Source organism: Bilifractor porci (assembly GCF_009696005.1).
GTDB lineage: Bacteria > Bacillota > Clostridia > Lachnospirales > Lachnospiraceae > Bilifractor > Bilifractor porci.
Map to the genome: position 1 here is coordinate 173,015 of NZ_VUMV01000003.1, position 57,388 is coordinate 230,402.

The 57,388-nt window shown below is 52.4% G+C and carries 56 protein-coding genes (2 of these 56 cut by a window edge); 12 read left to right on the forward strand and 44 right to left on the reverse strand.

The window, feature by feature from the left end; genetic code table 11:
- The 7 genes from FYJ60_RS05880 to tsaE all read right to left on the reverse strand — a co-directional run.
- Positions 1-1,101 carry the 5' portion of a Na/Pi cotransporter family protein gene (locus FYJ60_RS05880; protein WP_154457739.1) on the reverse strand. The gene continues 813 nt to the left of window position 1, outside the view, so only the first 1,101 of its 1,914 coding nucleotides appear in the window; it begins with the start codon at positions 1,099-1,101; the stop codon falls past the left edge of the window.
- Between the two features lie 123 nt (positions 1,102-1,224).
- Positions 1,225-2,040 carry an ABC transporter ATP-binding protein gene (locus FYJ60_RS05885; protein WP_154457740.1) on the reverse strand — a complete coding sequence of 272 codons (816 nt, stop codon included), beginning with the start codon at positions 2,038-2,040 and terminating at the stop codon, positions 1,225-1,227.
- A gap of 2 nt (positions 2,041-2,042) precedes the next feature.
- Positions 2,043-2,996: an ABC transporter permease gene (locus tag FYJ60_RS05890; RefSeq protein ID WP_334296179.1), complete on the reverse strand. Its 954-nt coding sequence runs from the start codon at positions 2,994-2,996 to the stop codon at positions 2,043-2,045.
- 63 nt (positions 2,997-3,059) lie between these two features.
- Positions 3,060-3,356: a DUF3784 domain-containing protein gene (locus FYJ60_RS05895; RefSeq protein ID WP_154457742.1), complete on the reverse strand. Its 297-nt coding sequence runs from the start codon at positions 3,354-3,356 to the stop codon at positions 3,060-3,062.
- Complete coding sequence (gene rimI / locus FYJ60_RS05900) at positions 3,356-3,820, reverse strand: ribosomal protein S18-alanine N-acetyltransferase (protein WP_330579128.1); 465 nt, start codon at positions 3,818-3,820, stop codon at positions 3,356-3,358. Before rimI ends, FYJ60_RS05895 begins: the two co-directional genes overlap by 1 nt.
- On the reverse strand, positions 3,817-4,626 hold the full coding sequence (tsaB, locus tag FYJ60_RS05905; protein ID WP_154457743.1) for a tRNA (adenosine(37)-N6)-threonylcarbamoyltransferase complex dimerization subunit type 1 TsaB: 810 nt from the start codon (positions 4,624-4,626) through the stop codon (positions 3,817-3,819). Before tsaB ends, rimI begins: the two co-directional genes overlap by 4 nt.
- Positions 4,623-5,054 (reverse strand): tRNA (adenosine(37)-N6)-threonylcarbamoyltransferase complex ATPase subunit type 1 TsaE, encoded by a 432-nt coding sequence (gene tsaE, locus FYJ60_RS05910; RefSeq protein ID WP_154457744.1) that lies wholly within the window; start codon positions 5,052-5,054, stop codon positions 4,623-4,625. Before tsaE ends, tsaB begins: the two co-directional genes overlap by 4 nt.
- A 68-nt stretch (positions 5,055-5,122) precedes the next feature.
- Between tsaE and FYJ60_RS05915 the strand changes: the two genes are divergently transcribed.
- The gene (locus tag FYJ60_RS05915) at positions 5,123-5,641 is read left to right on the forward strand and encodes a peptidylprolyl isomerase (protein WP_154457745.1); all 519 of its coding nucleotides are present in this window, start codon (positions 5,123-5,125) and stop codon (positions 5,639-5,641) included.
- On the opposite strand, the gene FYJ60_RS05920 is transcribed toward FYJ60_RS05915, so the two are convergent.
- The 9 genes from FYJ60_RS05920 to FYJ60_RS05960 form a co-directional block, all read right to left on the reverse strand.
- On the reverse strand, positions 5,642-6,292 hold the full coding sequence (locus FYJ60_RS05920) for an IMPACT family protein (RefSeq protein WP_154457746.1): 651 nt from the start codon (positions 6,290-6,292) through the stop codon (positions 5,642-5,644). It abuts the gene before it with no gap.
- Between the two features lie 87 nt (positions 6,293-6,379).
- Positions 6,380-8,917, reverse strand: coding sequence for a transglycosylase domain-containing protein (locus FYJ60_RS05925; RefSeq protein WP_154457747.1), 2,538 nt, complete (start codon positions 8,915-8,917; stop codon positions 6,380-6,382).
- Positions 8,918-8,973: 56 nt separating this feature from the next.
- Positions 8,974-9,942 (reverse strand): HPr(Ser) kinase/phosphatase, encoded by a 969-nt coding sequence (gene hprK, locus FYJ60_RS05930; RefSeq protein ID WP_154457748.1) that lies wholly within the window; start codon positions 9,940-9,942, stop codon positions 8,974-8,976.
- Positions 9,943-10,072: 130 nt separating this feature from the next.
- Positions 10,073-11,995, reverse strand: coding sequence for an excinuclease ABC subunit UvrC (uvrC, locus tag FYJ60_RS05935; RefSeq protein ID WP_154457749.1), 1,923 nt, complete (start codon positions 11,993-11,995; stop codon positions 10,073-10,075).
- Positions 11,996-12,018: 23 nt separating this feature from the next.
- Positions 12,019-13,902, reverse strand: a complete 1,884-nt coding sequence (gene ftsH, locus FYJ60_RS05940; protein WP_154457750.1) for an ATP-dependent zinc metalloprotease FtsH — start codon at positions 13,900-13,902, stop codon at positions 12,019-12,021.
- 12 nt (positions 13,903-13,914) lie between these two features.
- Positions 13,915-14,526: a DUF6553 family protein gene (locus tag FYJ60_RS05945; RefSeq protein ID WP_154457751.1), complete on the reverse strand. Its 612-nt coding sequence runs from the start codon at positions 14,524-14,526 to the stop codon at positions 13,915-13,917.
- 20 nt (positions 14,527-14,546) lie between these two features.
- Positions 14,547-15,182, reverse strand: a complete 636-nt coding sequence (locus FYJ60_RS05950; protein WP_154457752.1) for a J domain-containing protein — start codon at positions 15,180-15,182, stop codon at positions 14,547-14,549.
- 6 nt (positions 15,183-15,188) lie between these two features.
- Entirely contained in the window at positions 15,189-16,025 is an 837-nt protein-coding gene (locus tag FYJ60_RS05955; protein WP_154457753.1) for a DUF5685 family protein, read from the reverse strand.
- A 25-nt stretch (positions 16,026-16,050) separates the two neighbouring features.
- Positions 16,051-16,452: a hypothetical protein gene (locus FYJ60_RS05960; protein ID WP_154457754.1), complete on the reverse strand. Its 402-nt coding sequence runs from the start codon at positions 16,450-16,452 to the stop codon at positions 16,051-16,053.
- Between the two features lie 272 nt (positions 16,453-16,724).
- Between FYJ60_RS05960 and FYJ60_RS05965 the strand changes: the two genes are divergently transcribed.
- Entirely contained in the window at positions 16,725-17,063 is a 339-nt protein-coding gene (locus tag FYJ60_RS05965; RefSeq protein ID WP_154457755.1) for a hypothetical protein, read from the forward strand.
- A gap of 117 nt (positions 17,064-17,180) precedes the next feature.
- Positions 17,181-17,618 (forward strand): RbsD/FucU family protein, encoded by a 438-nt coding sequence (locus tag FYJ60_RS05970; RefSeq protein WP_154457756.1) that lies wholly within the window; start codon positions 17,181-17,183, stop codon positions 17,616-17,618.
- A 251-nt stretch (positions 17,619-17,869) separates the two neighbouring features.
- On the opposite strand, the gene FYJ60_RS05975 is transcribed toward FYJ60_RS05970, so the two are convergent.
- The gene (locus FYJ60_RS05975) at positions 17,870-19,708 is read right to left on the reverse strand and encodes an L-fucose isomerase (protein ID WP_154457757.1); all 1,839 of its coding nucleotides are present in this window, start codon (positions 19,706-19,708) and stop codon (positions 17,870-17,872) included.
- An 86-nt stretch (positions 19,709-19,794) separates the two neighbouring features.
- Between FYJ60_RS05975 and FYJ60_RS05980 the strand changes: the two genes are divergently transcribed.
- A complete protein-coding gene (locus FYJ60_RS05980; protein ID WP_154457758.1) occupies positions 19,795-20,124 on the forward strand; it encodes a hypothetical protein in 330 nt (109 codons plus the stop codon).
- Positions 20,124-20,753 carry a hypothetical protein gene (locus FYJ60_RS05985; protein WP_154457759.1) on the forward strand — a complete coding sequence of 210 codons (630 nt, stop codon included), beginning with the start codon at positions 20,124-20,126 and terminating at the stop codon, positions 20,751-20,753. The genes FYJ60_RS05980 and FYJ60_RS05985 overlap by 1 nt, the downstream gene beginning before the upstream one ends.
- A gap of 74 nt (positions 20,754-20,827) precedes the next feature.
- Here FYJ60_RS05985 and FYJ60_RS05990 read toward each other — a convergent pair whose 3' ends face one another.
- A complete protein-coding gene (locus FYJ60_RS05990) occupies positions 20,828-21,361 on the reverse strand; it encodes a M48 family metallopeptidase (RefSeq protein WP_235903342.1) in 534 nt (177 codons plus the stop codon).
- Between the two features lie 294 nt (positions 21,362-21,655).
- Here FYJ60_RS05990 and FYJ60_RS05995 point away from each other — a divergent pair, with 294 nt between their 5' ends.
- Entirely contained in the window at positions 21,656-22,054 is a 399-nt protein-coding gene (locus FYJ60_RS05995) for a 4Fe-4S binding protein (RefSeq protein ID WP_154457761.1), read from the forward strand.
- A 29-nt stretch (positions 22,055-22,083) separates the two neighbouring features.
- Here the strand turns inward: FYJ60_RS05995 and FYJ60_RS06000 are convergent, their stop codons facing one another.
- The gene (locus tag FYJ60_RS06000) at positions 22,084-22,590 is read right to left on the reverse strand and encodes a hypothetical protein (protein ID WP_154457762.1); all 507 of its coding nucleotides are present in this window, start codon (positions 22,588-22,590) and stop codon (positions 22,084-22,086) included.
- 384 nt (positions 22,591-22,974) lie between these two features.
- On the opposite strand from FYJ60_RS06000, the gene FYJ60_RS06005 reads away from it, so the two are divergent.
- Positions 22,975-23,448, forward strand: a complete 474-nt coding sequence (locus tag FYJ60_RS06005) for an acyl-CoA thioesterase (protein ID WP_154457763.1) — start codon at positions 22,975-22,977, stop codon at positions 23,446-23,448.
- A 40-nt stretch (positions 23,449-23,488) separates the two neighbouring features.
- On the opposite strand, the gene pckA is transcribed toward FYJ60_RS06005, so the two are convergent.
- The 3 genes from pckA to FYJ60_RS06020 all read right to left on the reverse strand — a co-directional run bounded on the left by pckA (position 23,489) and on the right by FYJ60_RS06020 (position 28,546).
- A complete protein-coding gene (gene pckA, locus FYJ60_RS06010; protein WP_154457764.1) occupies positions 23,489-25,093 on the reverse strand; it encodes a phosphoenolpyruvate carboxykinase (ATP) in 1,605 nt (534 codons plus the stop codon).
- A gap of 353 nt (positions 25,094-25,446) precedes the next feature.
- Positions 25,447-28,110, reverse strand: coding sequence for a heavy metal translocating P-type ATPase (locus tag FYJ60_RS06015; RefSeq protein ID WP_154457765.1), 2,664 nt, complete (start codon positions 28,108-28,110; stop codon positions 25,447-25,449).
- 25 nt (positions 28,111-28,135) lie between these two features.
- A complete protein-coding gene (locus FYJ60_RS06020; protein WP_154457766.1) occupies positions 28,136-28,546 on the reverse strand; it encodes a metal-sensing transcriptional repressor in 411 nt (136 codons plus the stop codon).
- 223 nt (positions 28,547-28,769) lie between these two features.
- Here FYJ60_RS06020 and FYJ60_RS06025 point away from each other — a divergent pair, with 223 nt between their 5' ends.
- On the forward strand, positions 28,770-30,128 hold the full coding sequence (locus tag FYJ60_RS06025) for an MATE family efflux transporter (RefSeq protein ID WP_235903343.1): 1,359 nt from the start codon (positions 28,770-28,772) through the stop codon (positions 30,126-30,128).
- On the opposite strand, the gene FYJ60_RS06030 is transcribed toward FYJ60_RS06025, so the two are convergent.
- The 3 genes from FYJ60_RS06030 to FYJ60_RS06040 all read right to left on the reverse strand — a co-directional run bounded on the left by FYJ60_RS06030 (position 30,129) and on the right by FYJ60_RS06040 (position 33,358).
- On the reverse strand, positions 30,129-30,299 hold the full coding sequence (locus FYJ60_RS06030) for an OadG-related small transporter subunit (protein WP_154457767.1): 171 nt from the start codon (positions 30,297-30,299) through the stop codon (positions 30,129-30,131).
- A gap of 24 nt (positions 30,300-30,323) precedes the next feature.
- Positions 30,324-31,466 carry a sodium ion-translocating decarboxylase subunit beta gene (locus FYJ60_RS06035; RefSeq protein WP_235903344.1) on the reverse strand — a complete coding sequence of 381 codons (1,143 nt, stop codon included), beginning with the start codon at positions 31,464-31,466 and terminating at the stop codon, positions 30,324-30,326.
- 278 nt (positions 31,467-31,744) lie between these two features.
- Positions 31,745-33,358, reverse strand: a complete 1,614-nt coding sequence (locus FYJ60_RS06040; protein ID WP_205838978.1) for a DUF2252 domain-containing protein — start codon at positions 33,356-33,358, stop codon at positions 31,745-31,747.
- Between the two features lie 308 nt (positions 33,359-33,666).
- On the opposite strand from FYJ60_RS06040, the gene FYJ60_RS12460 reads away from it, so the two are divergent.
- Entirely contained in the window at positions 33,667-37,593 is a 3,927-nt protein-coding gene (locus FYJ60_RS12460) for an ABC transporter ATP-binding protein/permease (RefSeq protein WP_205838979.1), read from the forward strand.
- Between the two features lie 32 nt (positions 37,594-37,625).
- Entirely contained in the window at positions 37,626-38,495 is an 870-nt protein-coding gene (locus FYJ60_RS06050) for a carbon-nitrogen hydrolase family protein (protein ID WP_154457769.1), read from the forward strand.
- A 183-nt stretch (positions 38,496-38,678) separates the two neighbouring features.
- On the opposite strand, the gene FYJ60_RS06055 is transcribed toward FYJ60_RS06050, so the two are convergent.
- The 9 genes from FYJ60_RS06055 to FYJ60_RS06095 form a co-directional block, all read right to left on the reverse strand.
- The gene (locus FYJ60_RS06055; protein WP_154457770.1) at positions 38,679-39,350 is read right to left on the reverse strand and encodes a CBS and ACT domain-containing protein; all 672 of its coding nucleotides are present in this window, start codon (positions 39,348-39,350) and stop codon (positions 38,679-38,681) included.
- A gap of 2 nt (positions 39,351-39,352) precedes the next feature.
- A complete protein-coding gene (locus FYJ60_RS06060; RefSeq protein ID WP_154457771.1) occupies positions 39,353-40,057 on the reverse strand; it encodes an ABC transporter ATP-binding protein in 705 nt (234 codons plus the stop codon).
- Between the two features lie 12 nt (positions 40,058-40,069).
- Positions 40,070-40,846 carry an ABC transporter ATP-binding protein gene (locus FYJ60_RS06065; RefSeq protein WP_154457772.1) on the reverse strand — a complete coding sequence of 259 codons (777 nt, stop codon included), beginning with the start codon at positions 40,844-40,846 and terminating at the stop codon, positions 40,070-40,072.
- On the reverse strand, positions 40,839-41,906 hold the full coding sequence (locus FYJ60_RS06070; protein ID WP_154457773.1) for a branched-chain amino acid ABC transporter permease: 1,068 nt from the start codon (positions 41,904-41,906) through the stop codon (positions 40,839-40,841). The genes FYJ60_RS06065 and FYJ60_RS06070 overlap by 8 nt, the downstream gene beginning before the upstream one ends.
- A 13-nt stretch (positions 41,907-41,919) precedes the next feature.
- Positions 41,920-42,798, reverse strand: coding sequence for a branched-chain amino acid ABC transporter permease (locus FYJ60_RS06075; RefSeq protein ID WP_154457774.1), 879 nt, complete (start codon positions 42,796-42,798; stop codon positions 41,920-41,922).
- An 83-nt stretch (positions 42,799-42,881) separates the two neighbouring features.
- A complete protein-coding gene (locus FYJ60_RS06080) occupies positions 42,882-44,126 on the reverse strand; it encodes an ABC transporter substrate-binding protein (RefSeq protein ID WP_154457775.1) in 1,245 nt (414 codons plus the stop codon).
- 221 nt (positions 44,127-44,347) lie between these two features.
- Positions 44,348-45,382: a threonine aldolase family protein gene (locus FYJ60_RS06085; protein ID WP_205838980.1), complete on the reverse strand. Its 1,035-nt coding sequence runs from the start codon at positions 45,380-45,382 to the stop codon at positions 44,348-44,350.
- Between the two features lie 75 nt (positions 45,383-45,457).
- The gene (locus FYJ60_RS06090) at positions 45,458-46,363 is read right to left on the reverse strand and encodes a hypothetical protein (protein WP_154457777.1); all 906 of its coding nucleotides are present in this window, start codon (positions 46,361-46,363) and stop codon (positions 45,458-45,460) included.
- A 71-nt stretch (positions 46,364-46,434) separates the two neighbouring features.
- Entirely contained in the window at positions 46,435-46,716 is a 282-nt protein-coding gene (locus FYJ60_RS06095) for a TIGR04076 family protein (protein ID WP_154457865.1), read from the reverse strand.
- A 194-nt stretch (positions 46,717-46,910) separates the two neighbouring features.
- Between FYJ60_RS06095 and ygiD the strand changes: the two genes are divergently transcribed.
- Positions 46,911-47,684, forward strand: coding sequence for a 4,5-DOPA-extradiol-dioxygenase (ygiD, locus tag FYJ60_RS06100; protein WP_154457778.1), 774 nt, complete (start codon positions 46,911-46,913; stop codon positions 47,682-47,684).
- Here the strand turns inward: ygiD and FYJ60_RS06105 are convergent.
- From FYJ60_RS06105 to FYJ60_RS06150, 10 genes are all read right to left on the reverse strand, one after another.
- On the reverse strand, positions 47,669-47,857 hold the full coding sequence (locus tag FYJ60_RS06105; RefSeq protein WP_154457779.1) for an ATP-binding cassette domain-containing protein: 189 nt from the start codon (positions 47,855-47,857) through the stop codon (positions 47,669-47,671). The genes ygiD and FYJ60_RS06105 overlap by 16 nt on opposite strands.
- 121 nt (positions 47,858-47,978) lie before the next feature.
- Positions 47,979-48,608: a V-type ATP synthase subunit D gene (locus tag FYJ60_RS06110; protein ID WP_154457780.1), complete on the reverse strand. Its 630-nt coding sequence runs from the start codon at positions 48,606-48,608 to the stop codon at positions 47,979-47,981.
- Between the two features lie 133 nt (positions 48,609-48,741).
- Complete coding sequence (locus FYJ60_RS06115; protein ID WP_154457781.1) at positions 48,742-50,166, reverse strand: V-type ATP synthase subunit B; 1,425 nt, start codon at positions 50,164-50,166, stop codon at positions 48,742-48,744.
- 15 nt (positions 50,167-50,181) lie between these two features.
- A complete protein-coding gene (locus FYJ60_RS06120; protein WP_154457782.1) occupies positions 50,182-51,957 on the reverse strand; it encodes a V-type ATP synthase subunit A in 1,776 nt (591 codons plus the stop codon).
- The gene (locus FYJ60_RS06125; protein ID WP_154457783.1) at positions 51,950-52,540 is read right to left on the reverse strand and encodes a V-type ATP synthase subunit E; all 591 of its coding nucleotides are present in this window, start codon (positions 52,538-52,540) and stop codon (positions 51,950-51,952) included. Before FYJ60_RS06125 ends, FYJ60_RS06120 begins: the two co-directional genes overlap by 8 nt.
- A 23-nt stretch (positions 52,541-52,563) precedes the next feature.
- Complete coding sequence (locus FYJ60_RS06130; RefSeq protein WP_154457784.1) at positions 52,564-52,872, reverse strand: V-type ATP synthase subunit F; 309 nt, start codon at positions 52,870-52,872, stop codon at positions 52,564-52,566.
- 4 nt (positions 52,873-52,876) lie between these two features.
- Entirely contained in the window at positions 52,877-53,308 is a 432-nt protein-coding gene (locus FYJ60_RS06135) for an ATP synthase subunit C (RefSeq protein ID WP_154457785.1), read from the reverse strand.
- An 83-nt stretch (positions 53,309-53,391) separates the two neighbouring features.
- Positions 53,392-55,335, reverse strand: coding sequence for a V-type ATP synthase subunit I (locus tag FYJ60_RS06140; RefSeq protein ID WP_154457786.1), 1,944 nt, complete (start codon positions 55,333-55,335; stop codon positions 53,392-53,394).
- A 46-nt stretch (positions 55,336-55,381) separates the two neighbouring features.
- Positions 55,382-56,425 carry a V-type ATPase subunit gene (locus FYJ60_RS06145; protein ID WP_235903352.1) on the reverse strand — a complete coding sequence of 348 codons (1,044 nt, stop codon included), beginning with the start codon at positions 56,423-56,425 and terminating at the stop codon, positions 55,382-55,384.
- Between the two features lie 13 nt (positions 56,426-56,438).
- Positions 56,439-56,750, reverse strand: a complete 312-nt coding sequence (locus FYJ60_RS06150; RefSeq protein WP_154457788.1) for a hypothetical protein — start codon at positions 56,748-56,750, stop codon at positions 56,439-56,441.
- 336 nt (positions 56,751-57,086) lie between these two features.
- Between FYJ60_RS06150 and trmB the strand changes: the two genes are divergently transcribed.
- Positions 57,087-57,388: the beginning of a tRNA (guanine(46)-N(7))-methyltransferase TrmB gene (gene trmB, locus FYJ60_RS06155; RefSeq protein WP_154457789.1), read on the forward strand. 487 nt of this gene lie beyond the right edge of the window; the window shows 302 of its 789 coding nt (coding positions 1-302); it begins with the start codon at positions 57,087-57,089; its stop codon lies beyond the right edge, outside the window.

Below are 57,388 nucleotides of genomic sequence, written 5' to 3' on the forward strand. Positions count from 1 at the left end.
ATGAAAGGAATCCCTGGCAAGGCTGGCCATCTCTCTGGTTTTTTCCCTGCACTGACGAACCGCCAGCCCCGGAGAAAGCAGAAGTCTCTCGTCCAGCAGCACCTGCGGCGACTGCTCGTCCTCTTCCCGCAGGGGAACCAGCTTTTCCGCCATGGCGACCAGCTTCCCGGAAAACGGAAGCAGGAATAAAATGGTGCCGACATTAAATACCGAATGAAAAACAGCGATTCCCAGTGATGATATCGTACTTTCAAAGAAAGGCATACGAACCAGGTAGCGAAGAATAAAATAAAGAACCAGCCAGACCACCGTTCCGATAATCTTGATTCCAATATGGATCGCAGGCACCCGTTTTGCCTTGCGGCTTACCCCGATGCCGGAAAGGATTGCCGTCACACAGGTGCCGATATTGGCGCCCATAACCAGCGGTATGGCCATACCTACGCTGATGGAACCGGTAAGGGAGAGAGCCTGCAGCACGCCGATGGAGGCTGCGGAGGACTGAATAATGCCGGTAAAAGCCGTCCCGATCAGAACTCCGATGATCGGATTATCAAAAGCGATAAGAATTTTCTGGAACTGCGGCATCTCTGCCAACGGAGAAACCGCATTGGACATGATGGTCATGCCGTACATCAGCACCGCGAAACCGCAGAGAATGGTACCGATGTCTTTCTTTTTCTGGGACTTTCCCGCCATGATCATAATCACGCCGACCAGCGCGACAATCGGGGAAAAGTTCTCCGGCTTCAGCATGGAGATAAAGAAATTATCCGACTGAATGCCAGAGAGGGAAAGGATCCAGGCGGTCAGTGTTGTGCCGAAATCCGATCCCATAATCACACAGACGGTCTGCTCGATTTCCATGATACCGGAATTGACCAGGCCTACCAGCATAACCGTAAGCGCAGATGAAGACTGGATAGCAATCGTTACTACCGCGCCCAATACAAGACTTTTCCATTTGCTGGAGGTCATTTTTTTCAGGATAGACTCCAGACGTCCGCCGGCCATTTTCTCCAGATAATTGGACATGACATTCATTCCAAAGAGAAAAAACGCAAGCCCTCCACACAATGCAAACAGATTATAGATATTCATACACTCTCCCGCGCCGCCTGCGCGTCACTCCATGCTCCTATTTATTGTCTCCATAAAAAAAACTTCTGTGCTTTTGTCCGGAAGCCGGACTATACAGCAATATAAATAGAAATGCCCTGTCTGTCAAATGCCCTGCTCCGTCGAGAGGAGGATCCGGTCATTGTCCAGGGCAGAACCGGAGCCCTGCGTGAATTTCTCCAGAAGGTCATCCACGGTCATCCCCTCTCTTTCCTTCCCCTCTGCGCTGAAGACCACCTTGCCGCCGCTCATCATCAGCGTACGGTTTCCCAGCTCCAGCGCCTGGCTCATGTTATGCGTGACCATCAGGCAGGTGATCTTCCGCTCTTTTACGATTTTTTTCGTCAGATCCAGAACCTTTTCCGCTGTCGCCGGATCCAGAGCGGCCGTGTGCTCGTCCAGAAGCAGCAGCTTCGGCGTAACCACAGTGGCCATGAGCAGGGTGAGTGCCTGCCTCTGCCCGCCGGAAAGAAGCCCGACCGGGTTTTTCATCCGGTCCTCCAGGCCCATGTGTAGCAGAGCCAGCTGTTCCCGGAACAGCTCTTTTTCCTTCTTCGTCACCCGGCTGAAAACATCGTGTCTCCTGGTAGACGCCCGCAGATAGGCCACCGCCAGGTTCTCTTCGATTGTCATATGCGGGGCGGTTCCCATCAGCGGATCCTGGAAAAGCCGGCCGATAAAACGGCTGCGGACATGCTCCGGGACGAAGGTAATGTCCTGGCCGTCCAGCTCAATCATGCCCCTGTCCACGAAGAAGCTTCCGGCAATCGCATTGAACATCGTGGATTTTCCCGCCCCGTTTGATCCGACAATCGTGGCAAAATCTCCGTCCTTCAGTTCCAGAGAGAGATCGTCCAGCGCGACCTTTTCATTTACCGTCCCTCTGTTAAAAACCTTTGAAAGGTGCAGCAGTCTGAGCATCGTTATTTTGCCTCCTCTTCCGCCATCTTCCTGTGTTCCCGCATGGCCGCGGCCTTTTTCCGCTGCAGCGCGATCTGATCCTTTGCCGCAGGCGCCGCACAGGCGATCGCAACGATAATCGCGGATACCAGCTTGAAGGCCTCTGTCGGCACCTTCAGCCGGAGGGCAATCGAAATGATAAACCGGTACAGGCAGGATCCCAGAACCACGCAGGAGATCCTCCAGAGCATATTGCCGCTTTTTCTGGAAATGGTCTCGCCGATAATCAGAGAGGCCAGCGCGATGGTAACCATCCCGGTACCCAGGTTAATATCTGAGGTCTTATTGTACTGTCCGATCAGCGAACCGGCCAGCCCTGTCATGGCATTGGCAAAACACAGGCCGACCGTTACGGTGAACTGCGGATTAATTGATGATGCCCGGACCATGGCCGGGCTGTCTCCGGTTGCACGGATCGAAAGCCCCAGCCGTGTTCCCAGAAACCACTTGATAAAAAGAACAACCAGCGCCAGGATCAGCGCCAGAAAAATAAGGCTGCTCCACTCCTGCCACCAGGCTGCCCCGCTGATTCCCTTTACCAGCGTAAATACCGTGTCTGTCCCGAAAATAGGCAGATTGGAGGAAAAGCCCATAACCGCCAGGTTAATGGTGTACAGGCCTGTGTTTACGATAATGCCGGCCAGGATGCTCTGGACACCGAATTTCGTCTGCAGAAGGGCGGTAATATAGCCCGAACAGATGCCTGCCGCGACCGAGGCAAACAGGGCAAGTACCGGATGTCCCGCAATCGTGACGACGGCGCCGACCGCGCATCCCAGTGTATAACAGCCGTCCGTGGACAGGTCACAGATATCCAGGATACTGAAGCTGATAAACAGGGAGAGCGCGACCAGTCCGTAAATCAGTCCCACCTCCAACGCTGTCTGTACAATCTGCGGTGTTAAAAAATTCATGATTCTTCCCTCACGTCAAAACAAGCTTTCACACCCCGCCGGGGCGCCGGAATACGAATACGTCTCTTAGTGTTTCCGGATATAAATCATAATATAGATCAGGTCGGCGACAGAAATCGCGACGGATACAATCCCCATATAAGGATGCCGGATAAAGGCCATAAGCAGCTCCGCCACTCCGAGGACAACCAGAAAAATGCCGATCGCCGTCTGGTATTTCCGCTCCTCTACAGGATCTCTTTTCTTATCCTTATATTTGCCTGAAAAGGCATCCAGGATTCCTCTCCCTTTTCCCATAAAAAATACAACGGCCAGGACGCCCAGAAGCACAGCCATAAACAAGTCAAATTCCGGGGTAAACATCAGTTTTCTTCCTCCTCGTCTCTGCACAGTACCCTGGCATCCTCCACCGGGTCTGCATAATATTGTTTCCGGATCCCTACCTGACGGAATCCGTGCGCCTCATACAGGCGGTTTGCCGGAGCATTTCCCCTGCGCACCTCCAGGAATATTTTCCTCACTCCGAGCTGTGTGCTTCTGTGGATCAGTTCTTCCAGAAGGAACGTGCCGATCCGCTTCCCCCTCTGTTCCGGATCGACGGAAACATTGGTAATGTCCCCGGTGTCCAGGGACTGCAGGAGCCCGCAGTATCCCAGGATGCGGTCCGTGTCTTCTTCCGGAACCGCAACCAGAAACAGGGCATCTCCGGAAGAAAGCATCTCCAGGAAACTCTTCCTGCTCCATGGCCTGGAAAAATTTTTCTGCTCCAGGAGCGCTACCTGGTCCAGATCCCTTTCCGCCATGGGGCGGATTCTTATCGGACTCACTTCCCGCCGCCCCTCTCCGGAGAAACAGGACCGGCCGTTTTTTCCTCCGGGCCGCTTTCCTGTCCGGCATGCATCCTGGCCTCTCTCTCCCTCTCCGCCTGGGACTTTCTCAGATACTCCGGGGCAAAGGAATCCGGATCTGTCAGCAATTCCGGATGCAGGATCCTGCCCTGTCTTCTCCCCTCTGTGCTCCCGCAGAGGCGCTCCATCGCCAGGGCTCCCACGGCACCGGCCCTCTGCCTGCACAGGTGGGCGGGAGCCATCGACCAGGGCACCCGCAGCTGTCTTTGCAGCATGTCCCCGCAGACATCCGCACCGTCGCCGAGAACCGTCACCGGTTTTCCCATCTGGTTCAGTTCCTGCACGATCTCTTCGGCCGCTTTCGGCTTCTGCGGACGGAGTACCTGGAGCATGTGATCCCGGAAACAGTAAATCCCGGTATATACCTGTGCCCTGCGCGCGTCCATCATGGGGCAGACCAGTCCCTCCACATCATATAAATTATACGCGAGAGCGTCCACAGTCTCAACCGGAATGATCGGAATCTGCAGCGCAAGCCCAAGACCCTTTGCCGTGGCCGCGCCGATCCGCAGCCCCGTAAAGGATCCCGGCCCCTTTGCGATAGCGATGGCATCCAGTCCGTCTTTGGGAATTCCAAGCATCCGCATGACCTCATCGAGCATGGGCAGCAAGGTCTGTGAATGTGTTTTTTTGTAGTTCACGGAGTACTCCGCAAGCAGTCCGTCGTTCTCAAGAACAGCTGCAGAGGCAACCAGCCCCGAGCTGTCCAGCGCAAGCAATCTCATTCTGAAAGTCCTTCCAGTTCAATCTTCCGGTAGGAAAATCCCTTCTCCGGATTTTTTGTAATGGTCACAGCAATAATGTTCTCCGGCAGAAGCTCCTGCACCTGCCCCGCCCACTCAATCAGGCAGACGCCGTCTCCAAAGAGGTAGTCGTCAAATCCGACCTCTTCCATTTCTTCCGGCTCTTCAATCCGGTAGACATCGAAGTGGTAGAGCGGCAGCCGTCCTCCGGCGTACTCCTGGACGATCGTAAAGGTCGGGCTTGTGACCGGATCGGTAATTCCCAGTCCTGCGGCCATGCCCTGGGCGAATACGGTTTTCCCCGCTCCCAGATCCCCGTTCAGTGTGTAAATCTGTCCGGCCTCGGCCTTTTCTCCCAGACTTCTGGCAAAGGCAAAGGTTTCCTCCGGACTGCTGGTTTCCTTTATCATTTTTTCCTGTCTCTTTCCCTGCATATCTGTTATAATGAACGCCATCAAACGAAAGGAGCTGTAAACAGATGTCTAATCCTGTAGTAACGATTACAATGGAGAACGGCGACGTCATGAAAGCCGAACTGTATCCGGACAAGGCACCCAATACCGTCAATAACTTTATCTCCCTGGTCTCGCGCGGTTTTTATGACGGACTGATTTTCCACAGAGTCATTTCCGGTTTTATGATCCAGGGCGGCGACCCGGATGGAAACGGAACCGGGGGACCGGGGTATTCCATCAAAGGAGAATTTATATCCAACGGGTTCCACAATGACCTTTCCCACACAGAGGGCGTGCTCTCCATGGCAAGGGCAATGGACCCGGATTCCGCCGGAAGCCAGTTCTTCATCATGCACAAAGCCGCCCCTTACCTGGACGGCCAGTACGCTGCCTTCGGCAAAATAACCGAGGGAGGCGATGTGGTAGATAAAATTGCCTCTGTTCGGACGGACTTTATGGACCGCCCTGTGGAGGAGCAGAAAATCCGCTCTATCACAGTGGAAACCTTCGGCACGGATTATCCGGAACCGGAACGGATCTGATCATTCCTCCGGAATAATCTTACCGTCCGCCTGCATATACCAGGTATAACTGATAATCTCCGCCCTCCCGCGGCCGGCAGTCAGCTCTGCAAGCTCTGCCGTGAGGCTTTTCTCCTGCCCTGCAGGAAGAATCACCTCGGTGCGGACATTCTCCGCATATTCCGCACCGAGGACGGGGATTTTATTCTGCGCGAGAAAATACTGCAGCTTCCCGACTCCGTTGTAGTCGGTGACCAGCATGACCCGGCAGCCGTAAATCTTATCCGCCAGAATGCTGTTCTTCAGACCGTCCGAGGCCGCTGCCGTGTACGCCCGGACCAGACCTCCGGTGCCCAGAAGAATTCCTCCGAAGTACCGGGTGACGGTAATAACGGCGTTTCTCAGCCCTGCCCCGTCCAGCACGTCCAGAATCGGCCTTCCGGCCGTACCCTGCGGCTCCCCGTCGTCCGAAGCCCGGAGCACCGGATGCTTGGTGCCCACCGAATAGGCCCAGCACGTATGTCTGGCGTCCCAGTATTTTTTCCGGACAGACTCTATCAGGGCCGCAGCCTCTTCTTCTGTTTTTACCGGACGGACCGACGACAGAAATACGGACTTTTTCTCTTCGTATCTGCCGTCCCCGCCTCTGTAAACTGCTCTGTATGCTTCCATATTCCGCTTATTCCGCTCTGTAAGGCTTTCATCATCAGGTTCTGCGGCGCTCTCCCCGGCAGCGGCAGACTTCCGGCCATCCCGCCGTTACTGCCCGGTCTCCGTATCCGTGCCGGAGGTATCTCCTCCGCCAAACAGATTCTGAATGGTCTGCCAGATATTTCCTCCGGTATCCCCGGTGCCGTCCGTGCCGCCGTAGGTTCCGGTGCCTGCATCGGCCCCCTCGGAAGCCTCCTGCGTTACTTCCGGAGTTACCGTCGGCGCCACCGTCGGAACGGGCGTCGGGATGTGCTGCGTGCAGACCGTTGTCGGTGCCGTCCCTTCCGCAAAATACTCTGTCGTCACCGGACACCCGGTTCCCGCCAGAAGCCCGCTCTGCGAGCAGATGCTGACTTCTTCCACGCTGTCCGGAACAGAGAAGTTTTTGGCAGCCTTGCCCTCGTGGATCCGGTTCATCACGTTCGTCCAGAGAGTATTGATGTACTGTCTCTCGTTCTCGGAAAGTTCCTCGTTTGTATCATATCCGGTCCAGATTCCGCAGGTATAGTACGGCGTATATCCTACAAAGACCAGATCCTTATAAGAATCCGTCGTCCCGGTCTTTCCCGCCACCGCGATAGAAGAATCATCCAGCTGGAACTGTGTCCCGGTCCCCGACTTCATGACATCTTCCATAGCGCTGGTAAGCAGATACGCGGTGGATTCCTTAAACACCTTGGTTCCGGAGGATGCACTCTCCAGAAGAACATTGCCGCTGCGGTCCGTCACCTTCGTGTAAAACACCGGCTTATTGTATACGCCTTTGTTGGCGACCGCCGCATAGGCCGCCGTAAGCTCCAGGTTCGACACGCCGTTTGTAATACCGCCGAGGGCGAGAGACTGCGTCGTATCCTTGTCGCTGTCCAGGGTGGTAATTCCCAGCCTTGTCAGGTAATCGTAGCCGACCTCCGGTGTAATCTGCGTAATCAGCTTGGCTGCTATGACGTTATTGGACGTCTCGATGGCCTTGCGGACCGTCATGGTGCCGTGATGGGTATTGTCCGCGTTTTTGACCTCCTGCCCGTCGCTGTAATTAAACTGGTCGTCCGTCTCTGTCGTGGCAAGCGTAATCTCTCCACGCTCCAGGGCCGGCCCGTACGTGGACAGGATCTTAAAGGTCGATCCGGGCTGCCGCTCCGAATCCGTCGCGCGGTCCAGGGTAAGGCTTCCGGTCTTTTCTCCGCGGCCGCCCACAATGCCCCTTACCTCTCCGGTTGACTGGTCAATCACGGTCATACATGCCTGCGGCTCCGGAACAAAGCTGATCCGCTCTGCGACAATCGTATCCCCCTCGCCGACAACCGCCGCCTTGTACTGGTCCACATAGCTCTGGGCTTCCTCCTGCGAGCTGAAATTCAGATCAAAATTCTCGTCTCCCTGTTCCTGGAAATAGGTCTGCAGCATTTCCCGGCTGTAGTTCACCCTGGATCCGTCCGCCTTGTCCACGGTGAGCGCCCAGTCCAGCCCGACCTCCGAGCCCTCCGGGAAATTATCCGGATTGGTAAACTCGTCTTCCATGACAGACTGTACCTCCGGATCCTCGGTGGAGTAAATTTTCAGACCGCCGCTGTAAATGGCACTGTTCGCCTGGGCCTCTGTATAACCCTTCTGCGCCATCAGATCCTGCTTCACCTGGGAAATCAGTTCATCGACAAAATAAGAATAGACCTCTTCCTCCGTGGAAACAGAAGCCGAATTTTCCTTGATACGGTCATAGACATTATCGCTCATGGCCTCATCGTATTCATCCTGGGTAATGTAATTCTGTTCCAGCATATACTCCAGAACCGTGTGCATACGGGAGGCATTCTCTTCCGGATAAAGGATGGGATTAAACTGGCTGGGATTCTGCGGGATGGCAGCCAGGACCGCACACTCGGAGAGGGTAAGATCCTTGGCATTCTTACCGAAATAGGTCTGGGCGGCGGTCTGGACACCATAGGCCCCGTTCCCGAAGTTTACCGTGTTCAGGTAATTTTCCAGAATAACCGCCTTGGGATCCTCCCCCGCCTCCCGCAGGGACTTTTCCAGTTCCACAGCCAGATACTGCTCCTGAATCTTTCTCTCAATCCGCTGGATTTTTGTCTCTGTCATCCAGTCGGTAAAGACGTTGTTCTTCAGCAGCTGCTGTGTAATGGTACTGGCTCCCTCAGACCGGGAAAAACCGGAGCTGAGGGCGACGATGACCGCACGGATCATTCCATGCGGGTCTACCCCGTTGTGCTCGTAGAAACGGGAGTCCTCGATGGCGACAATGGCATGCTGCATATTCAGGGGGATATCGTCCAGAGATACGGAAACACGGTTTCCGTTCACGGAATTCAGTTTGCGGACTTCGTTTCCGTCCTTGTCATATATAAAGGAAGCAAAGCCCATGGGCATGATATTGGCGTCCGAAATTTCAGGCGTATCATCGATGATTCCCCTGTAAGCTCCTGCCGCCATGCATATTCCGAGGATGATAAAGCTCAGAAAGGCAATAAGGAGCGCCCTTAAAAGCACCACCACGACCCGGTAGCCGACCCGCGGCGCCGAGGACTCCAGCGCTTCTCCCTCCGCTATCACACCTGCTTTTCCTAAATCCATAGTTTCCTCCTTCACTGCTGCGCATCTGCCAGGCCTCCCGCTTTGCGGCGGACGCCTCAGTTCTCTCCGGGTCCGGCAGAATCTTCAGAAGCGGAGCGCTTTTTCGAAAGATTTTCCTGTACTCTCCGGTACAGCTCCTGCGCGGCGTTGTAGCCCATCTTTTTCTGTCTGTGGTTAACAGCGGCCGTCTCTACAATAACAGCCAGATTACGGCCGGGACGGATAGGCAGTGAATGACAGACGACCCGGTTCCCCAGAAACTCCGTGTACTCCTCCTCCAGGCCGAGGCGGTCGTAAACCTTATCCTTATCCCACTCCTCCAGCTTGATCACCAGATCAATGGAATGGGTCTTTTCTACACTCTCAACACCGAACAATGTCTTGACATCGATGATCCCGATACCGCGGAGCTCGATAAAATGGCGGGTGATGTCCGGGGATGTCCCCACCAGCGTGACATCACTGACACGGCTGATCTGAACCACGTCATCCGTAATCAGACGATGTCCCCTCTTGATCAGCTCCAGCGCGGCCTCGCTTTTCCCGATGCCGCTCTCGCCCATAATCAGTACTCCCTCGCCGAACACATCGACCAGAACTCCGTGTATGGAAATGGTCGGTGCCAGCTGGACATTCATCCAGCGGATAATTTCCGCGGAAAAATCCGAAGTTGTCCGCTCCGTCGCAAAGGTCGGAACCTGGTATTTGTGAGCCAGATCCAGGAGATCCTTTCCCGGCTGCATGGATGTCGTAAAAATCACACAGGGAACCCCGTGCGAGAGGAATTTTTCATAGGCAGAAGCACGTGTCTTTTCATCCAGATGCTGCAGCCAGGAAAACTCCACATACCCGATGATCTGCACACGTTCATTGGCAAAATGCTCGTAATAACCGGTCAGCTGCAGTGCAGGCCTGTTAATCTCCGGAACGGTAATCTTGTTCACATCCATCCGGATATCCGGCGTCAGATTTTTCAGATCCATTTCCCTCTGAAGCGTTTCCAGCGTAATGTACTTGTTCGTCATTTTTCCTCCTTCCGCTGCCGCCTGTATCTTGTAACTTCCATGCTTCCTCCGCGTACCTTCCCATCCGGCACGAACCGGTTTTCTCCTGAGCTGTCCTTCTCTTCTGCCTCCTGAAAAAGAAGTGATCTCTTCAGGTCTTATTCAGAAAATCCAGTACACTCTCCGCGGCCCTGCGGTTCATAGAAGGCAGCGCCGCAAGCTCATCCACATCCGCCTTCCGGATGGCATCCAGGTTCGGGTAGTTCCGCATCAGTTCCTTCCGCCTGCTCTTCCCGATGCCGGGGATATCATCCAGCACCGAATGCACCTGTTCCTTCCCGCGGAGCATCCGGTGATACTCAATGGCAAAACGGTGGGTCTCATCCTGAATCCTGGTCAACAGGTGAAATCCCTCGGAATCCGTCCGGATGGGAATTTCTTTATTGCTATAGTATAAACCACGTGTGCGGTGTCTGTCATCCTTAACCATTCCGGCAACCGGGACAGACAGCCCCAGCTCTCCCAGAACCTTTTCGGCCACATTCACCTGCCCCTTCCCGCCGTCCATCAGGATCAGGTCCGGCAGACGGTCAAAACCGGCGTCCTCGTCCAGGCCGCGCCGGAACCTCCTGGTCAAAACCTCCTCCATGCTGGCATAATCATTGGGGCCTTCCACGGATTTGATACGGAATTTCCTGTAATCCGCCTTTTTGGGCCTGCCTTGCTCATAAACAACCATGGAACCTACGCTCTGATAACCGCTGATGTTGGAAATATCATAAGATTCGATCCTCTCCGGGGCTTCCATTCCCAGCCAGGCCCCGATCTCCCCGACTGCGCCGATCGTCTTCGCCGCCTCCCGCTTCATTCGGTCTTTATCCTGCGAGAGCAGGATTTCCGCGTTCCGCATGGCAAGCTCCATCAGCTTTTCTTTGCTTCCCTTCCGCGGGACACGGATGCGCACCCGCTTTCCCTTTTTCTCCGAGAGCCAGTCCTCGATCACCTCCGGTTCCCGGATTTCTTCCGAGAGCATCAGGTTATGCGGAATAAACGGCGTTCCGGAATAAAACTGCTGGATGAAGGACTGCAGGATTTCCGCCTTATCCTCGCTGTCCGCTGCCTTCAGGTAAAAATGGTCGCGACCGATCAGCCGCCCGTCACGCACAAAAAACACCTGCGCAATGGCATCCTCGCCGTCCGCCGCCAGGGCAAGAACATCGGTGTCCTCCCCGTTGGAACTGGACATTTTCTGACGTTCCTGCACCTTACTCACACTCTGGATCATGTCCCGCAGGGCAGCGGCTTCCTCAAACCGCATCTCCTCCGCGGCTTTTTTCATATCCGCCTGCAGCCGGGGCAGGATTCCTTCTGTCCTGCCGTTCAGAAAATCACAGGCTTCCTGAATCTTTTTACGGTACTCTTCCGGGGAAATCCACCCCTGACAGGGGGCCTGGCATTGATGGATGTGATAATAAAGACAGGGTCTGTTTTTCCCCTGTTCCTCCGGCAGCCTGTGGCTGCAGTTCCGGATCTGGTACAGCTTCCGGACCAGGTCAATCGTCTCCTTCGCCGCGCCCGCGTCCGGATAGGGGCCGAAATAGAGCGATTTATCCTTTTTCATTCTGTGCGCGTACAAAACTCTGGGATAGGTTTCCTGAACGGTGACGCGGATAAAGGGATACGCCTTGTCATCCATCAGCATCGTGTTATATTTCGGCCTGTATTCCTTGATCAGATTACATTCCAGTACAAGGGCTTCCACCTCTGTATCTGTAACAATATACTCAAACCGTGTAACCTGCGGAAGCATGGTGTAGATTTTCAGACGCTTTTTCCTGCTCTTCTGAAAATACTGTTTTACCCGGTTCCGCAGGTTGACAGCCTTGCCGACATAGATGATTTCATCCCGCTGCCCGTGCATCAGGTACACGCCCGGCCGCGTCGGCAGCTTTTTCAGCTCATCCTCGATAACAAAGCCGGTGGATGTGACAGTTTTGCCCTCCCCGGCCTGCTGCGTCTGCTGTATTTCTTTCTCCCGGCTGTTCTCCGGATTTTTGTCTTCTGGAGCTGTCATGCTGCTTTGCTCCTTTTCGGTAATCACTGCTCCGGCAGCTCTGTCTGCGCCGTCCTCTCCCGCTGCACGGTGCGGAAGATCTGCATAAATTCCTTTCCGGTAATGGTCTCCTGGATAATCAGGTAGCCCGCGATGCGGTCCAGGGCGTCCTTATTGTCAAGAAGTATCTGCCTGGCCTGCCCATAGGCAGCCTTCAGGGCTTTCATCACTTCATGGTCAATCTCGGTGGCCGTCTCGTCTCCGCAGTTCAGATAGGCTTTTCCGCCCAGATACTGACTCTCTACCTCCGCGAGCCCCATCAGGCCGAACCTGTCGGACATTCCGTACTGGGTGATCATGGCGCGGACCAGTTTAGTCGCACGCTCTATATCATTGGACGCGCCGGTGGTTACATCGCCGAATTCGATATCCTCTGCCGCCCTGCCGGCCAGCAGCACGACAATCTGGGATTCCAGCTCTTTTTTGCTGTTCAGATATTTTTCCTCCTCCGGGACCTGCATGGTATAGCCCAGGGCGCCCATAGTCCGCGGGACAATGGTAATTTTCTGAACCGGCTCGGAATTCTTCTGGCAGGCGGCGGCAAGTGCGTGCCCGACCTCATGATAGGCGACAATCTTCCGCTCTTCCTTGCTGAGCACGCGGTCCTTCTTCTCCATTCCCACCAGAACGACCTCTACCGCCTCCAGCAGATCCTTCTGAGAAACCGCGGCCCGGTTATGCTTCACCGCGAGAATCGCGGCTTCATTTACCATGTTGGCAAGATCCGATCCTACTGCCCCGGAGGTCGCCAGGGCGATCTCTTCGAAATTAACCGTCTCGTCCAGACGTACCTTCTTTGCGTGAACCTTCAGGATATTGACACGTCCCTTCAGATCCGGGCGGTCCACGATGACCCGGCGGTCAAAACGTCCCGGCCGCAGAAGCGCGGGGTCCAAAACTTCGGGACGGTTCGTTGCTCCCAGAATCAGCAGTCCCTTGGAACTGTCAAAGCCGTCCATTTCCGCCAGAAGCTGGTTCAGCGTCTGTTCTCTCTCATCATTCCCGCCGTAATGGGAATCCCTGGTCTTTCCGATCGCGTCAATCTCATCGATAAAAATAATGCAGGGAGCCGCCTTTTTGGCCTCGTCAAAAAGATCCCTGACCCGGGAAGCTCCGACGCCGACAAACATTTCCACAAACTCCGACCCGGAGAGGGAGAAAAAGGGCACATGCGCCTCTCCGGCGACAGCCTTGGCCAGAAGCGTCTTTCCGGTTCCCGGCGGGCCGACCAGGAGCGCGCCCTTGGGAAGCTTTGCCCCGATCTGCACGTACTTCGCCGGATTGTGGAGGAAATCCACACATTCCTGCAGAGATTCCTTGGCCTCCTCTTCTCCGGCCACATCCGCAAAGGTTACCCCCGTGTCCTTCTGCACATAGTTTCTTGCCTTGCTTCGGCCGATTCCCATCATGCCGCCGCCCTTGTTCATATACCGCATGATGATATTCCATCCGACCAGAAGGATCACCAGCGGAAGCACAATACTGAGAACAGCGGAAGCAACCGAGGCGGCCACATTCGGCGCCTTCTTGGAATACTCAATACCGGTTCCCTTCAGGACATCATTCAGTCCGTTTTCATCTCCCACCAGCGTGGTGGAATACGTCATTGTCATGCCGGACTGATACGCGTCCTTCGGTGTTATGATAAGCTTCTCATCCTCAAGCTCGACCTTTGAAATCTGATCCTTTTCCACCATCTCCAGAAACTGGTCGTAGGTGATTGTTTTGGAGGTTGTGCGGTTCATCATGTCGCCGAACACGCTGAACAGCATCAGGCTGATAATCAGACAGATGGTGATGACCCAGAAGGTCTGCCGTCTGTTATTTCCGGGACCCTGCTGGTTCCGGTTGTTATTATCTGGTTCCATAAACCCCCCTCTTCATTTTTTTCTGTTATTCACCCGGTCCATCAGCAGACCTTCGCTCTCCGGAAAGTAATCCCGGAACGCGTCTGTCGCGGCCTGGGTAAAAATAGAAAATTCCTCCTCCACCCCCAGGTCTTCCGGAATGGCATAGGCCACCTGGAACAGGTCTCTGGATATTTTATTCACCAGAGACTCTTTGCTCACCCTGCCCAGTCCCAGAATGAAGGATCCGTACTGCTTATCATTCTGGCAGAGGCTGATGTACAGCCGGCACATGTTATAGAGCTCGTCCTGAAGAACCTGCCGCCCGGTTTCTCCGTATTCCTCCGCCAGGCTGAATTTCCAGTCCTTCCGGATGGAATCCAGATCCTTCTGTACTTTTCTTTTTCCAAAAAGAGCGTGGCCGGAATTGTTCAGGAAAGACATGGTCATCCATCCGCGGATAAAAAAGTCCACCGGCGCATCGTTCTGAGAGGTATATCTGGCATCCAGAAGTTTTTTCCTCAGCTCGTTCTCCGGTGACATACCCTCCGAGGCAATCGCCTGCTCCAGAATTTCTCTTCTTTTTCCACGGTCCATTTCTCTTTTAAACTGCTGGACCCACAGTTTCTCATCGTAATCCGTCATGTCATTTCTCCTTCTGTCTTTCAGCAGCAGATGACCCCGCCAAACGGAAACAGGCAGCAGTTGCACAGCGCGAGAATCCCGCAGCACTCCGCCGCTGTTCTTCCGGAACTGTTTTCCTGGCACGGCGTATCATATCCATACCCTCTTCCCATTTCTCCATACCAGCCGGAGGCTCCGTTCAGCTGCTGATACAGAAGCTCAAACTGATAGTTCTGCGGCTCCATGTCGCAGGCTTTCTTTGCGTCCTCTCTGGCCTGGACGGTATTGCCAAGACCCGCGTTCGCCGCGGCGTGCAGGTAATACCAGGTTCCGGTTCTTGTCCGTATGCCGTCCAGAACCCGCATCGCCTCCTGATAGTGCCGCGAATTAATAAAATTGGCCGCGGCCTGCATTTCGGGATCCCCGTAATCGCCCTGTTCCTCGCCTCCAAAGCCGCCGAAACCGGCATCGGAACCGGAGTACCCCCTGGAACGCTCGTCCATAATCTGCTTGTATGCCTGCTGAACCAGCTTGAACATTTCCTCCGCCTTGTCCTTGTTCGGATTGTTGATATTGGCATCCGGATGATATTTCCGGCTGAGACGGCGGTAGGCCTTCTTCACTTCTTCATCACTTGCGTCTCTCGAAACACCGAGCACGCTGTATGGATCTCTCATCTGATCTTATTTCTTTCCTGTCTTCTTTTCTTTATCCGCTTTTTCTGCCCGGTATCTGGCCCAGATACCAGAATACATGATATTTCTCAGGATGTCTACATGCTCCAGAACAGGCAGTTTTTCAAAAGCCCTCGCCGCAGACGCCGCGGCTTCTGTCAGAATCCGGAAGGCTTCTTCCTCCGTAACAGGCTCCTTCTGAAGCAGAAACGGGTTGTAATCGCCCGATTTCCGGTCCTTCTCCCTATCCTCCCAGGCATCCATAAGATAAATGAATCGCCCCAGGTACAACCCCATGGAACGAAGCTCCTCCTGCCAGACGTCCTCCTGACAGACAAAAATCTCTCCCAGCAGATATCCGGTCAGCGAAGCCGCGCGGTCTATGGAAGGGTTTCTTTCCTCTTCCGCCCTGTGCAGATTCCGGAGATATCTCCGGATGGCTTTCACCTGCCGGGGATATTTTGCCGCGGTCTCCAGATATTCTTTTCTGAGAAGCCGGGAGGCAGCCAGACCGAGTGCATTCCTGTCATCCAGCCAGTCGTCCTCCAGATTATGATAGGACAGCAGAAGATTCATATCCGCCGCGTATGCCGTGTAAGAATTGCGGATAACCGCCTGCTTCTTCAGGGGATGGAGCCCGCAGAACACATCCTCTGTCTGATCCGGCGCTTCATAAAGCCCCGTCAGCAGCACAGCAAGAAATACCATGTCATAGGTAAGTGTGAGCCTTGCCTTTTCATGACCGGCAGCCTTCAGATCCCGGCAGACCCCGCAGTAAAAAGCCCGGTAGGTATCCAGATCTTTTCCCTTGAGCTCTTTTGGGTCTGTCCTAATATATCCGAACATAGCTGCCCTCCTTTACGCGGACGCCTCAGGTGCGGCGCTCAAAATCTGTGTGGCACTTCGGACAGTGAATGGAAATCCTGCCCTTTCCCTTCGGAACGCGGACCAGCTGGTGGCAGTGGGGGCAGCGGAAATAGACATGTTCCTCATCCTCCGCGGCCTTTGCCCCGCCATGGAAAACGCTCTTCACACGGTCACAGAACTCCAGATATTTTGCGTTTTCCGTCTGTCTCGCCTCGTGATTCCTGGAAAAAATACGGAAAATCCCGTAAACCAGAACGACAGCAATGATAACCGACAGCACATAGCTTCTGATAAAAACAGAAATCAGCACCATAATAAACGATGCACTGAGAATGAAGTGCTCCAGCTCATCCACCCCATATATATCATTGCCGAAACGGTTGCCGCCATCCCCGAATTTTTTCATTATGCCTGCACCTCCCCGGAAAAAACTAATCCTACTTTACTTCTTTTCATTATTAAATGCAATTCGCGTCCTGTGAATTTTTTATAAAATCCAGGAATCTCCTTTGTGTATCTTTTGACGCATCGCTGTCCCCGTATGCTATACTGGATATGCAGCCGGAGGCACTGTTTCCGGAACGGTTTTCTTCCGTATCCGGCAGGCAGAAGAGTGCCGGGCTGTGTCCCCTTCAGCGGGACGCCGGAAAACCTGTCAGTATAAAGGAAGTTACGTTTATGAAAAAAACACCCAGACGCGCCCGTATTCTGGCCCTGATCGGAATTATTCTCCTTCTTGGCATGTATGGCTCCACCATGGTATTCGCCCTCATGAAAAGTCCCGCAGCCAGGGGGCTTCTGATGGGCTCTGTTTTCTGCACCATTGCCGTCCCGGTCCTGCTGTACGCCATCCTTCTGGCGGCAAAAAACGTCCGCGGAAAAGCCCTTCCGCACCATGAGGAAAAAGAAACAGCCGCAGACCCTTCCCCATCCGAGCCGGAACCCGACCCCGGAGTTCAGGATACCCTCACCTACGGTCAAAACAAATCAGAGTCCTCTGATCCGGGCAAGAAATAAACAGATATCACTCTTTTGGGAATTTTATCTAAAGCGAAACGTTTCTCTTGCATCTGAAGCAGGTAAACGTTACAATAACTCTATCGAATTGACACGATAGAAAGGAGCAATATTGCCATGTTAAATGGAATTCCTAAAATTTTATCCCCGGAGCTTCTGAAGGTTCTCTGTGAGATGGGGCACAGTGACCGTCTTGTCATCGGTGACGGCAATTTCCCTGTCCCCACCATGGGCAAGGATGCTGTAATTATCCGCGCTGACGGTCACGGCGTACCGGAGCTGCTGGATGCCATCCTGGAGGTGTTCCCGCTGGATCCGTATGTAGACAAGCCGGTACATCTGATGGAGGTTATGCCCGGCGACAATGTGGAAACCCCCATCTGGGACGAGTACAAAAAGATTATTGCCAAGCATGACGAAAGAGGCGCGAACGCCATCGGCTATTATGAGCGCTTCGAGTTCTATGAACAGACGAAAACTGTTTACTGCATCATCGCATCCGGAGAACAGGCTCTGTATGCCAACATCATGCTTCAGAAGGGCGTTGTGAAATAAAGCCTTCCTGCCGGCTCTGCCGGCATTTTTTATTTCCCGGCATTCCAGCGCGGCTCTGCATCGGTGCGGTTTTTCGCCGTCGGCTGTTTTCTGTCGGAAAAAGCCCGGACATACAGTCTATCCGACTGCCTGTCCGGGCTCTTCTGATTTTATCAGGAAAATCTCTGCATGTTCATGTTCAGGCGGGTTCCAGGGTCATACCCCGGTTCATGCAGACATGACCGGTTTATGTCCTCCTGACCCTGACGCCATTATTTGTATGCCTTGTACAATGGACCGTAAGTTGCGCATGCCCTGTAGTCTGCCGCCTCTTTGTCCTTTGTTCCGAACGCGTTCCATGCTGCCGGGCGGTAAATCTTCTCATCCGGTACATTATGCATAGCTACCGGAATACGAAGCATAGACGCAAAGGTAATCAGATCCGCGCCAATATGTCCGTAAACAATTGCGCCATGGTTTGCGCCCCAGTTTCTCATTACGGTATAGGCATCCTCAAACGCAGATCCCGGTACATGATCAACACGGGGTGCAAACCAGGTACACGGCCATGTATAATCCGTTCTCTTCCAAATAGTATCTGTCACCTCATCCGGAAGGGCAACCGTCCAACCTTCCGCGATCTGCAGGAAGGGTCCAAGACCTTTAACCAGATTCAGACGAACCATGGTCACAGGCATTTCTACGTTCGTAAGGAATCTGGAGGAATAACCGCCTCCGCGGAAATATCCGTTGTCCGCCGGCATCCACTCGGTAGCTGCCGCCATATCCTTTTGATCCTGCTCTGTCAGCTTCCACCACGGTTTTACTGCAGGCTGTCCGTTCTCGTCCTTGCAGACACCAGAATAATCCAGTGCAGAAGCACCGGAGTTGATCAGATGCAGGAAACCGTCAGCATCCTTCGCATGGCCTTCGATCTCATATCCGGTAACCCTCTTGACGGATTTTCCGCTCCAGTAAGTACGTACATCAGAAAACAGCGCTGCACGTCCTGTCAGCTGCTTCTCAAACAGCATGCAAAGACCGTTCAGGCAGTCATTTTCTGTCGCCAGAACATACGGCTCCCTTGCCCCGTCATAATCAAACGATGTGGAAAGAAATGCCTCCGGATAGTCGCAGTTCGGCCAGTGGTCCGTCCACTGTCTCTGTCCCTGGAATCCGCCGGCAACCGCGTTATGTCCGAGAGCCTCCTCCTCAAACTTCTGTCCGCCGGCTGTCGCCTTTTCATCCGCAAGTCTTGCGTTTCCGCGCATCAGGTCCTTGATGATGATATACATCTTAACCGTGAACTCCCACTGCTCATCCTTAACTTCACGGGATTTCTGAATCCAGTCGGGATTTTTATCCCAGCCTTCCTTGCAGTATTCCTTAGTCCACTTCAGCGCTCTCTCAAACTCATCTTTATCATAAATGCCTTCATCCATACGGCGAAGGATCTCCACTTCGTCAACAGATTCCATGCGCATGCCCAGATAAGATTCAATGAAATCCGGATCAATAATGGATCCTCCGATACCCATGGTAACAGAACCAATCTGCAGATAACTCAGACCGCGCAGAGAAGCAGCCGCCACTGCCGCACGTCCGAAACGGAGGAGCATTTCCGTTACATCCTCCGGAATGGTATCGTCATCTGCGTCCTGAACATCCCGTCCATACATGCCGAATGCCGGAATTCCCTTCTGCGCATGAGTGGCCAGAACAGACGCCAGATATACAGCTCCGGGTCTCTCTGTCGCGTTCAGTCCCCAGACACCCTTGATTGTTGTGGGATCCATATCCATGGTCTCCGAGCCGTAGCACCAGCAGGGTGTGACAGAAAGAGTAATGTCTACTCCTTCTTTTTTAAACTGTTCTGCGCAAAGAGCAGCTTCACGTACACCGCCGATGGTCCAGTTGGAAATAACAACCTTGACCGGCGTCCCATCCGCATAGGTCAGGTTATCCTCATAGAGTTTTTTTGCCCTTCTGGCCATTCCCATAGTCTGCTCTTCCAGAGATCCGCGAACATCCAGCGGCCCCTTGCGGCCGTCGATAACGGGGCGGATACCGATGACCGGATGCCCTCCGACGAGTTTTCTTTCGTCTGCCATTATTACACCTCCATATAAGCTGAGAAATACATATACAGTGAAAAGCACCAAATTTACGCCTAAGTGAAACGTTTCGTTTCAGCATTATGGATTATAGCATTCTTTTCGAAGGATTTCCATATCTTCCTGAAAAAAACCTTGATTTTTTCTTTTTTTGTAATAATCCGACAGAATACCACAAACGCTTTCGTGCAAGTCGCCAGATGCGGAAGCTTTCGCTTTTTTTCCGCATTTTCGGATGCGCAGCTGCTTCTCGATGCCGCCAGGGTGGCCAGGCATTGATTTCTGCCCTTGTTTTCGGGCACGCGGATGCTTCCCGGCAGCAGATGCCCCTTGACGAACCGCCGGTTTGGAATGAAAATATGAGGATAGAAGAGCGGCTGAAGGTGCCGTCTGAAAAGGAGGAGAATATTTAATGGAAGAAATATTAACGCAGCTTACCCAATGGGGGGGAATCGTCCTGACCCTCGTGATTGCCCTGGTCATGCTGATCATGGCACTTTCCGGCGGGATAAAAAAAGAGGAGCGCCAGATAAAAAGCGCCGTGGGGCATTATGTCCTGCGCTATCCCGCGTCTAACGCAGGCCGGGCTGCCCTTCTGCTTCTGGTTGGACTGGTCCTGGATTACGGCCTCGGATGGTACGGGACCGGAAAAAGCGATACGGCAAAGGCCCTGCTTCTGGTTCTGGAGTTTGCTGTCGGTATTGTTACGGCCTTTTTATTCGGCTATTTCATACGCAAATACTTCCGTTTCAGAATTGTCGTAAATGAGCAGAAAATATCCGTCTACCCCGTTTTCGGGGATTCCTTTGAGACTTCCTTTTCCAACATACGCAGCGTCAAGCGCGTCACAAAGGGGGATAAAGCCTCTACCGAATCCGACAGTATGATCCTGCGCACAAGAGACGGAAAAAAGTTCAAGGCCGACCGACAGATGTCCTCGTACCGCCTTTTTGAGATGCAGACCAAGGCGGATGTACAGCTTCCCAACCTGACCAAAAAATTCAAAAAGCAGGAGGATGATTTTTCCGAGGATGATGACTGACGGAATGTAACGGCATGGCGCATGTTTCGTCCTGCGCCTGCACTGCCGTCATGTCCCTGCCTCGGTCAGATCTGTCAGCTAACCGCACATCCAGCTGTCATGCGCCGGATGACCGCGCTGCCGTTTTCCCGCAGCCAGTTCCGGCGCCTTTTATAGTCCGGCAGCACCTTTTCCACCTCCTCCCAGAATTTCGGAGAGTGATTCATCTCTTTTCTGTGGCTCAATTCGTGTACAATAACATAATCCTGCACTTCCCTGGGGGCAAGCATAAGCAGACAGTTAAAATTCAGATTTCCCTTCGACGAACAGCTTCCCCACAGTGTCTTCTGATTCCGGATCGTTACTCTTCCATAGGTTACTCCCATCTGCCCGGCATATGCGGCAATCCTGGGCGGCAGCTCCCGGAGCGCCTGATCCGCCAGATGCCGGATATCCTCCGGTGAAAGAGGATGCTTCTCTGCCTCACGGAGTTTATCCGTCTCCTTTTTCATGCGGTTTCTTTGTTTTATGACCCAGCCTTCATGCGAACAGACAAACTGTCTGATCTCTTTCACAGAAGCCCTGAGCGGGGCACGCACCAGAAGGCTTCCGTCCGGACAAATCTCCATAGCGATTGTCCTTCTGTCACTCCTGATGACAGAAAGTTCTTTTTCTGCTTTACAACACCACACCATCCACGTATGTTCCTTTCCATGGTTTACCCGGCCTGTTTTCCGGTTATTTGTGAAATTCTGCCATTCCTAATGTCTTGTTTTTCCGAAAAAACACCATTGTCCACAATTAGGAGTGACTAACCCCTGTCGGGTAGACTAAGATATTTACAAGAGTGTGAATGGGTATCAACAAAACGCCGGTTCTGCCGGCACCAACAATTATTGTACAACCAGGGAGGAAATTGGACAATGGCGAAGAAAAAACTGGTGGTAACAGACAAAACCGCCTGCATGGCATGTCTTGCGTGCGCGCAGGCCTGTTCCGAGGCATTTTACAAGGTCTCTGATCCCGCAAAATCCTGCATTCAGATTGTAGTCGGCAAGGATGGCGAGCCGGTACCCAAGACCTGTATCCAGTGCGGAAAATGCGCGCGCACCTGCAAGCAGGGCGCTATCTCTCAGAATGCCAAGGGAGTATTTATCATTGATAAGAAGCTCTGCAACGGCTGCGGTGAATGCGTTGCCGTCTGCCCGATGCAGGTTATGGTGAAAGTTCCGGAAAATGATTTCACAACCAAATGCATTGCCTGCGGGATCTGTACGAAGGCCTGCCCAATGGGAATTTTGGAAATTCAGACAAAAGAATAACGGGAGTATCCCCCCGTTCTTCCGAAGGTTCATCTCCCGGTGAGATGAACCTTTTTTGTTTTCTCGCCCCAGAAGGTACAGCGGATGGATGCGCCCTCCTTCTGCATCAGATCGATAAAGGCATCACAGTCTGCGGAATGCAGAAAATCCCTGATATGATCCAGCAGGTTATTTTTGCGTATTTCCTTTTCCCTGACCGTCAGGGAGCAGATCCAGTCATCCTTTACATAGACGACAACTGTATACATCTTCCTGTTCAGAAGAAGGTTCAGATCTTCACAGAGAAGCCGGAAATCCTCTTCTGTCGCCGCATACTGAGAATCCCACTCCCCAAAGCTGAGTGTAAACTGATCCTCCACATCCAGAAACAGGTTATCCCCTGCTCCCGGATTCTGCACCTCCATGCAGACGTGCCCTTTCTCCAGATACTCATATCCCTCCTCATCATTCAGATGAGTGGTAATTTCCGGTCCCTTCAGGCTCTGCTGAAGTTCCTGTATTTTATCCGCCGGACGAATTTTTTCAGTCTTTCCCATAAAGTTGTTTCCTCTTTCTTTGATCTTTTACAGAACCCGCGTGCCGGCTTTCCCGGCGTCCATCCGCGGGGCATGACGGCCGGAATATCCCTGATACCCTGCCTGCGCGGATCGAAGCAGCAGCGCGGCAGATTCTACGTATTCATTGTATACACCGCAGAAGAAGAAAGCAATCCGATTTTCGCGCGTACACCACAGCAGCAGAATCCTGACTGCTTTTCATGTGTACACCACTGAACAAGAATGCAATCCGATTTTCACGTATACACCGCAGAATAAAAAAGCAATCTGATTTTCATCGGGAAGGACGTAGAAGTCAGACCGGAAATGGACTATACTGAAGGGAAATTCATATGTGAAAATGCAGGAAAGGAAACCATCAACATGCAGAAAACAAAAAAGGTATCCGATTCTATGGTAGAGCAGATCTTTCAGCTTCGACCGGAACACCTGAACGGCGCGGGAAGACTTTTCGGCGGAAGGCTGATGGAATGGATCGACGAGGTTGCCGGCCTGGTCGCCATCCGTCACTCCGAATCCGATGTTGTGACGGCCGCCGTAGACAACCTGAAATTTATCCGCGGCGCCTACCAGGACGATCTGATTGTCTTAATCGGCAGAATAACCTATGTCGGCCGGACATCCATGGAAGTACGCGTAGATACTTATGTAGAAAGCCTGGACGGGATGCGCCGTCCGATCAACCGCGCCTACTTTATTGAAGTTGCCGTGGATAAAAACAACAGACCCAAGCCTGTGCCCCGGCTTGAAATAGAGGGAGAAGGCCAGAAAGCAGACTGGCAGGGAGCCATAAAAAGAAAAGAAATGAGGCTGCAGAGAGCAAAAGAAGGGTTCTGAAAGAACCCTTCTTTTCTTATTGCCTTATGCCGCAAAGGAATCAAAGCTTCGGGCCGGCTGCAACCAGCGCCTTTCCTGCCTCGTTTCCTTCATACTTTGCAAAGTTCTTAATAAATCTCTGTGCCAAATCCTTGGCCTTCTCATCCCACTCGGAAGCATCCTGATAGGTGTCACGGGGATCCAGAATTCCGCTGTCTACGCCCGGAAGCTCGGTCGGAACCTCAAAATCGAAGTAAGGAATCTTCTTGGTCGGAGCCTTCTGAACGTCACCGTTAAGAATTGCGTCGATAATCCCGCGGGTATCCTTAATGGAGATACGTTTTCCGGTTCCGTTCCATCCGGTGTTCACCAGATAAGCCTTTGCCCCGCTCTTCTCCATTCTCTTAACGAGTTCTTCCGCGTATTTGGTCGGATGCAGCTCCAGGAAAGCCTGGCCGAAGCATGCGGAGAAGGTCGGTGTGGGCTCGGTAATCCCGCGCTCAGTTCCCGCGAGCTTTGCTGTGAATCCGGACAGGAAATAATACTTTGTCTGCTCCGGAGTCAGGACAGATACCGGCGGAAGTACGCCAAACGCATCTGCGGAAAGGAAGATGACATTTTCCGCTGCCGGTCCGTGAGAAATCGGCTTTACAATCTTTTCAATATGGTCGATCGGATAGGAAACACGGGTGTTCTCGGTAACACTCTTGTCCGCGAAATCGATCTTTCCGTTCTCATCTACCGTTACGTTCTCCAGAAGGGCGTCCCTCCGGATCGCGTTGTAGATATCCGGCTCGGAATCTTTGTCCAGGTTGATAACCTTTGCATAGCATCCGCCCTCGTAGTTAAACACGCCGTTGTCGTCCCAGCCGTGCTCGTCGTCACCGATCAGCAGACGCTTCGGATCGGTAGAAAGGGTTGTCTTTCCGGTACCGGACAGTCCGAAGAATACAGCAGTGTTCTTTCCGTCCAGGTCGGTATTGGCAGAGCAGTGCATGGACGCAATACCCTTCAGCGGCATAAAGTAGTTCATCATAGAGAACATTCCTTTTTTCATTTCTCCGCCATACCAGGTGTTGATGATTACCTGCTCTTTCGATGTCACATTGAACACGACTGCCGTCTCGGAATTCAGACCCAGCTCTTTATAATTGGTTACCTTCGCCTTGGACGCGTTGTAAACAACGAAATCCGGCTCGAAGTTTTCCTGCTCCTCCGCGGTCGGCTTGATGAACATGTTGCGGACAAAATGTGCCTGCCATGCAACTTCCATGATAAACCGGACAGCCATTCTGGTGTCCTTATTGGCGCCGCAGAATCCGTCCACGACATAGAGCTTCTTGTTGGAAAGCTCCTTCTGGGCGATCTCCTTGACAACCTTCCAGGTCTCCTCGGAAGCCGGATGATTGTCATTCTTATACTCGTCAGATGTCCACCACACGGTGTCCCTGGAATTCTCATCCATAACGATAAATTTATCTTTGGGAGAGCGTCCGGTGTAAATACCGGTCATAACATTAACAGCGCCAAGCTCTGTAACCTGGCCCTTCTCATAACCGGTCAGACCTGGTTTTGTCTCTTCCTCAAACAGTTCTTCGTAGGAGGGATTGTACACAATCTCCGGGGTACCTGTAATGCCGTACTTGCTTAAATCAATCTTTGCCATTCTGGTTAACCTCCTTTGCAGGCTCCATGTTCTTCCTCCGACCCGTCCCAGGGCGTTCCGGACTTCTATGCCTGCAGCTTTCTGCTTTTGCACTGAAACTAATACAAAAAATGGTTCCGTTACCGATTATACATGAATCCTCTGAGATTGTCACCAGATTGACAATCGGAAAAATGCACGAAGAATTCAGGAAATGCCGGGATTCCTTGCGGATTTTGACGAACTTCGAGACATCTTCTCATCCCTCCCAGAACGAAAACCACAGCAAGACGCTTTTATGACACACAAAAGAACTGCCGCCTCCTTCCGCAAAAGGAAAAGCAGCAGTTCCGGGAAAATAAGGGTATTCTTTCTCAGGCGATTCCTGTGAACTGATAGCCGGCGTCCTCCACAGCTTTTTTCAGGACTGCCTCATCTACCGCCTTGCTTAACGTCAGGACAGCCTGTCCGCTGGTGCGTGAAACCTCCGCGGAAGTCACTCCGTCCAGTGCCTCCAGCGCGTTCTTTACGTGTTTTTCGCAGTTGCCGCACATCATTCCCTCTACTTTGATTGTCTCTGTCATGTTCTTATCCTCCTTGTTTTCTTCTTTGTCCTTCACAACCTTATGATATGAATCATCCGGGCCTGCGGCAGCACCTGCTGCTTCCCCGTCCGGATTATTCCCTAAAATTTTATCCGCGGCGTTCTCTCTTTCTTCTGCTCCTCCGGCGGTTTCCGGAAGCGCCCTGTGCCGCATCGGTCTGTCATGCGACGGGCTGTGCACTTTGAACAGGTTCAGCCGCAGCGCATTCATGCAGACCGTAAAGCTGGAAAGAGACATGGCCGCCGCACCCCACATAGGATTCATGTGAATTCCCGGATACAGCCCTGCCGCCATGGGAATCAGAATGACGTTGTAGGCAAACGCCCAGAACAGGTTCTCATGTATATTCCGGAGTGTCGCCCTGCTCAGGCGGATCGCGGCCGATACGTCCGTAAGCTTTGAGTTCATCAGTACGATATCCGCGGAATCTATGGCGACATCTGTACCGGCGCCGATGGCGATCCCTGTGTCTGCCCTTGTAAGTGCAGGCGCATCGTTAATGCCGTCTCCGACCATGGCCACCCTGCCGCGTTTCTGCAGCTCCCGGATGACAGATTCCTTTCCTTCCGGAAGAACGCCGGCAATGACTCTGTCCACCCCGGCCTGGCTGCCGATGGCCTTTGCCGTCCTCTCATTATCGCCGGTCAGCATGACCACTTCAATTCCCATATTCTGCATTTCCCTGACCGCCTGGGCGGAGTCATCCTTGATGACATCCGCCACGGCAATAATGCCGGTCAGCTTCCCGTCGCTTTCAAAAAACAGGGGTGTCTTTCCCTGCCCGGCCAGATCCCTCGCCTTTGCCCGGATGGCCTCGGGAATCTCCGTCCGCCCGGAAATAAACTTCTCCGATCCTCCATAGAGGAGATGTCCCTGCAGACGGCCTTTTAACCCGTGGCCTGCCAGGGCCTCGAAATCCGTTACCTCCTGTCCGGCTATTTTTTTTGCCTGGGCTGCTTCCACAACCGCCCTTGCCAGCGGGTGCTCCGATTTTCTCTCCAGCGCATAGGCGCTCTCCAGAAGTTCTTCTTCTGTCACTCCTTCTGCCGGAATCATGTCGGTTACCTGCGGCTTTCCGGCTGTAATCGTTCCTGTCTTGTCCAGCGCGATAATCTGCACCTTTCCGGCATTTTCCAGCGCTTCGGAAGTCTTGAAAAGGACGCCGTTTTTGGCTCCCATTCCATTTCCTACCATGATGGCGACCGGAGTCGCAAGGCCGAGGGCGCAGGGGCAGGCAATCACCAGCACGCTGATGGCGCGCTCCAGGGAATAGGCCAGACCGCCGCCGGCAAACATCCATATCACAAGAACCGCCGCGGCAATCAGGATAATGGCCGGCACGAAGATACCGGAAACCTTGTCCGCCACACGGGCAATCGGCGCTTTTGTCGCCGCCGCGTCGCTGACCATCTGGATGATCTGGGAAAATGTCGTGTCCTCCCCGATTCTTGCCGCTCTTGCCCGGATAAACCCGGACTGGTTGATGGTGGCCGCAGAAACGCTGTCATCCACGCCTTTGTCCACCGGGATGGATTCCCCTGTCAGCGCCGACTCGTCTACCGCGGTTGTCCCTTCGATAATCACACCGTCCACCGGGATGGACTCTCCCGGCTTTACGACAAAAATGTCTCCCACCTGCACCTCGTCAATTCCCACCTGCACCTGCTCTCCGTTCCGCTCTACAACAGCGGTCCTGGGCGCAAGCTTCATTAAATTCTTCAGCGCGTCTGTAGTACGGCCCTTGGAAAGAGATTCCAGCGTCTTACCCACAGTGATCAGGGCGGGAATCATGGCAGCCGACTCAAAATAAAGTTCATTATGATAGATGGGCATCAGGTCCGCATTCGCGGTCCCTGTTGTTGCCAGATACGTCATCTTTAGCAGAATATACAGGGACCAGCCGAACGACACACCGGAGCCCAGGGCTACCAGCGTATCCATATTCGGGGCACGGTGCGCCAGCGACTTAAAGCCGGAGGTAAAAAATGCCCGGTTGATTATCATGACGACAATGGCCAGAAGCATCTGGATGACCGCCAGGCCGATATGGTTATGAACCAGAAAGAACGGAACCGGCCATCCCCACATATTGTGTCCCATCGTGATATACATCAGGACCAGAAGGAAGCCTACCGAAAGCACCAGACGTCTGACAAGCTTTGGTGTCTCTCTGTCCTTCAGGGCATCCTCTTCTGCCGCCAGCTTCGCGCTCGCGCTTTCCTTCTGAACCGTTTCTTCCCGGGGTGCCGCGCCGTACCCGGCGTTCTCCACAGCTTTTACAATTTCCGAATCTCCTGCCGTACCGTCCACAGCCATGGAATTTGTAAGCAGCGATACCGTAACGGAGGAAACCCCCGGTACCTTCGCCACAGCTTTTTCCACATGGGCCTGGCAGGACGCGCATGTCATTCCTGTTACCGTAAATTGCTTCATTGCTCTGTCCCTCTCTTCCGCCGCCTCATTTCATCAGCTTCTGCAGCACTTCACAAAGCTCGTCTATCGTCTCATCCTTTCCTTCCTGAATGTCATGAACTACACAGCCGCGGATATGACATCCCAGAAGAACCTTGTTAAAGCTGTTCAGCGCGCTTGTAGCCGCCGACACCTGAATCAGAATATCCGGGCAGTAGGCATCATTTTCTACCATCTTTTCGATTCCCCGGATCTGGCCTTCCACCCGTTTCAGTCTGGTCAGAAGTGCTTTCTGCTCCTGTGGTGTTCTCTTTTTATGCCTTCCGCTGCCGCAGCAGGATTCCTCCTGTGCCGCCTGCAGCGCTCCGCCGTCTGTACAGCATTCCCGTTCTGACCCGTCTGCCCCGTGTTCCGCAGCAGAAATGATTTCTGCTCCCGGCTTTTTTTCAACCGCCATAATCTTTTCCTTTCCCCCGCCGCATGCCAGCTCTGTATGTATGCATATGTTTATATACCCCTGGTGGGTATCATGTGAGCATAGAATATACCCTTTGGGGGTATATGTCAAGGGCAAATTCACAGGAACCCTGTAATTTTTTCCCCGACATGATATTATAATGATACCAGGGGCGGGAATTGCGTCAAAATTTCTTGCATGAGTATTTGGAGAAGAGAATAGAATGGATACAAAAGAAGAGAAAATGCGTTCTCACGATATGGATATGCTGAACGGACCGCTGGCGGGTAAAATTTTCCTGTTTTCTCTGCCGCTGGCCCTGACCAGTATTCTGCAGCAGCTTTTTAACAGTGCGGACCTGGCGGTGGTCGGCCGTTTTTCCAGTTCTACGGCGCTGGCAGCCGTGGGGGATAACAGTGCGCCGATCAATCTGATTGTTTCCCTGTTTGTCGGGCTTTCTCTTGGCGTCAACGTCGTCATCGGCATGCTGATCGGCCAGGGAAAAAAAGAAAAAATCCGGGAAGCAGTTTCCACCATCTACCTGGTTGCCATCCTCAGCGGACTGATTCTTCTGCCGACCGGAGAGCTTGTCGCGAGGCCTCTCCTTTCAGCCATGGGCACGCCGGAGGATGTCATGGGCCTTGCCCTGCTGTACCTGCGGATTTACTTTTTCGCGACGCCTTTTATTATGATTTACAACTTCGGCTCGGCTATTCTCCGGGCACGCGGAGATTCCGCCAGACCGCTGATCGCACTGGCTGTCTCCGGCGTGATCAATATCGGGCTGAACCTTTTCTTTGTGATCGGTTTTCACATGTCTGTTGACGGAGTGGCCTATGCCACAGTAATTTCGAATATCATCAGCTCTGTGCTGGTAACCGTTTTTCTGATCCGGGAGAAGGGGGAGTTTCACCTGTCCCTGCGTCATCTGAAAATCCACAGGGAGTACCTCTCCACCCTTTTCCGAATCGGCATTCCGGCCGGCCTGCAGGGAATGGTTTTCTCCCTGTCTAACGTGGTGATCCAGTGGGCGATCAACTCTTTCGGCTCCAGCGCCATTGCGGGCTCGACCGCCGGACAGAATTTTGAATTCATGGCCTATTTCATCGTAAATGCCTTTTCGCAGGCAGCCGTGACCTTTACCGCGCAGAATTACGGGGCAGGCAAATACGACCGCTGCCGACGCGTATACGTCCTGTCCATGCTGCTGGGCGAGGCCCTGACCTTCGCGCTGTCCATGGCCTTCTGGTTCGGAAAGGATATCCTGCTCCAGCTTTTCACCACGGATCCGGAAGTCATTTCCTTTGCCGTGGTCCGCATGTTCTGGGTATCCAATCTGGAAATCGGGACAGGCACCTATGAAATTCCGGGCGGCTGTCTCCGTGGAATGGGAATCAGCATGGCGCCGACCCTGGTTGTTATTTTCGGGTCCTGCGTGTTCCGGCTCATTTACATCGCCACCTTTTTTGCCTCCCACCACACATTCACCACCCTTTTGATGGCCTATCCCATTTCCTGGGCGATTACCGGAATTTCCGTCCAGCTGATGTATTTCATCATGCGCAGAAAAAAGCTTGCGTAATCAGCCCCGGTTCCCGGCATCCGAATCCTGGACGGTTTCCGTGCTGTCCCCTTTTTTAGCGGGAAAGATCTTCGTCAGCAGGATCATGATGGCAATCAGGACAAGCGTAACAATGAATATTCCAAGCATCCCCAGACCCATAATCTTCAGTGACTCTACAAATGTACTCATGACTTAACCTCCTTGTCAAAATGCTTACACAAGCGGAACCAGGCTCAGGATCAGGCCGCCGGCAATAACAGACGCGATCTGTCCGGAGACATTTACCCCGGTGGCCTGCATGATCAGGACATTGGAGGAATCCTCCTTCATGCCCATCTGGGTGATGACCCTTGCGGACATCGGAAACGCGGAAATTCCACAGGCACCGATCATCGGATTGACCTTTTTATCTTTTGGAAGGAACAGATTCAGAAGCTTCGCGAAAAGCACGCCGCCTGCCGTGTCAAAAATAAACGCAACCAGTCCCAGAAGAAGAATCAGCAGCGTCCTGACATTCAGAAAGTCCTCCGCACGCATCTGGGATGCCACGGTCAGTCCGAGCATCAGCGTAATAATGTTTGCCAGCGAATGCTGGGCGGTATCGGAAAGAGCATCCAGGACGCCGCACTCACGGACCAGGTTTCCGAACATCAGGAAGCCTACCAGGGCGACCGATCTGGGTGCCACAATTCCCGCCACAATCGTGATGCAGATCGGGAAAAGAATTTTTACGGGTTTGGAAACGCTGTGCGGACTGTAGGACATATGCATCCTGCGTTCTTTTTTTGTTGTCACCGCGCGGATAACCACCGGCTGGATGATCGGCACAAGCGCCATGTAGGAATATGCCGCGACAATAATCGCCCCCAGATATTTAGACCCGAAATAATTCGCGACAAAAATGGAGGTCGGTCCGTCCGCCGCGCCGATAATGCCGACAGACGCCGCATCCTGGAGGCTGAAGCCCATCAGTGTTGCCAGACTGAGTGTGAAGAAGATGCCAAACTGCGCCGCTCCTCCAAAGAGCATCATCAGCGGATTGGCAAGAAGAGGCGTAAAATCAATCATCGCCCCGATGCCGATAAAGAGCAGCAGAAGGAACAGCTCGTTGGCAATTCCCGCGTTAAACAATGTGTCCAGCGGTCCTTCTGTCACCACCCCGTTGATCATCTGCGTAACGGCTCCCGACATAGGCAGATTAACCAGCACGGCGCCGAATCCCATCGGCACCAGCAGGGACGGCTCCATTTTTTTTACGATTCCCAGATAAATAAGGACACCGCCGATGATCCACATGGCCACCATCTGCCATGTGATGTTCCCCGCATTTGAGAAAAGTCCTAAAATTTCCTGCATAAAAAACTCCTTTCTGTGATCCGCGCAAAAATGGCGGGACTTCGCTGCAGCATAAAAGCTGCAACAGAAGTCTCGCCATAAGATTTCATAAAAATATGAAGCTCTTCAGACCGGTCTCGGAGATTTCTCCCGTGTTGACGGAACCGGTCACAGCAGCGCTGCAGGCTACTCCCTGTCTGTTGAATACGGCACTTATTCTACAAAACTTCCCTTGAAATTGCAACCGGAAAATTTTAGGCAGACACAAGGCAAACATACCATACGCCGATAAAAAAGTTTTATGCCAGCACGGAGAGGAAAGTTTTGTAATCCTCCTCGTTCTGGTCCGCGTAAGCTTCGGCAAAATGAATCATCGCCTCTGTAAACTTGCTGCTTTTACCGATATACCCGGCAATCGCGTGACGGTTTCCGGTCTTGGCATGGGCATGCGCAAGTATTCTGGCGCAAAGCGCGCAGTACCCCGCGAAATCCGCCTCTTCTATTTTGGTGAGGTCAAAAGCCCCTTTATAATCCCAATACTGGCGGACATAATAATCCCGCTCCCTGCCGTCCGTATCCGGAATACGCGCCCATCCGGTCAGAATGTCTCCGTAGGTCTGCGCTGCCCGAAGCCCTTCTACCACCCGTCGGCCGTGCTCCAGATATTCAGATTTTCCGGCATAGGGCTCCAGCACGGAATCGTTGGCTTCCTTGATCTGAAGGACCAGCGTATCGTGTCCCCCTCCGCCTTCCAGCAGGATCAGCCAGCAGCGGGTGCCTACGCTTCCCACCCCTACGACCTTCCGCGCTGCATCCCGCACCACATACTGGTCTACCAGGTAACGGCGTTCCCTGGGGAGACTGAGCCTGTACTGCTTCAGCACATGTCCCAGCATCTTTGTCACCTCATCGGCGGAAGCCCCCATGTTTTTTTCATCCAGCATGGACCTCACCGGCACAATCCTGGGAGGATCCGAGCGGAAGCGCAGCTGCCCGTTCTCCATCTCCGTGTATTTCATCACGGCCTTCTCCCGGTTTTTCGCAAGTGCCTTCTCCAGTGTTTTTTCCAGAAGGGCTCTGCTTATTTCCGGCATCTGCCCGGAATACCTTTCGTGAAGCATTTCCATGTCCACATGATCGTACCAGACATCAAGCGCGCTCATAGAAGAATACTGCCGCATAGAATCCCGATACATGGCTGCCGCTTCCGTAAGCGCCCGCGTCCGTGTCTCCGCAGAAAAATTCCGGTCCCTGCCGCAGACCTCTATGCTGGCCATCATGCGCTTGACATCCCATTCCCAGGGCGCGGGAAGCGTCTCATCAAAATCATTCAGATCAAAAACCAGATGGCGCTCCGGCGAGGCAAATATGCCGAAGTTTGCGATATGCGCGTCCCCGCAGGCCTGCACCCGGATACCCGTTGCCGGGCTTTCCGCCAGATCGGATGCCATAATAACGGCGGCTCCCCGCAAAAAAGCAAACGGCGACGCACTCATTCTCTCATGCCGGACAGGCAGAAGTTCCTGCACCCTGTTTTTTTCCTGCCCGAAAATCAGACGGATCTTGTCTTTCCTCCCCGACCAGACGTCCCACTTGCCAAGCTCCGTTCTGGAAATTGTTTTCCGGGCGTTCTTCCCCTGTGCCTTCCCCTGCTCCGGCTGATACCTCTCGCTTCCGGAAATTTCTTTTACAATGGAATTCCGTATCTGCCCGATCAAAAAGGCTGCTCTTTTTGCCCGTTCTGAGGAAAACACAGGCGCGCCCGTCCCGATGATCTGCTTCAAGGCCTGTGCCAGCACTGTCCCTTCCGGTTCCCTTCCTGCCGTCTGCGCGTTTTCTGTCTTCTCCTTTTCCTGAACCTCTGTCCCCGGCAAAGTTTCCTGTTTGATCTCTTCCCCGCTGCTGACGCTCATTTTCATTTCCTTCTTCCATCCCCTGCTTCTGTATTTTCCCTTATTTTTCACTATGGAAATTATAACCGTTCTCCTGTTTTTGACAATCCGCTTTTTCCGAATCCGCCCGGTTCGGATCGGATGATACATTTTTCCCCGTCTGTAAGCAGACTTCCCGCCTCTTTTCGGATATAATGATGACAGCAGGGACAGGAGGCCATCCCCCGATTCATGCAGATAAGATCGGTTTATGCCCTTTGGGATTGGCATCATCACATAACAGAAAGAACCGCAGGGGAACAATTACCCGGCTGTCGGGAGAAACAGATATGCTTGAACTCAGGAACATATGTAAAGAATATCGGACAGGGGATTCCGTCCAGACGGCACTGGACCATGTGAATCTCACCCTTTCGGATATGGAATTCGTCGCCATTCTGGGGCCCTCCGGATCCGGAAAGACCACGCTCCTGAATATCATCGGCGGCCTGGACCGGTATGACAGCGGAGATTTGATTATTGACGGCATTTCCACCCGGAATTACTCCGACCGGGACTGGGACGCGTACCGAAACCGCGCCGTCGGTTTTGTCTTCCAGAATTACAACCTGATTATGCATCAGAGCGTGCTGTCCAATGTCGAACTTGCCCTTACCATTTCCGGCATCACCGGCGAGGAGCGCAAGCGCCGGGCAGAGGACGCCCTGCTCCGCGTCGGCCTTGGCAGCCATATGTCCAAAAAACCAAACCAGCTCTCCGGCGGGCAGATGCAGCGAGTGGCCATTGCCCGCGCGCTGGTCAACGACCCCAGCATTGTGCTTGCCGATGAGCCGACCGGAGCCCTGGACAGCGATACCAGCATCCAGGTTATGGAACTGCTGAAGAAGGTCTCCCGAAGGCGTCTGGTTGTCATGGTCACACATAACCCCGAACTGGCCGAAAAATACGCTACACGGATCGTCACCATTCGTGACGGCCATTTTGCGGGGAGCCGGGATCTGCCCCAGAACCGCTTTTCTCCGGAAGATTTATCGGAGAAGAATACCGGAGACAGCAATACCGGAAAGGAACACCCCCTCCGTCAAGATTCCGTGAAAAACGGACGCTTCCGCCGGACCTCCATGACCTTTTTTACCGCACTTGCGCTCAGCTTTCAGAACCTGCGGACGAAAAAAGCGCGCACCTTCATGGTTGCCTTCGCCGGTTCCATCGGCATTATCGGCATTGCGCTGATCATGGCGATCGAAACAGGCCTGCAGCAATACATAAAGGCAACGGAGAAGGCCACACTCTCCCAGTACCCGATCGAAATTTATTCCACCGGGATTGACTGGTCCTCCTTACTGACCGAGGGCTACGGAAATCTTTTTGCCAGCAGCACAAATACGGCATCCGGGCAGGAGAACGTGTCCTCCGGCTCAGACGAAATAGCCGTAAATACCCTTGCCAAAAACATTTTTACCGGCATGAATAAAAATGACCTGGCGTCCTTCAAAAAGTACCTGGAAAGCGGAGAATCCGAAATACCGGATTACGCGGCAGACATCGAATACAACTACGGGATAGAGCCGCAAATCTACCGTCTGGAGAAGGACGGATCCGCGGATCAGCTGAACCCTAACCGCATGCTCTCGGATATGCTGACCTCCATTATTGATGTCAGCAGCCTCATGAACGGATTTGTGGGGGAATCTCTTTTTCACGCCATGCCGTCTGACCCGTCCCTCTATGAGGCATCCTACGAGGTCAGGGCAGGACGATGGCCGCGGAACAACCATGAGCTGGTACTGGTCCTTACCGGAGACGGACGGACCTCCGACTTCATGCTTTATGAGCTTGGCATCCTGGATCCGGAAGAACTGCGGCAGATGATCCGGCAGTTTTCCTCCGGTTCCGGCAATTCCATTCTGGATTTTGCCCAGAATGCCGCCGCGGCAGTCGGGGCGGACAGCTCCGGAAGCAGTTCCTCCTCCGGCAGCGCCGCCGCTTCTTCTTCACCCTCGGACTCGGCCTCTGCGGTATCCTCCTCTTCCGGGGACGGCAGCCCCGTCATCTGTACATACAGCGATTTTATCGGAAAAACCTTCAAACTGGTTTTGAACAGCGACACGTACACCTACGACAGCCAGATGAAGGTGTGGAGTTCCCAGACAGACAATGAGGCCTACATGAAGAACCTGATACAAAACGGGGAGGATCTGACCATTGTAGGAATCGTCCAGCCGAAAAACGGGGCGTCTGACCTGATGCTTTCCTCCGGAATCGGCTATCCGCGGGGGCTGGTTAATGATATCATGAAACAGGAGCGCCAGAGTGAGCCGGTAAAGGCCCAGCTTGCCGATCCGGATACGAACATCTTCACCGGGAAGAAGTTCTCGGATCCTTCGTCCGGAGCTTTTGACTTTGGCAGCATGATTACCCTGGATCACGACGATGTCGCGAAGGCATTTCACGTAAATACCGATGCCGCGGACTCCGATACCATGCAGAATTACCTGTCCGCTGAGATTGATAAAATGTCCGGGCAGATTATTCAGTACGCCTCCCAGGAGGCGGAAGCGGAAATATCCGGTATTTCTCTGGACGATTTTCTGGATCCGGATGAACTGGAAAAGCAGATACCGCAGCTTTCCGGGGATGATCTGAAGGAAATTCTGAAAGCAGCATCTGCCAGTCTCTCCGGGGATGCCGTTCAAAACGCGGTCCGTGCGCTGGGAGAAGGCTACACGGCCTATCTCGGAAAGCAGCTGGAGGATCCGGACACAAGAAAGGCATACGAAGAAAGCCTGGCATTAATTTTCCGCCCTGTCACCGATTACGTGTCGGAGTATCTGAAATCCGATGCCGCCCGATCCGTAATAGAAGAACAGTTTCAGGACTTCATCCGGCAGAACGCGGCCCTGTTCACTCCGGAAAAAATACAGGCCATACTGCAGGAGGAAATACAGGCATATCTGACATGGGTGGCACAGCAGAATGCAGAACGTCCGGCAGATGACCAGCTCTCTGCGGACAATCCCCTGGTTATCCAGCTGTACCTCTCCGGCAGCGAAGGACAGCAGCGGATCAGCGCCCTGGCGGCTTCTGTGACGAGTCAGGCTGCCGCCCTTAGTAAAGACCAGCTGTTGCAGCTGGCGGACGCGCTGGCACAGTCCTTCGACAGCTACGCGGCGCAAAACACCATGCCGAATCTTTCCGATCTAAGCCGCCGACTGGCGGATAACCTGACCGGAAGCCTGACGGATTACCTTTCTACAGAAGACGCACAGAACACGGTAATGGCCGCTGTTTCCTCCGTCATCAGCGAAAGCGGCCTGCAGCGTGCCGTCTCCGACGCGGTAAAAGAAAAACTGTCTGATGCGGCCGGCCAGACAGCGCAGGGCATAACAGAAAAAATCAACCGTATGGCCGCCCAGAAGCTTCAGTCTTTCACCGAAAAAACCGCCTCCCAGGCAAAACAGATCGTCCTTGACACCATTTCCGGCGATTACCCGCAGATCGCGGAATATATAAACCGGAATATCGGCGATTTCTTTACGGTAAATGAAGACCTGTTCCGAAAGGCCATCCGTGTGGACGCAGGGGTTTCCGAGCTGCAGTCCATCCTGACCTCTTTTCTGAACAGCGGAAAGGCGACTCTGACAGGCAACCTGACCGAATTTGGCTGGGCAGATCCGGAAAGTCCCGCAGAGATTCTGATCTACCCGGAAGATTTCAGCGCCAAGAACAAAATCGCTGATTTAATCACGGACTACAACAATGCCAGGAAGAGCAGCGGAGAAAAAGACAAGGTTATCACCTATTCCGATGTGGTGGCCACCATGATGCAGTCCGTGACCGATATCATTGACTCCGTCAGCCGCATCCTGATGGCGTTCGTATCCATCTCCCTGGTCGTCTCTTCCATCATGATCGGAGTAATTACCTATATCAGTGTGCTGGAGCGCAAAAAAGAAATCGGTATCCTGCGTGCCATCGGCGCCTCCCGCCACAATGTAAGAGAGGTGTTTAACGCGGAAACTTCTATTACCGGATTTCTGTCCGGGTGCCTGGGCATCGGCATCACCTATGCCCTGGTTCCCTTGGCGACCGCACTGATCCGGCAGAAAACCGGACAGATGATCCGCGCAGCCCTGCCTCCCCTGATGGCGGCAGGACTGATTCTTCTCTCTGTTTTCCTGACCTTGCTGGCAGGACTGATTCCTTCCGGGCAGGCCGCGCGCAGCGACCCCGTTGCGGCGCTCCGCTCAGAATAACAGCATCATTTTGCATAAGAAAGGAAATTGTTATGAGACTTGCTCTCGCGCAGATGAAAATGAGCAGTGACAAAACAGACAACCTGATCCACAGCCTGAAGCTTCTGGAGACAGCTGCCGGAAAACAGGCGGATCTGATCCTCTATCCGGAGGTGCAGCTTTCCCCCTTCTTCGCCCAGTTTCCAGCAAACCCGGGAGGCTGCTGCGGCGGGCTCACCGGGCCGGAAGCAATCACCGAAGACGATCCGGTTTTTCAGACTTTCCGGGAACTCTGCCGTCAGAACCACATCATGGCTTCCCCGAACTTTTATTTTCAGGCAAAGAACGAGCGCACATCGGACAGAACACAGGAAGAGAATGGCAGCATCGCCGGAGGTAAAAAATACGACGCCAGCTTCCTGATCGACAGGGAGGGCCGCGTCATCGGATGCCAGAAAATGGTTCACGTCGCCCAGACCCCCCTGTTTTATGAGCAGGACTATTACACCCCGTCGGATGACGGCTTTCATGTTTATGAAACAGAAGGAATGAAAGCAGGAATTGTTGTCTGCTTTGACAGACATTATCCGGAAAGCATACGGACGGAGGCGCTTCTCGGCGCGGAACTGATTCTGATTCCCACAGCCAACGTAAAGTCCGAACCCATGGAAATGTTTGAGCAGGAAATCCGCGTACAGGCCTACCAGAACTGCTGCTACATTGCCATGTGCAACCGGGTCGGGAAAGAAGCAGCCATGGACTTCGCCGGTGAATCCCTGATTGTAGATCCAGATGGAAATGTAATTGCAAAAGCAGGCGCACAGGAGGAGCTTCTAATTGCCGATCTGGATCCGGAGAAGGCGCGCGACGCGCGCAGACAGCGCCCGTATCTGAACCTCCGCCGGCCGGAATTTTATGCGTAATTGCTCCGGAAGGTGCCATGCTGCAGAGAAGCGGCGCTGACGCGCTGCCGGCCAGCCTCCAGGCAGGAAAAACAATCCGGCTCTCTTTCTGCGTTTTCTGTGTGATTCACTATAAAAAAATCGATTCTGCATGCAGATGAAAAGTCCGGCGTCTTTCAGCAAGACGCCGGACTTCTTTAAACTTTAGAACCTTACGCACGTACCGTCGGCATTCCGCTGAAGGACATTGGTGACCTGAAAGCCTCCGCCCTGCAGAACCTTGGTCATCTGTTCTACCGAAACTTCCCCGGTTGCCTTGATTTCAATTTCAACACCTCGCTCCGTGTGGAAAACAGCTATATTCTCCAGGTTTGCGTTCTCCTGGGCAAACAACTGCGCCACCTTCAGGAACTGACCGGGTCTGTCCTCGCAGGACACGACAAACCGTGTTCCCGGTTTACGGTAGCCCGTCAGATCAATAAACGCACGGTAAATATCTCGATCCGTGATAATTCCAAGAACTTTTCCGTCTTCATCCACTACCGGAAGAACAGAGATGTCATTATCTGCCATAAGGCCGGAAGCCTCTTCCAGAAAAACATCCGGTCCGATTGTTTTAACATCTTTAATCATAATATCGCCCACAGTCGTGCGCGTAAGCAGATAGTTCAGCTCATAGATGGAAAGCGACGTACGGTCTGCTCCGGATTTTTCCTTTACCAGGCCTCCTGTTACCAGACCAATCAGGTGTCCTTCATCGTCCACCACGGGTAATCGGTGAAAGCCTCCCTTGCCCATGATATCTGTTGCCTTAAGAAGAGAAACATCCCTTTTAATTACCGCGGGATTCTTTGTCATATGATCTTTTACAAACATAATTAACCTCCCAGGTATGCCTTTCTTACACGCTCATCCTTCGCCAGCTCCTCGCCGGTTCCCTCCAGCGTGATCTTTCCGGTTTCCAGCACATAGGCTCTGTCGGCAATCGCAAGCGCCATACGCGCATTCTGCTCCACCAGCAGCACCGTTGTGCCTTGCTTATTGATGTCCTCAATAATATGAAAAATTTCCTTTACCAGCAGAGGGGAAAGTCCCATCGACGGTTCGTCCATAAGAACCAGCTTCGGCTTTGCCATCAGCGCGCGCCCCATTGCCAGCATCTGCTGCTCTCCTCCGGAAAGCGTTCCGGCAAGCTGTGTACGCCGTTCCTTCAGCCGCGGAAAAAGATCAAATACCCTTTCCTGATCCTTCGCGATTCCCGCCTTGTCTCTCCGGGTATAGGCGCCCAGAATCAGGTTTTCCTCTACCGTCTGCTGTGCAAAAACCCGCCGCCCCTCCGGCACCTGGGCAAGTCCCAGGGAGACAATTTTGTGAGACGGCATCTTCACCAGATCCTGTCCGTCCATGGTAATAGAGCCCGACGCAGGCTTAAGCAGCCCTGAAATCGCGTGCATGGTTGTTGTTTTGCCCGCACCATTTGCGCCGATCAGCGTTACGATTTCTCCGTCTCTGACCTCAAAGGAAATACCCTTGATGGCTTCGATCATTCCATAGCGCACTTTCAGATTTTCAACTTTCAGCATAGCGCATTCTCCTTAATCACCGATATAGGCTTTAATTACTTCCGGATTATTCTGAATCTCCTGCGGAGTTCCCTCCGCAAGCAGCATGCCGTAATTCAGAACGGTGATATGCTCGCAGATCCGCATAACCAGCTGCATGTCGTGCTCAATCAGGAGAATCGCGATTTTAAAGTGATCCCTCACCTCCCGTATCATCGCCATAAGTTCCTCTGTTTCCTGCGGATTCATGCCCGCCGCGGGTTCATCCAGAAGCAGGAGCTTCGGCCTTGTGGCCATGGCACGCGCAATTTCCAGGCGGCGCTGCTGCCCGTAGGGAAGATTGCCTGCTGTCAGAGACGCATATTGGGAAAGATGGAAAATCTCAAGAAGTTCTTCTGCCTCTTTCTCCGCTTCCTTCTCCTCGCGGCGGAAACGCCCGGTACGGAAAATGGCGTCAAAGTTGCTGTACCGGATATGGTTATGCATTCCCGTCTTCACATTGTCTATCACAGACATATTGTAAAACAGGCGGATATTCTGAAAGGTCCGGGCGATGCCTGCCTGCGAGGCTTCCACCGGATTCAGCTTTTCCATATCCTTCCCCTCAAGAAAAATCTTTCCGCGGGTAGGCTGGTAAACCTTAGTCAGCATATTAAACACGGTTGTTTTTCCTGCTCCGTTCGGACCGATCAGCCCGTCGATCTGCTCCGGATATATTTTCATATTCAGGTTATTCACCGCGGTCAGTCCGCCAAAATCAATACCGAGATCCTGAACCTCCAGAATCGGCTGTCTGTTTTCCTCAGCCATTGACTGACGCCCCCTTTCCGCTGCCGTTCCCGGCCTTCCCTTTGCGCAGAGTTTTTATCTTCATGCGAATCGTCTGGTTATTCGTCACAATCATAATGACAATCAGAACAACCGCATAAATCAGCATACGGTAAATGGAAAGGAACCGCAGCATCTCCGGAAGCACCACCAGAAGAGTTGTCGCAATAATCGTTCCGGTCATATTTCCCAGTCCGCCCAGCACAACATAGACAAGAATCAGGATCGAAAGATTGAAATCGAATTTCGTTGCCGCAAAGGAGGAATAATTCATTCCGTAAAGCGCACCGGCGGCTCCGCCAAGCGCCGCAGAAACTACAAACGCCAGCGTTTTCTCCGCGACTGCGTTAATGCCGACGGTCGACGCGGCAATCCGGTTGTCCCTGCAGGCCATGATAGCACGCCCGTTTCTGCTGTACATAATGTGATACACAACAATCAGAGAAATCAGGACAAGAAGAAAACCTGCCGTAAAGTTAGAAGCCGTTTTTACGCCGGTGGCTCCCATGGGTCCGGAAATCATCATGCTGCCGTCCGGCTGCATCTGAATCGTATTATTGACAAAGCTGAAATGCAGCCCGTTTCCGTCAATGCCCAGGTACACATTGTTGATAATATTCACAATAATCTGTCCGAAAGCAAGCGTCACGATGGCAAGGTAATCGCCCTCCAGCTTCAGCACCGGAATGGACATCAGCCAGCCCAGGAAACCTGCTACCAGCGTTCCGCAGATGATGCAGATCAGAAGCACAAGCGCAGGAGCTGTAATTCCGTGAAAATTCAGCACCCCTGCGATAATAACCGCCGTGAAGGCGCCAAGTGACATAAAGCCCGCCTGACCGAGATTCAGCTCGCCGGAAATACCGACATTCATGTTCAGGCCGATCGCCGCGACAATATAGCAGCACACCGGAACCAGCAGAGAAGAATACTTCCTTCCCAGAAGGCCGGAGGCGCTCATAATGCTCAGTACGATAAAGAGCACAATGACAATCGAATAGGAAACCGCAGAATTCCTGTTGATGCTTAATTTTCTTTTCATCTTCGGCCTCCTCTCAGACTTTTTCGCTGACCTTGCGGCCAAGAAGCCCTGCCGGTTTAATCAGCAGGATGACTACCAGTACGCCAAATACAATCGCGTCCGACAGCTGCTGTGAAATATATGCCTTGGAAAGATTCTCGATCACCCCAAGCAGAAGTCCTCCCAGGAAGGCACCGGGGATGGATCCGATACCGCCCAGGACAGCCGCCGTAAATGCTTTAATTCCGGGCATGGCTCCCAGTGTGGGCGAGATGGAGGGATAGGTCGAAGCCAGAAGGACCGCCGCTACCGCCGCAAGACCGGAGCCGATGGCAAAGGTAAGTGAAATAATCGCATTCACATTGATTCCCATGAGGGTCGCCGCCCCTTTGTCCTCCGAGCATGCCCGCATCGCGCGTCCTGTATTTGTCCGGCCGACAAACAGCATCAGAAGTATCATAATAATGCAGCAGACGGCAATCGTAATAATCGTCAGCCATGAAATCGAGAGGGAACCGAGCGTCAGTCCTCCCTGCGGAAAAATATTCGAGGGAAAGAATTTGGAATCTGCTCCCCAAAGGATCAGCGCACCGTTCTCCAGAAAATAAGAGACACCGATGGCGGTAATCAGCACGGCCAGCGAAGAAGCCTCACGGAGCGGTTTATAGGCAAGCCGTTCAATAACAACACCAAGCACAGTGCAGGCAAGAATAGAAAGCAAGATGGCGACAGCAGGCGGCATTCCGGCTCCGGAAATTGCAAAGAACGCAACATACGCGCCGACCATAATGATGTCGCCATGCGCGAAGTTCAGCATTTTTGCAATTCCGTAAACCATGGAATAACCGAGCGCCATAATCGCATAGACGCTTCCCAGTCCCAGGCCGCTGATCAGATATGACAGGAATTGCATGGGAATACCTCCTCAGATGAAAAGAACAGAAATCTGCCCCGGAGCAGCCGGCAGAACCGGTTCTCCGAAGCAGATCTAATCATTTACTCGGCAGAAACATAGGCGCCGTCTTTAATTACAATGGCACGCGGCTCCTTGGAAACTTCTCCGTTCTCATTCCATGTGATATCTCCGGGAGCGGTGATACCCTGGAACTTCATGGTTGTAAACTGCTGGATCAGCGCCGCGGTAATATCATCCGTAGAGCTCTCCGGTGTTACATCCGAATTGTTCAGCGCCTGTGCAAGTGCGTAAACGGCATCGTAGGCGTCGGCTGCAAACTGATTCGGGGTTTCGCCGTATTTGTCCTTGTATGCCTTTACAAAGTTCTGGGTCTTTTCATCCTGAGCGTCAGCAGAGAACGGGGTCAGCATGTAAAGTCCCTCTGCCAGAGAGGTATCAAAGTTATCCTGTGTCAGGATACCATCCATACCGTCACAGCCAAAGAAGGTCGGCGCATATCCGGCGTTCTTTGCCGCCTGCAAAACCAGAGAAGCGGGCTGATAGTATATAGGAAGAAATACAATATCTGCTCCGGCATCCTGTGCCTGTTTAATCTGAACCGAGAAGTCGGTTGCCCCCTTTGTAAAGGTACCGGTGCTGACAACATTCAGATTCTTTGCCTTCGCCTCTTCTACGAAAGTGTTGTAAATACCGGTGGAATAGTTGTCGTCATTGCGGTAAATAATGCCGACCTTTGTGCCAAGATCCGTGTGCTCGGACAGATAATCCGCGGAAGCTTTTCCCTGGTTCGGATCCGTAAAGCACATCTGGAACACATTTCCATAGGGATTCGTGTTGTTCTCGGAATCCTGATAAATAACAGCTGTGGAGGAGCCGGACGGTGTAATGCCGAAGATATTGTCCTCTTTATAGAGCGGAGCTACCGACTGTCCGGAACCGGATGTAACGGTAAGCAGAGAAAGCTGCATACCCCAGTCGGCCAGCGTATTGTAGGCATTTACAGCTGCCTCGGTATCCGCCTGGTCATCCTGGAAGTTCATCTCAAACTGAACGCCTCCCTGCTTGTTGATTTCATCAATAGCCAGTTCCGCGGCATTCTTTACGGCAATTCCGTAAACAGAAGCGTCTCCGGAAAGCGGGCCGGAACCTCCCAGCTTAAAAGCCTCTCCGGAAGCTGTGGTTGTTGTTCCGGAAGCTGAACCGGATGCCACCTCTGCATCCGATCCGGAAGCAGCGGCAGAAGATGTACCCGCGGAAGATCCGCAGGCTGTCATTGCGCCGCAGAGCGCGGCGATAACACCCAAACGCAAAAATTTGTTTCTCATAAAAGATTCTCCTTCCCTTATTAAACCATTTCAAAAATGTACAAGCCCTATAATAAGCGAAAACGAAAACGGATGCAATGCCATTTCCCCGGCGAATGCCCGCTGATACATGAAAAATTTGCCTCCTGAACCCCTTTTTGGTGAGCGCAGGAAAATACAGAACGCCAAAAAGGGTGTGTCCTGCGCACACCCGATCCCATCGGCCGCCCTCTGCACCCGCCTTATAACACAGCTGTCAGCCTGTCCACATCCTCCATTTGTGTCGCCCAGCTGGTTGCGATCCTCATAATAACATGGGAGTCATCTGCGTTTTCCCAGAAGCCAAGCTCCACCTTTTCTGAAAGAGCAGCGGCCTTTTCCTTATCCAGAACTACAAATATCTGATTCGTCGGAGAACCGTATGTCGTCGGATACCCTTTTTCACGCAGTGCCTTCCGGATCGCGTCAGCCGCCGCAATGGCAGGAACGCCGATTTTCCCATAAAGGCCGTCGGTAAACAGCGTATCAAACTGAATCCCTGCAATACGTCCCTTCGCAAGTAATGCCCCGTGCTGCTTGATCATCGTAAAAAGATGCGGAATATAGTCATGCCTGGGAATAACCACAGCCTCCCCGTACAGCGCGCCGCACTTGGTTCCCCCAATGTAAAAAGCATCGCAGAGCGCGGCGAGATCCGGAAGAGTGACATCGTTTTCACGGCAGGCCAGCGCATACGCAAGTCTCGCGCCATCCACATAAAGCGCAATCTGATAGTTACGGCAGACACCGCTGATCCTTTTCAGCTCATCCAGGGAATACAGCGTGCCATATTCCGTCGGCTGGGACAGATAAACCATGCCCGGCATAACCATATGCTCATGGTTTGCGTCATTCCGGTACTGGCTGATGCACTTTTCTATCCCGTCCGCTGAAATTTTTCCGGCTGTATGGGGCAGGGCAAGCACCTTATGTCCGCCGTACTCAATCGCCCCCGCCTCATGCATGCTGATATGTCCGCTTTCGGACGCAATCACTCCCTGATAAGGACGAAGGATCGAGTCAATCATGACCGCGTTGGTCTGTGTGCCTCCCGCAAGAAAAAACACATCCGCCTCCGGCGACTGACACGCCGCGCGGATTTTGTTTCTGGCCGATTCGGAAAACACATCGAACCCATATCCCTCTGTCTTCAGCAGATTGGTTTCCAGCAGCCGCTCCAGGATTGCCGGATGCGCCCCCTCCATATAATCCGAAACGAAAGACAGTTTTTCTTCCATCTGTCTATTCCTCACTTCCCTCATTGTCTTTTGAATGTCATGCCGCTCTAAAAAAGAGCCTCGCGTCAGTTTCCGCTACTCATGATATTCATCATAGTAATCCTCGGCATCCTCTTCATCCTCAAAATCATCCGCATTGTCCTCGTAAAAATCTTCCGGATCATCATAATCATTGACGTGATATTCATCCTCATCTCTGCCCTGGACTGTCGGCGAAACCGTCGGCGTATTGCTCCGGTCTGTTCCGTATCCGTCGTATATGTGTGTTTCGGGGTATTCCGTTCCACGATTATCCGTGTTTTCACTGTTTTCTTTGTTTTCTTCGTACCGGGAAGCCTGGATGGCATCCACGTCTTGTTTTTCACCCGCAATATAATACGTTTCGTCCTGATACAAATCTTTTGTGTCTGTATAGGTAAGCCGACGGGATTCTGCCTGATCCGCAACTGTCAGATCGACAATTTTCCTGTACTCCACAGATTTTCCGTAGCACTTCAGATCTTCCGGGCTGTCCGCAATCTCTTCATAGCTCATATCAAACCCGTCCGGCAAGTCCGCCAATGCCGCATCACTCATGGAACTGTGCACCTGAGACGCGACTGACTCCATCCCCCGCAGTTTCTGCCATTCTTCCCATTCCCCCCAATTATCCGGCGGTTCCACAGTAATCACGGCATAATCAAGCCACAGATAACCGTTTTTCTCTTTGGAAAAATCGGAGGTAATCGAGACTTTGCGCACGGGATATTCCTCAAAATACAGCTTCAAATCTTTTTCTGTCCGCTCCTTTGCATCCGAGGCAACCAGTTTTCGATCCGATGCCAGAGCCTCCCTCTGAACCGCATACAGCTCCTCCTGTCTTTTTTGCACCTGCTCCGGGGAATGATAAAATTCCTGATACTTATAATTTCCGTAAACACAGGCAAGGATTCCTCCGGCAACAGAAAAAAGGACAGCAAGAGTAATTGCTTTTTTTCTCATTTTCCTTTCTCCTCCTGCAATCCCTCACAGACGCCCCACCGTACTTCCACTATTCCTCCTGTGCCGAACTCTTACTCCGCATCTGTTTTTTCTCTCACAATTTCCGCCCGAAATACCATAATGGTGTCGGCATCGGAACAGCAGAATTCCGCAGTTCCCTCTGCCTGCCCGGGAATTTTTCCTCCGTACCGCAGGATATCAATATAGGGAAACGCACAGTGCATGGCCATCGGACAGATCCGTCCCCTGTCCTCATCAAAATCAAACACCTCGCCGACATGGTGTCCCCGGTGACACCCTTGTTTTCCCCGCCGGTCTGTTACGGTTATTCTAATTTTCGGCTTCTTTTCCATCGCGAACCCACCTCCGGCTTTCCCAACTTCACAGCACATCCGTCAGCCTCTTCGTTATTATACCGCCATTTGCCAAACGAACATAGCCAAACATTTTACTCCGATCCAATAAAAAATATCCCGTTTACAAATGAAACATTTTTTATTACAATTCTTTCGAGACATCAAGAATGCATAATTTACAGGAGGATTCCATGAATACAGAAAAAAATATGCCGGTTCTGTTTGTCGGGCACGGCTCACCAATGAACGCAATAGAAAAAAGTCCCGCCAGAGAAGGCTGGAAAAAGATGGGGAAAAAATTTGAAAAGCCTGGAGTTATTCTCGCTGTATCTGCGCATTGGGCAACGGAGGGAACGTTCGTAAGAACCGCGGATACCAATCGCCAGATTTACGATATGTACGGATTTCCGGAGGAATTGTACGAAGTGAAATATGCCCCTGCCGGTTCTCCGGAATATGCCGGTAAAGTATTAAATCTTTTAGAAGGGACGGCAAAACCAGACAACTCCTGGGGCATTGACCACGGCGTCTGGAGCATTCTCTGCAATATGTACCCGGAGGCAGATATTCCGGTGGTCATGATAAGTACAGATGTCGGAGCCTCTCCGGAGCAGCTGTTTGAGACCGGCCGGAAGCTTCAGCCGCTCCGGGCCGAAGGCGCAATGATACTTGCAAGCGGCAATGTCGTTCACAATCTCCGCCTGGTGAACTGGGATATGCAGGACGGCTACGCATGGGCGGATTCCTTTGACACAGCAATCCGGGATGCCATCCTTTCCGGTAATCCATCCATACCTCTTGGGTTCAGGAAGATACCGGATGTGCAGAAGGCTGTTCCGACCATCGAGCACTACGCGCCTCTGCTTGTGGCCCTTGGCGCAATTTCCAAAACGGACTCCGCAGCTGTTTTTAACGAATACCGGGAGCTGGGTTCCATGTCAATGACATCCTATATGTGGGAATAACCATTCTGCAGATACAGGATATGCATATGCCCTTCGGCATCATGGACAATCTGGCTTTTTACATGATAGACTTCCCGGATCATCTGTGTCGTGAGCACTTCCTCCGGCGTCCCGCTGGCCAGAATCTGTCCGTCGCGCAGAACATAAAGTCTGTCACAGAACATGGCTGCCATATTGCAGAACAGCCACGATCTGTTTCCATACTTTGTTTTTCATTTTCTTCTTTCCTTTCTGTCTGGAAATACGATGATTTAAGTGAAAAAGAATAATTACGGCATAAAAAAACCGGAAGGGTTATCCCTTTCCGGTTTCATTCTTCCGCCTCTTGATTACCTTCAGGCGGGTAAACTCTTCTCGTTCCTTTTCCTCCAGCGCCTCGGAAATATCCTTGGCCAGCTGTGTGTAATGGGGAATGGTGATATTCTTCAGCGCATTCGCCCGCTTCTGCGTTCTCTTGATGTTCATGGCAAGACGATACGCCGAATTTTCTATGCTGGAAAGCCGGATGGTCAGCTCCTTGACCTTCTCAAAGGCAATTCTCGCGTCATCCAGCGATTCTCTGGTGGTATAAAAGGCATAGTTCGGATACACACCGGACGGCTTCGACTCTGTCAGGGGGATCTCAACCCCCATGACGCTCCGCGTCTTAATCCGGATGCTGGTTTCTACCGGAACCGCATAGGCAATCTTCTGGACATTGCTGATTCCGTTCTCGATATCCGCCTTCTGCAGAGCCAGATAAGCCTGAGAGAAGGTTTCATCAATCTGTGACTGGATATCCTTTGCCTGGTCGATCAGGTTCATGATTTCCCGAATCAGAATATTCCGTTTTTTATCCATCAGGTCATAACCCATTTTGGCCAGAGACAAGGAATTCTTGGCCAGAATCAGGTTTCCCTTGGTAGGAAATGTAGTCGGATCCATACTTCATCCTCTCGTTTATCTGTAAATGTCCGCCGCCCAGACGCCTCATGCAAAAGATCCGGAAAAGAACCCCTGAGGGCACCGTTCCATGCTTCTGCCATCAGCGCGTTTTCCGTTTGCGGAACACCGGCGCTTACGCTGTCTGATCTGCAAACTCTACAGTCTCGGTGGACGGATCGTACACAGATTTCTTGTAATACTTGTCCAGGAGCTTCGTGTCAATACGGTCCAGTTCCTCCCTGGGCAGAAGACCCAGCAGTTTCCAGCCGATGTTCAGCGTAGTCTCGATATCCCTGTTTTCCTCCGGGCTCTGTCCGATGAAATGCTTTTCAAACATTTTGCCGAAAATCAGGTACAGCTTGTCGATATCGGAAAGCTCATCCTCGCCGATAACAGACGCCAGAGACCTGGCGTCTCCCACTTTCGCGTAGCAGGAGAAAAGCTGGTTGGCGACATCCTGATGATCCTCTCTGGTGTAGCCTTCTCCGATACCGTCCTTCATCAGACGGGAGAGAGAGGGGAGTACGGAGATGGGCGGATAAATCGACTGTCCGTGCAGCGCACGATCCAGAACAATCTGCCCCTCGGTAATATATCCGGTAAGATCCGGAATCGGGTGCGTAATATCGTCATTGGGCATGGTCAGAATCGGGATCTGCGTCACCGATCCGTCAATCCCCTTCACAATTCCGGCGCGCTCGTAGAGTGTGGCAAGCTCGCTGTACAGATATCCGGGGTAACCTTTTCTGGAAGGAATTTCTCCCTTGGAGGAGGACACCTCACGCATAGCCTCGCAGAAGGAGGTGATATCCGTCAGAATAACCAGAATGTGCATGTTCTTCTCAAAGGCCAGGTATTCTGCTGTCGTCAGCGCGATCTTCGGTGTAATCAGACGCTCGACAACCGGATCATTGGCAAGATTCAGGAACATCACCACATGATCCGATACGCCGCTTTCCTCGAAGGTCTTGCGGAAATAATCCGCCACATCATATTTGACACCCATGGCGGCAAATACAATGGCAAACTTTTCATCGCTATTGTCTCCCAGAGACGCCTGCTGCACAATCTGCGCCGCCAGACGGTCATGGGGAAGTCCGTTTCCGGAGAAAATCGGCAGCTTCTGTCCTCGAATCAGCGTCGTCAGTCCGTCAATGGCGGAAATACCGGTGCGAATATAGTTTCTCGGATAGAGACGGGTAACAGGGTTCAGCGGAAGACCATTCACATCCCTGCGGACATCGGAGGTAATCGGCCCCAACCCGTCAATGGGAACGCCGATACCGTTAAAGGTCCGTCCCAGCATATCTTCCGAAAGAGATACCTCCATGGGGTGCCCCGTCAGGCGGGTTCTGGTATTTTCCAGGGACAGCCCTTCGGTTCCCTCAAACACCTGAATCAGAACCTTGTCCTTATATGCTGCGATAATACGGCCCAGTTTTTTCTCTTTTTCCGAAATCTGGAACTCCACGATCTCATCATAGGCGGCGTCTTCCACACCTTCCAGTACAACCAGCGGACCATTGATTTCGCTTAAGCCTAAATATTCTATCGCCATACTGCGTAACTCTCCTTATGCGTTCTTCTCCAGAACCTCATCATAGAATTTGTCAATATCCTTCCTGTACTGATCAAACATCTCCGGCTTGTCGTTCGGCACATCATACTTCATGGCTACAACACGCTCGAAAATATCACTCTGCTTCAGCACGGACATAGGCTGCCCCATCAGAATCAGTGTCTTTGCCTTCTGATAGAGATAAAGGATCGTCTCCATCATCAGGAACTGCTTCTTCATGGGAACAGAAGTATCGTCTTTGTGGAACGCATTCTGCTGCAGGAATCCCAGGCGGATAACCCTGGCAATTTCCAATGTCAGCTTCTGGTCGTCCGGAAGCACATCGGAACCGATCAGCTTTACGATCTCCATCAGAGAATGTTCCTGGTTCAGAATCGCGATAAACTGATTTCTGTCGTCTACAAATTTTTTATCGACATTTGTGGTAAACCACGGCGAAAGATCGTTGACATACTCGCTGTAGCTGTCCAGCCACTGGATGGCGGGGAAGTGACGGGCATAGGCCAGCGACTTGTCCAGTCCCCAGAAGCAGCGGACATAACGCTTGGTATTCATGGTTACAGGCTCGGAAAAATCACCGCCCTGCGGAGATACCGCTCCGATAATGGAAACGCTTCCCTCCGTGCCGTTCAGGTTCTGCATCATTCCCGCGCGCTCATAGAACGCAGACAGACGGGAGGCCAGATAAGCCGGATAGCCTTCCTCGGCCGGCATTTCCTCCAGACGTCCGGAAAGCTCACGTAATGCCTCCGCCCAACGGGAGGTTGAATCCGCCATGATGGCCACATCATATCCCATATCCCGGTAATACTCGGCCAGCGTCAGACCGGTGTAAATAGATGCCTCACGGGCTGCCACCGGCATGTTGGATGTATTGGCAATCAGTGCCGTCCGGTCCATCAGCGGATTTCCGGTACGCGGATCTTCCAGTCCCGAAAATTCCTCCAGAACCTGGGTCATCTCGTTTCCGCGCTCCCCGCAGCCGACATAAATAATGATATCCGCGTCAGACCACTTGGCGATCTGATGCTGCAGCATGGTTTTTCCGGTTCCGAATCCACCGGGAATCGCCGCTGTCCCGCCCTTTGCGATGGGGAACATGGTGTCCAGTATTCTCTGTCCGGTAACCAGCGGCTCACTGGAGGAGTAATGCTTCGCTGCCGGACGCGGCACACGAATCGGCCACTTCTGGCAAAGGGTCAGTGCTTCCTCCCTGCCGTCCCTGTGACGGATTTTTACAATCGGATCCAGAATGGTGTATTCGCCGTCCTCCGTTACCCAGGTGACCTCGGCATCTAATACGGCCGGGGGGACCATGGAACGGTGCGTAATGCTTTTTGTCTCCGGGACCTCTGCAATAACCGTTCCTCCGGTTACATGGTCTCCAACCTTTACCTTCACGGTAACCGGCCATTTTTTCTCTGTATCCAGGGAATTTACAGCCAGACCGCGGGTGATATATTTTCCGGATTTCTTGGCAATCTCAGAAAGCGGACGTTCTACACCGTCAAAAATATTATGCAGGATTCCGGGTCCGAGGGTGACAGAAATAGCAGCTCCGCTTCCCTCTACCACCGCTCCCGGCCGCAGGCCGGAGGTCTCTTCATATACCTGGATGGTAGTCTGCTCGGATGTCAGGCTGATTACCTCGCCGACCAGTTTTTCCTCGCCGACATAGACCATCTCACCCATTTTGAAGCCTCTGGCGTTCTTTACATAAACCACAGGGCCGTTGATGCCGTAGATAATATCCCTTGTGTGTTCAGACATGCTCATAGCCTCCTTCAAAGGTGAAGCGGTCTTTTTCTTCCTGCAGCAGAACACTGAACGCAAAATCGAACAGCAGGTTTCTGCCCGGAATCTTTGCCCGGACGCCGCCCATCATATTTTCCTTAGATGTCTCCATCGGCACTCCGGTTTTCCGGGAGATGGTTTCTGCCAGTCCCTGATCTGAGGAATCCAGCAGATAATGAACCTCCTCTCCGTCGGCAACCATCTTCTGCGCTTCCTTCACCTTCTGACAGATATAGTCAATATAGGCAGGGGTTTTCTTGAACTCCATCAGATTCTGAACAACCTCTTCAAAGAGTTCTTTCTTCAGCGCGTCGCTGCGCACGGAAAGATTGCGGCGGATTCCCAGCTGTTCCCTGGAGAGTTCAATATTGTTCTCCCTCTTCAGCTTTTCCTCCTCGTCCGCCAGCTCGATTTTTTCCAGACGGTTCTTTCTCTGCTTATGCTCTTCAAACATCTGGTCCAGAGCGGCCTGATGTTCTTTGATCTTCTCCTGGGCCTGCTTGTTGGCGCTGTCGATGGATTTTTCGTAAAAGCTTTCTAACTTTTCTTCGTTTGTCACGGTATTGTCTCCTAAAGCCTTACCTACAGCTTCACTCCGATTGCTTCATTCACATAGGATGTGATAAAGTCTTTTTTCCGCCCTGTGCCATGCCGGTCGGGAATTTCGATCAGCAGCGGCGTGTGATGATGGAGCCGGATATCATCAATGATCTCCGGAAACTCCTTGCCGAATTTCTCCGTCAGGAGAATGATGGCGACGTCCTTGTCCGCGACGGCGGATTCCAGGGCCTCCCGGAGCTCCTCCCTCTCGTGTACGACAACACCTTCGACACCCGCCAGCCGCATGCCGGTCAATGTATCGACATTATCACTGATCAGAAACATTTTCATACAGTTAACCCAGCTGGCCGATGATCATAAAGGAAATGATCAGACCATACAGAGCAATACCTTCGGCCATGGCTACGAAGATCAGAGATTTACCGAAAATAGAACCATCCTCGCTGATTGCGCCCAGCGCCGCGCTGGAAGAGCTCGCGACACCGATTCCGGAACCCATGCCGGAAAGACCGATAGCCAGAGCAGCGGCGATATAGCCGAGACCTGTACCTGTGCTGACGGTTCCGGCATCCGCATGTACGGAAGCGGCGCCTGCCAGCGTAACAACAGCGGCAATCGCAAGAATTCCGAAGAAGCCGAGGCAGTTTGCCGCCAGTGTATGTTTATAACGTGTTTTGCTGTGATCTCCCTTGTAGAATACGGTAAACGGGATCACGATTGTCATTACCAGAGCTGCTGCTGTAAGAATCTGAATCATTGTTGTCATTTTAATCCTCCCGGGTAAATTTCCCTTTGTTCATAATGATATCCACTGCCGAATACGGCGTGGCAAAAGCACCATAACTGTCTTTAGTTCTGTCCGGCCTTTCGGATAAAAGGCTTGAACTCACGTCCGTCCCCTTTATAGAACCGGCTGAACATCTCATAATACTCCAGACGGAGAACCTGGATTCCAACCATCAGTCCTTCCATCAGCATGACAAAAATATTTCCTAATACAACGCCTATGATGTTTGGAGAACTGCCGCTTCCTGTCGCAAGAAGCATAACCACCTGCATCATTGCCACATGGCTGACCGCGTAGGCACCGATTCGCACGTAGGAAAGTGTATTGGAAAGATAACTGAGCAGCGTCTCAAAGGTTTCAAAGAACGCCTGGACAAAATACATTCCCTTGCCGCCTTCAATAAACGGCTTTCTGTGCTGTACCATGCGGGCCAGCATCTCTTTCAGGAAGATGCCGACAAGCCCCAGAACAGCCAGAACAATAAGGATTTTCAGGACAGTTCCCATGCCCCCGTGCCCGGTCATAATAAGGAATACCATGGCGACAATGCTTCCATAGAAGACAAGTCCTGCCACCGCATTCTGACTGAACCAGGTGTTCTCCACATCCTTCTGCTTTACGGCATTGATGATGGCCAGCACAATATCGAACAGGATCATGAACATACCGAAAGCAATCGCAAGCACAAATACAGTATTGATGTTTCCGAGTCCCGGAAGCCGTACCATATCGTCCTTCGGATGAATCAGGGCGTCATACGGCAGGAATTCCTCGAATCCGAAAAAGCTGTTGTAAATAAGGCCGAAAATGGTGGAGAAAATTCCCGCGGTTCCGATAATGGCCGCCAGCGGTTTTCCTTTCCATTTGTACAGCAGAAAGCCTCCGATCAGAAGGCAGAGCCCCTGCCCGAAATCCCCGAACATGATACCGAAGATAAAGGCATAGGTCAGTGTCAGATAAACGGTCGGATCAAATTCATGGTACCCCGGCAGCCCGTACATCCGCACAAACATCTCAAACGGCTTGAAGAACCGCGGGTTTTCCAGCTTCGTCGGCGGCTGGGAATCTATATTGGCGTCATCGTCTTCCACCATACAGAAGATCTCAGTTTCATCCTTGATATCCTCCTGGAACGCGGCCGCGTCTTTTTCGGACATCCATCCGCAGAGGATGTAAAAGGTCTGGGATTTGGACTTTGTAAGGGCAGCCATCTTCCGCACATCAAAATGGCTGGAATAGCTCTTCAGAAGATCCCGTGCCTCAAGGATTGTCCCCGCTTCCTTCTCCAGCAGGCTCTGCATCTCCCGGGTGCACTTTTGTATGCCTGCGTCAATCCGTCTGATGGCCGCCTGCGCGTTCCGGTATTCCTCCTGCGGAGTTCCCCGGAATTGATCCGACATATAAATCCGCTCAAAATGCAGAGACGCGTAAACCGCGTCCACCTTCTGGTGGTTGTTCTTCGGGGTAAAATACACACCGTAAACATACTGGCTGTTGGAATAACACTGGTAGAAAACAGAATTGCTGTTTTCATAGATGTAATTCTCAAATTTTGTGAAAAACTCTCTGGCAATCCGCCCGAACCGGTAGTGGATAAAATGATAGTTCATCATATCCTCGAACCGGACCGGAAGGCTCTGGAAAGGTTCCAGCGTTGTCATCTGTTCTTCATAGGTTTTGCGGTCATTCCGCAGGGCTTCTCGTTCGTTCTGATTTTTCACGAACGGCACATCGGTCTGATTCACCGTATTGAGCGCTTCTTCGATAGTCATCGGTTTCGCAGACGGCTTCCTTCCGGCCGGAAGCATGGACACATACTCCTCTGCCTTCTGAAGCGCTTCCTTATAAGGATTGATTTCGATATAAGGAGTCAGCGTCTGAACCGTTTTCAGCTCGGCAAGCGCATTCTCAAGATGAATTTCATAGCGGGACAGGTACTTCTCGACCACACGGTCGATGTCCGCCTTAGGGCCGGTGATGCTAAGAAATTTCATTTTCAGGATCAAAGCAAAACACCTCCAACGGTTAACTGGTTACAATAGCATCCTTATTCTATCTGCAGGAGATGTGCACTTCCGCAAGCTCCGGGGAGATCTTGTAGCGCACACACTCGGTGGCAATCACTATCCTGTCTACCTCGTGGTCCTTGTAATACAGATAAGAATATAATACAGCCGGAGAATACGGGTTATTCCGCGACTCTCTTGCCAGGATTTCCTTCAGGATTGCGGAATAACAGGCTTCCAGCTTTTCGGAGGTAAAGTCTCCGAACTGTCTGGCGTAATAGCTGTTTCCGATAACATTCTCCGCTGTCTGGACACTGTCGGCTTCCACCATCGCTTTGATCTCGGATTTTGACAGCCGGTAGTTGACCGGCAGCAGAAGCGCGTAAATATCCGCATCCGACATATGGTAATTTGCCTTGCAGCGATGAATCCAGATAATATTCAGCATATCGAACTTGGCGCCAAGAATATGCGTCAGCTCTGTCATCTCCGACTTATTTGACGCCTTTCCCTTGGTTTTCCAGAGAAGTCCGAAATAAAACAGGTCAAGAGCCGTCTCAAAATCAAAAATTGTCGGATGATCCCCCGCAAGAACCTTGCTCATGGCAGGCGCGTATAAAGTTCCGGACAGAAGCGAAACAAATTCCTCGATCGTCTCCGCCTCGGTCAGCTCCGTGAAACGAAGCTGCGATATCCTGCCAAAGTATCTTGGGAAGGCGCTTAAGTCCGGGCGTTCCGGACGCTGTCCGAAAATAGCGTACAGACATTCCTTCAGGAAATACACCTCGTACCGCATCATATAGATGCCAAGGAATTCCTTCTGTTCCGCATTGGCGAACTTGTATAACTTGGTAAAATCGTAATAGACACTCTCCCGGAGAAGCGGCTCTATATTCCCCCGGTGAAGGTGGGCGTCGTCCAGGCTGCGCAGGACATACTCATAATTCCCGCGCTGCCGGAGCCAGGCTACAACTGCGGGAACATCCGGCTGCGCCAGGATTTCCCGAAACTGCTCTTCTGTAAGAAGCCGGCTCTTCATTGCGCTGACCTTCGCCGAGATGCCGCTGTAGGACAGAAGTCCGTGCATCATGCCAGGCAAAAAATCACTTCCTTATAATAGAATCGAAAATCTGGGAAGCCAGCTTCTCGTGGTTGGTCTCATAGTAATGATTCAGATTTGCTAAATTTTGTTCTGCTGACGTTTTCAGGTTCTGCAGTTCCTTCTGGCGGTTCACAGACAGCTCCGCCTTCAGTTTGTCCAGCTTATCTGCCGTGATTTTGTCTGCTTCCCTGTCATAGTCCGCAACCTTTTCCTCGTACGCCTGATCCTGCGCTTTGGTCTGTGCCGCGGCATCGTCCAGAATACGGGCTGTTGCTGTCTCAATCTGGGTGATCTTGTCAATAATTGGATCCACAGCAATTCCTCCGTTTTTTCTCATCGCAATAAACAATATTTTAATACATCCATTTTTCACAAAAGTCAAGTGAATCTCCCTCACCTTACAGGGGTTTAACAGTGTATTTTGAACAAAAAAACGGCCTGGTTTGTTCACAATTTGTAGAGCCGACTATTTTTACGGACATTGTATGAAAAAAAAACAAGTTTCCCCTCTTGCCACGCAGCTTTCCTCGTGTCTTTCTTTATGGTATCATGCAGCCTGTAAAAGAATGGATTTTGCCGAACACCACAGGACAGATGAATCATAGATCACCAAAAATGAGGCATAGATGAACAAGGAGTTGCAGAACAAATGAGATTACGAAATATTCCCGGCTCGAAGGAAGCCATTGATGCCAGCGATTTTGTCGTCCACGACAGCAGTGCACAGAAGGGACACTGGCAGGAGCTTTTTCCCTCCCCATCCCCTCTTTACGCAGAGATCGGAATGGGGAAAGGGCGCTTTCTGATGGACATGGCAGCTGCTTATCCGGACAGAAACTTTATCGGCATTGAGATGTACAGCAGCGTCCTGATCCGGGCCATCGAAAAAGCAGAAAAACGCGCACTTGGAGAAAATGCCCCGACCCGGGCACAGATGATTCACTCGGCCCG

Coding starts and splice junctions, on each gene's coding strand:
- FYJ60_RS05885 (WP_154457740.1), bottom strand. CDS start 2,040: ATGCTCAGACTGCTGCACCTTTCAAAGGTTTTTAACAGAGGGACGGTA.
- FYJ60_RS05895 (WP_154457742.1), bottom strand. CDS start 3,356: ATGTTTACCCCGGAATTTGACTTGTTTATGGCTGTGCTTCTGGGCGTC.
- tsaB (WP_154457743.1), bottom strand. CDS start 4,626: ATGAGATTGCTTGCGCTGGACAGCTCGGGGCTGGTTGCCTCTGCAGCT.
- tsaE (WP_154457744.1), bottom strand. CDS start 5,054: ATGATAAAGGAAACCAGCAGTCCGGAGGAAACCTTTGCCTTTGCCAGA.
- FYJ60_RS05915 (WP_154457745.1), top strand. CDS start 5,123: ATGTCTAATCCTGTAGTAACGATTACAATGGAGAACGGCGACGTCATG.
- FYJ60_RS05920 (WP_154457746.1), bottom strand. CDS start 6,292: ATGGAAGCATACAGAGCAGTTTACAGAGGCGGGGACGGCAGATACGAA.
- FYJ60_RS05925 (WP_154457747.1), bottom strand. CDS start 8,917: ATGGATTTAGGAAAAGCAGGTGTGATAGCGGAGGGAGAAGCGCTGGAG.
- hprK (WP_154457748.1), bottom strand. CDS start 9,942: ATGACGAACAAGTACATTACGCTGGAAACGCTTCAGAGGGAAATGGAT.
- uvrC (WP_154457749.1), bottom strand. CDS start 11,995: ATGACAGCTCCAGAAGACAAAAATCCGGAGAACAGCCGGGAGAAAGAA.
- ftsH (WP_154457750.1), bottom strand. CDS start 13,902: ATGGAACCAGATAATAACAACCGGAACCAGCAGGGTCCCGGAAATAAC.
- FYJ60_RS05945 (WP_154457751.1), bottom strand. CDS start 14,526: ATGACGGATTACGATGAGAAACTGTGGGTCCAGCAGTTTAAAAGAGAA.
- FYJ60_RS05950 (WP_154457752.1), bottom strand. CDS start 15,182: ATGAGAGATCCATACAGCGTGCTCGGTGTTTCGAGAGACGCAAGTGAT.
- FYJ60_RS05955 (WP_154457753.1), bottom strand. CDS start 16,025: ATGTTCGGATATATTAGGACAGACCCAAAAGAGCTCAAGGGAAAAGAT.
- FYJ60_RS05960 (WP_154457754.1), bottom strand. CDS start 16,452: ATGAAAAAATTCGGGGATGGCGGCAACCGTTTCGGCAATGATATATAT.
- FYJ60_RS05965 (WP_154457755.1), top strand. CDS start 16,725: ATGAAAAAAACACCCAGACGCGCCCGTATTCTGGCCCTGATCGGAATT.
- FYJ60_RS05970 (WP_154457756.1), top strand. CDS start 17,181: ATGTTAAATGGAATTCCTAAAATTTTATCCCCGGAGCTTCTGAAGGTT.
- FYJ60_RS05975 (WP_154457757.1), bottom strand. CDS start 19,708: ATGGCAGACGAAAGAAAACTCGTCGGAGGGCATCCGGTCATCGGTATC.
- FYJ60_RS05980 (WP_154457758.1), top strand. CDS start 19,795: ATGGATTATAGCATTCTTTTCGAAGGATTTCCATATCTTCCTGAAAAA.
- FYJ60_RS05985 (WP_154457759.1), top strand. CDS start 20,124: ATGGAAGAAATATTAACGCAGCTTACCCAATGGGGGGGAATCGTCCTG.
- FYJ60_RS05990 (WP_235903342.1), bottom strand. CDS start 21,361: ATGGAGATTTGTCCGGACGGAAGCCTTCTGGTGCGTGCCCCGCTCAGG.
- FYJ60_RS05995 (WP_154457761.1), top strand. CDS start 21,656: ATGGCGAAGAAAAAACTGGTGGTAACAGACAAAACCGCCTGCATGGCA.
- FYJ60_RS06000 (WP_154457762.1), bottom strand. CDS start 22,590: ATGGGAAAGACTGAAAAAATTCGTCCGGCGGATAAAATACAGGAACTT.
- FYJ60_RS06005 (WP_154457763.1), top strand. CDS start 22,975: ATGCAGAAAACAAAAAAGGTATCCGATTCTATGGTAGAGCAGATCTTT.
- pckA (WP_154457764.1), bottom strand. CDS start 25,093: ATGGCAAAGATTGATTTAAGCAAGTACGGCATTACAGGTACCCCGGAG.
- FYJ60_RS06015 (WP_154457765.1), bottom strand. CDS start 28,110: ATGAAGCAATTTACGGTAACAGGAATGACATGCGCGTCCTGCCAGGCC.
- FYJ60_RS06020 (WP_154457766.1), bottom strand. CDS start 28,546: ATGGCGGTTGAAAAAAAGCCGGGAGCAGAAATCATTTCTGCTGCGGAA.
- FYJ60_RS06025 (WP_235903343.1), top strand. CDS start 28,770: ATGGATACAAAAGAAGAGAAAATGCGTTCTCACGATATGGATATGCTG.
- FYJ60_RS06030 (WP_154457767.1), bottom strand. CDS start 30,299: ATGAGTACATTTGTAGAGTCACTGAAGATTATGGGTCTGGGGATGCTT.
- FYJ60_RS06035 (WP_235903344.1), bottom strand. CDS start 31,466: ATGCAGGAAATTTTAGGACTTTTCTCAAATGCGGGGAACATCACATGG.
- FYJ60_RS06040 (WP_205838978.1), bottom strand. CDS start 33,358: ATGAGCGTCAGCAGCGGGGAAGAGATCAAACAGGAAACTTTGCCGGGG.
- FYJ60_RS12460 (WP_205838979.1), top strand. CDS start 33,667: ATGCTTGAACTCAGGAACATATGTAAAGAATATCGGACAGGGGATTCC.
- FYJ60_RS06050 (WP_154457769.1), top strand. CDS start 37,626: ATGAGACTTGCTCTCGCGCAGATGAAAATGAGCAGTGACAAAACAGAC.
- FYJ60_RS06055 (WP_154457770.1), bottom strand. CDS start 39,350: ATGTTTGTAAAAGATCATATGACAAAGAATCCCGCGGTAATTAAAAGG.
- FYJ60_RS06060 (WP_154457771.1), bottom strand. CDS start 40,057: ATGCTGAAAGTTGAAAATCTGAAAGTGCGCTATGGAATGATCGAAGCC.
- FYJ60_RS06065 (WP_154457772.1), bottom strand. CDS start 40,846: ATGGCTGAGGAAAACAGACAGCCGATTCTGGAGGTTCAGGATCTCGGT.
- FYJ60_RS06070 (WP_154457773.1), bottom strand. CDS start 41,906: ATGAAAAGAAAATTAAGCATCAACAGGAATTCTGCGGTTTCCTATTCG.
- FYJ60_RS06075 (WP_154457774.1), bottom strand. CDS start 42,798: ATGCAATTCCTGTCATATCTGATCAGCGGCCTGGGACTGGGAAGCGTC.
- FYJ60_RS06080 (WP_154457775.1), bottom strand. CDS start 44,126: ATGAGAAACAAATTTTTGCGTTTGGGTGTTATCGCCGCGCTCTGCGGC.
- FYJ60_RS06085 (WP_205838980.1), bottom strand. CDS start 45,382: ATGGAAGAAAAACTGTCTTTCGTTTCGGATTATATGGAGGGGGCGCAT.
- FYJ60_RS06090 (WP_154457777.1), bottom strand. CDS start 46,363: ATGAGAAAAAAAGCAATTACTCTTGCTGTCCTTTTTTCTGTTGCCGGA.
- FYJ60_RS06095 (WP_154457865.1), bottom strand. CDS start 46,716: ATGGAAAAGAAGCCGAAAATTAGAATAACCGTAACAGACCGGCGGGGA.
- ygiD (WP_154457778.1), top strand. CDS start 46,911: ATGAATACAGAAAAAAATATGCCGGTTCTGTTTGTCGGGCACGGCTCA.
- FYJ60_RS06105 (WP_154457779.1), bottom strand. CDS start 47,857: ATGGCAGCCATGTTCTGTGACAGACTTTATGTTCTGCGCGACGGACAG.
- FYJ60_RS06110 (WP_154457780.1), bottom strand. CDS start 48,608: ATGGATCCGACTACATTTCCTACCAAGGGAAACCTGATTCTGGCCAAG.
- FYJ60_RS06115 (WP_154457781.1), bottom strand. CDS start 50,166: ATGGCGATAGAATATTTAGGCTTAAGCGAAATCAATGGTCCGCTGGTT.
- FYJ60_RS06120 (WP_154457782.1), bottom strand. CDS start 51,957: ATGTCTGAACACACAAGGGATATTATCTACGGCATCAACGGCCCTGTG.
- FYJ60_RS06130 (WP_154457784.1), bottom strand. CDS start 52,872: ATGAAAATGTTTCTGATCAGTGATAATGTCGATACATTGACCGGCATG.
- FYJ60_RS06135 (WP_154457785.1), bottom strand. CDS start 53,308: ATGACAACAATGATTCAGATTCTTACAGCAGCAGCTCTGGTAATGACA.
- FYJ60_RS06145 (WP_235903352.1), bottom strand. CDS start 56,425: ATGATGCACGGACTTCTGTCCTACAGCGGCATCTCGGCGAAGGTCAGC.